At 45.5% G+C, this 55,672-nt stretch carries 59 protein-coding genes (2 of these 59 running past the window's edge); 40 read left to right on the top strand and 19 right to left on the bottom strand.

The window, feature by feature from the left end; genetic code table 11:
* A protein-coding gene (gene metF, locus ICN43_RS00885) for a methylenetetrahydrofolate reductase [NAD(P)H] (protein WP_216196799.1) crosses the window boundary here: on the top strand, positions 1 to 115 show its 3' end. It extends 716 nt beyond the left edge of the window; 115 of the gene's 831 nt are visible here — the last part of the coding sequence; the start codon falls outside the window, past its left edge; its stop codon occupies positions 113 to 115.
* Here metF and ICN43_RS00880 read toward each other — a convergent pair.
* Positions 104 to 721, bottom strand: a complete 618-nt coding sequence (locus ICN43_RS00880) for a 5-formyltetrahydrofolate cyclo-ligase (RefSeq protein ID WP_255533372.1) — start codon at positions 719 to 721, stop codon at positions 104 to 106. The two genes, metF and ICN43_RS00880, sit on opposite strands and share 12 nt — an antisense overlap.
* Positions 722 to 818: 97 nt before the next feature.
* Here ICN43_RS00880 and ICN43_RS00875 point away from each other — a divergent pair, with 97 nt between their 5' ends.
* The 3 genes from ICN43_RS00875 to ICN43_RS00865 are packed head-to-tail and all read left to right on the top strand — an operon-like array spanning position 819 to position 4,811.
* A complete protein-coding gene (locus ICN43_RS00875) occupies positions 819 to 2,735 on the top strand; it encodes a transglycosylase SLT domain-containing protein (RefSeq protein WP_370623188.1) in 1,917 nt (638 codons plus the stop codon).
* Between the two features lie 23 nt (positions 2,736 to 2,758).
* Positions 2,759 to 3,667 carry a complex I NDUFA9 subunit family protein gene (locus ICN43_RS00870; RefSeq protein WP_216196797.1) on the top strand — a complete coding sequence of 303 codons (909 nt, stop codon included), beginning with the start codon at positions 2,759 to 2,761 and terminating at the stop codon, positions 3,665 to 3,667.
* 4 nt (positions 3,668 to 3,671) lie between these two features.
* Positions 3,672 to 4,811 carry a polynucleotide adenylyltransferase gene (locus ICN43_RS00865; protein WP_216196796.1) on the top strand — a complete coding sequence of 380 codons (1,140 nt, stop codon included), beginning with the start codon at positions 3,672 to 3,674 and terminating at the stop codon, positions 4,809 to 4,811.
* A 1-nt stretch (position 4,812) separates the two neighbouring features.
* Here the strand turns inward: ICN43_RS00865 and ICN43_RS00860 are convergent, their stop codons facing one another.
* Positions 4,813 to 6,000: a class I SAM-dependent methyltransferase gene (locus ICN43_RS00860; protein ID WP_216196795.1), complete on the bottom strand. Its 1,188-nt coding sequence runs from the start codon at positions 5,998 to 6,000 to the stop codon at positions 4,813 to 4,815.
* Positions 6,001 to 6,025: 25 nt separating this feature from the next.
* On the opposite strand from ICN43_RS00860, the gene ICN43_RS00855 reads away from it, so the two are divergent.
* The 11 genes from ICN43_RS00855 to ICN43_RS00805 all read left to right on the top strand — a co-directional run bounded on the left by ICN43_RS00855 (position 6,026) and on the right by ICN43_RS00805 (position 19,882).
* On the top strand, positions 6,026 to 6,847 hold the full coding sequence (locus ICN43_RS00855; protein ID WP_370623137.1) for an SDR family oxidoreductase: 822 nt from the start codon (positions 6,026 to 6,028) through the stop codon (positions 6,845 to 6,847).
* A gap of 45 nt (positions 6,848 to 6,892) precedes the next feature.
* The gene (locus tag ICN43_RS00850; protein WP_216196794.1) at positions 6,893 to 7,288 is read left to right on the top strand and encodes a dihydroneopterin aldolase; all 396 of its coding nucleotides are present in this window, start codon (positions 6,893 to 6,895) and stop codon (positions 7,286 to 7,288) included.
* 28 nt (positions 7,289 to 7,316) lie between these two features.
* Positions 7,317 to 8,228: a tRNA 2-thiocytidine(32) synthetase TtcA gene (ttcA, locus tag ICN43_RS00845; RefSeq protein WP_216196793.1), complete on the top strand. Its 912-nt coding sequence runs from the start codon at positions 7,317 to 7,319 to the stop codon at positions 8,226 to 8,228.
* 43 nt (positions 8,229 to 8,271) lie between these two features.
* Positions 8,272 to 9,732, top strand: a complete 1,461-nt coding sequence (glmU, locus tag ICN43_RS00840) for a bifunctional UDP-N-acetylglucosamine diphosphorylase/glucosamine-1-phosphate N-acetyltransferase GlmU (protein ID WP_216196792.1) — start codon at positions 8,272 to 8,274, stop codon at positions 9,730 to 9,732.
* Positions 9,732 to 11,564 (top strand): glutamine--fructose-6-phosphate transaminase (isomerizing), encoded by a 1,833-nt coding sequence (glmS, locus tag ICN43_RS00835; protein ID WP_216196791.1) that lies wholly within the window; start codon positions 9,732 to 9,734, stop codon positions 11,562 to 11,564. The genes glmU and glmS overlap by 1 nt, the downstream gene beginning before the upstream one ends.
* A 355-nt stretch (positions 11,565 to 11,919) precedes the next feature.
* A complete protein-coding gene (locus ICN43_RS00830; RefSeq protein ID WP_216196790.1) occupies positions 11,920 to 12,711 on the top strand; it encodes an energy transducer TonB in 792 nt (263 codons plus the stop codon).
* Between the two features lie 11 nt (positions 12,712 to 12,722).
* Positions 12,723 to 12,908 carry a cytochrome c gene (locus ICN43_RS11235; protein ID WP_370623187.1) on the top strand — a complete coding sequence of 62 codons (186 nt, stop codon included), beginning with the start codon at positions 12,723 to 12,725 and terminating at the stop codon, positions 12,906 to 12,908.
* An 80-nt stretch (positions 12,909 to 12,988) separates the two neighbouring features.
* Positions 12,989 to 13,852, top strand: coding sequence for a pirin family protein (locus ICN43_RS00820; RefSeq protein WP_216196788.1), 864 nt, complete (start codon positions 12,989 to 12,991; stop codon positions 13,850 to 13,852).
* 142 nt (positions 13,853 to 13,994) lie between these two features.
* On the top strand, positions 13,995 to 15,530 hold the full coding sequence (locus ICN43_RS00815) for an efflux transporter outer membrane subunit (RefSeq protein WP_216196787.1): 1,536 nt from the start codon (positions 13,995 to 13,997) through the stop codon (positions 15,528 to 15,530).
* Positions 15,508 to 16,839 carry an efflux RND transporter periplasmic adaptor subunit gene (locus ICN43_RS00810; RefSeq protein ID WP_370623136.1) on the top strand — a complete coding sequence of 444 codons (1,332 nt, stop codon included), beginning with the start codon at positions 15,508 to 15,510 and terminating at the stop codon, positions 16,837 to 16,839. The genes ICN43_RS00815 and ICN43_RS00810 overlap by 23 nt, the downstream gene beginning before the upstream one ends.
* Before the next feature lie 7 nt (positions 16,840 to 16,846).
* On the top strand, positions 16,847 to 19,882 hold the full coding sequence (locus tag ICN43_RS00805) for an efflux RND transporter permease subunit (protein WP_216196786.1): 3,036 nt from the start codon (positions 16,847 to 16,849) through the stop codon (positions 19,880 to 19,882).
* Between the two features lie 74 nt (positions 19,883 to 19,956).
* Here the strand turns inward: ICN43_RS00805 and ICN43_RS00800 are convergent, their stop codons facing one another.
* From ICN43_RS00800 to ICN43_RS00790, 3 genes are read right to left on the bottom strand one after another with little or no spacing between them, the layout of a single operon-like run.
* Complete coding sequence (locus ICN43_RS00800) at positions 19,957 to 20,619, bottom strand: glutathione S-transferase family protein (protein ID WP_255533371.1); 663 nt, start codon at positions 20,617 to 20,619, stop codon at positions 19,957 to 19,959.
* 27 nt (positions 20,620 to 20,646) lie between these two features.
* Positions 20,647 to 21,129, bottom strand: coding sequence for a flavin reductase family protein (locus tag ICN43_RS00795; protein ID WP_216196785.1), 483 nt, complete (start codon positions 21,127 to 21,129; stop codon positions 20,647 to 20,649).
* 22 nt (positions 21,130 to 21,151) lie between these two features.
* Positions 21,152 to 21,454 carry a hypothetical protein gene (locus ICN43_RS00790; RefSeq protein ID WP_216196784.1) on the bottom strand — a complete coding sequence of 101 codons (303 nt, stop codon included), beginning with the start codon at positions 21,452 to 21,454 and terminating at the stop codon, positions 21,152 to 21,154.
* A gap of 87 nt (positions 21,455 to 21,541) precedes the next feature.
* Between ICN43_RS00790 and ICN43_RS00785 the strand changes: the two genes are divergently transcribed.
* The gene (locus ICN43_RS00785) at positions 21,542 to 22,525 is read left to right on the top strand and encodes an MDR family oxidoreductase (RefSeq protein ID WP_216199785.1); all 984 of its coding nucleotides are present in this window, start codon (positions 21,542 to 21,544) and stop codon (positions 22,523 to 22,525) included.
* 13 nt (positions 22,526 to 22,538) lie between these two features.
* On the opposite strand, the gene ICN43_RS00780 is transcribed toward ICN43_RS00785, so the two are convergent.
* The gene (locus ICN43_RS00780) at positions 22,539 to 22,715 is read right to left on the bottom strand and encodes a DUF1289 domain-containing protein (RefSeq protein WP_216196783.1); all 177 of its coding nucleotides are present in this window, start codon (positions 22,713 to 22,715) and stop codon (positions 22,539 to 22,541) included.
* A 22-nt stretch (positions 22,716 to 22,737) separates the two neighbouring features.
* On the opposite strand from ICN43_RS00780, the gene ICN43_RS00775 reads away from it, so the two are divergent.
* The gene (locus ICN43_RS00775) at positions 22,738 to 23,823 is read left to right on the top strand and encodes an MBL fold metallo-hydrolase (RefSeq protein WP_216196782.1); all 1,086 of its coding nucleotides are present in this window, start codon (positions 22,738 to 22,740) and stop codon (positions 23,821 to 23,823) included.
* On the opposite strand, the gene ICN43_RS00770 is transcribed toward ICN43_RS00775, so the two are convergent.
* Entirely contained in the window at positions 23,735 to 24,184 is a 450-nt protein-coding gene (locus ICN43_RS00770; protein ID WP_216196781.1) for a PhaM family polyhydroxyalkanoate granule multifunctional regulatory protein, read from the bottom strand. The genes ICN43_RS00775 and ICN43_RS00770 overlap by 89 nt on opposite strands.
* Before the next feature lie 76 nt (positions 24,185 to 24,260).
* Here ICN43_RS00770 and ICN43_RS00765 point away from each other — a divergent pair, with 76 nt between their 5' ends.
* Together ICN43_RS00765 and metH are read left to right on the top strand one after the other, a co-directional pair.
* Complete coding sequence (locus tag ICN43_RS00765; RefSeq protein ID WP_216196780.1) at positions 24,261 to 25,325, top strand: homocysteine S-methyltransferase family protein; 1,065 nt, start codon at positions 24,261 to 24,263, stop codon at positions 25,323 to 25,325.
* A complete protein-coding gene (gene metH / locus ICN43_RS00760; RefSeq protein WP_216196779.1) occupies positions 25,322 to 28,069 on the top strand; it encodes a methionine synthase in 2,748 nt (915 codons plus the stop codon). The genes ICN43_RS00765 and metH overlap by 4 nt, the downstream gene beginning before the upstream one ends.
* A gap of 34 nt (positions 28,070 to 28,103) precedes the next feature.
* On the opposite strand, the gene ICN43_RS00755 is transcribed toward metH, so the two are convergent.
* Complete coding sequence (locus ICN43_RS00755; protein WP_216196778.1) at positions 28,104 to 28,421, bottom strand: DUF1840 domain-containing protein; 318 nt, start codon at positions 28,419 to 28,421, stop codon at positions 28,104 to 28,106.
* Positions 28,422 to 28,456: 35 nt separating this feature from the next.
* Here ICN43_RS00755 and argS point away from each other — a divergent pair, with 35 nt between their 5' ends.
* The 3 genes from argS to ICN43_RS00740 are packed head-to-tail and all read left to right on the top strand — an operon-like array spanning position 28,457 to position 31,508.
* A complete protein-coding gene (gene argS, locus ICN43_RS00750) occupies positions 28,457 to 30,184 on the top strand; it encodes an arginine--tRNA ligase (protein ID WP_216196777.1) in 1,728 nt (575 codons plus the stop codon).
* A gap of 47 nt (positions 30,185 to 30,231) precedes the next feature.
* Positions 30,232 to 30,849 carry an SPOR domain-containing protein gene (locus tag ICN43_RS00745; RefSeq protein WP_216196776.1) on the top strand — a complete coding sequence of 206 codons (618 nt, stop codon included), beginning with the start codon at positions 30,232 to 30,234 and terminating at the stop codon, positions 30,847 to 30,849.
* The gene (locus ICN43_RS00740) at positions 30,846 to 31,508 is read left to right on the top strand and encodes a thiol:disulfide interchange protein DsbA/DsbL (protein ID WP_255533369.1); all 663 of its coding nucleotides are present in this window, start codon (positions 30,846 to 30,848) and stop codon (positions 31,506 to 31,508) included. Before ICN43_RS00745 ends, ICN43_RS00740 begins: the two co-directional genes overlap by 4 nt.
* A 9-nt stretch (positions 31,509 to 31,517) precedes the next feature.
* Here ICN43_RS00740 and ICN43_RS00735 read toward each other — a convergent pair whose 3' ends face one another.
* From ICN43_RS00735 to ICN43_RS00715, 5 genes are read right to left on the bottom strand one after another with little or no spacing between them, the layout of a single operon-like run.
* Positions 31,518 to 32,294: an SDR family oxidoreductase gene (locus ICN43_RS00735; RefSeq protein ID WP_216196775.1), complete on the bottom strand. Its 777-nt coding sequence runs from the start codon at positions 32,292 to 32,294 to the stop codon at positions 31,518 to 31,520.
* Positions 32,291 to 33,586 (bottom strand): cyclopropane-fatty-acyl-phospholipid synthase family protein, encoded by a 1,296-nt coding sequence (locus ICN43_RS00730; RefSeq protein ID WP_216196774.1) that lies wholly within the window; start codon positions 33,584 to 33,586, stop codon positions 32,291 to 32,293. Before ICN43_RS00730 ends, ICN43_RS00735 begins: the two co-directional genes overlap by 4 nt.
* Entirely contained in the window at positions 33,583 to 34,368 is a 786-nt protein-coding gene (locus ICN43_RS00725) for a DUF1365 domain-containing protein (RefSeq protein WP_216196773.1), read from the bottom strand. Before ICN43_RS00725 ends, ICN43_RS00730 begins: the two co-directional genes overlap by 4 nt.
* Complete coding sequence (locus ICN43_RS00720) at positions 34,369 to 35,757, bottom strand: FAD-dependent oxidoreductase (protein ID WP_216196772.1); 1,389 nt, start codon at positions 35,755 to 35,757, stop codon at positions 34,369 to 34,371.
* Positions 35,757 to 36,323 (bottom strand): glutathione peroxidase, encoded by a 567-nt coding sequence (locus ICN43_RS00715; RefSeq protein ID WP_370623186.1) that lies wholly within the window; start codon positions 36,321 to 36,323, stop codon positions 35,757 to 35,759. Before ICN43_RS00715 ends, ICN43_RS00720 begins: the two co-directional genes overlap by 1 nt.
* 103 nt (positions 36,324 to 36,426) lie before the next feature.
* Between ICN43_RS00715 and rfaE2 the strand changes: the two genes are divergently transcribed.
* The gene (rfaE2, locus tag ICN43_RS00710; RefSeq protein WP_216196770.1) at positions 36,427 to 36,918 is read left to right on the top strand and encodes a D-glycero-beta-D-manno-heptose 1-phosphate adenylyltransferase; all 492 of its coding nucleotides are present in this window, start codon (positions 36,427 to 36,429) and stop codon (positions 36,916 to 36,918) included.
* Positions 36,919 to 36,941: 23 nt separating this feature from the next.
* Here the strand turns inward: rfaE2 and ICN43_RS00705 are convergent, their stop codons facing one another.
* Positions 36,942 to 37,763 (bottom strand): type III pantothenate kinase, encoded by an 822-nt coding sequence (locus tag ICN43_RS00705; RefSeq protein WP_216196769.1) that lies wholly within the window; start codon positions 37,761 to 37,763, stop codon positions 36,942 to 36,944.
* Positions 37,760 to 38,560 carry a biotin--[acetyl-CoA-carboxylase] ligase gene (locus tag ICN43_RS00700; RefSeq protein ID WP_216196768.1) on the bottom strand — a complete coding sequence of 267 codons (801 nt, stop codon included), beginning with the start codon at positions 38,558 to 38,560 and terminating at the stop codon, positions 37,760 to 37,762. The genes ICN43_RS00705 and ICN43_RS00700 overlap by 4 nt, the downstream gene beginning before the upstream one ends.
* A gap of 46 nt (positions 38,561 to 38,606) precedes the next feature.
* On the opposite strand from ICN43_RS00700, the gene ICN43_RS00695 reads away from it, so the two are divergent.
* From ICN43_RS00695 to ICN43_RS00660, 8 genes are read left to right on the top strand one after another with little or no spacing between them, the layout of a single operon-like run.
* Complete coding sequence (locus tag ICN43_RS00695; RefSeq protein ID WP_216196767.1) at positions 38,607 to 39,701, top strand: VanZ family protein; 1,095 nt, start codon at positions 38,607 to 38,609, stop codon at positions 39,699 to 39,701.
* Between the two features lie 12 nt (positions 39,702 to 39,713).
* Positions 39,714 to 40,022, top strand: coding sequence for a ferredoxin (locus ICN43_RS00690; RefSeq protein ID WP_255533368.1), 309 nt, complete (start codon positions 39,714 to 39,716; stop codon positions 40,020 to 40,022).
* A gap of 25 nt (positions 40,023 to 40,047) precedes the next feature.
* Positions 40,048 to 40,764 carry an alpha/beta hydrolase gene (locus ICN43_RS00685; protein WP_216196765.1) on the top strand — a complete coding sequence of 239 codons (717 nt, stop codon included), beginning with the start codon at positions 40,048 to 40,050 and terminating at the stop codon, positions 40,762 to 40,764.
* 33 nt (positions 40,765 to 40,797) lie between these two features.
* On the top strand, positions 40,798 to 41,067 hold the full coding sequence (locus ICN43_RS00680) for a YbeD family protein (RefSeq protein WP_114654086.1): 270 nt from the start codon (positions 40,798 to 40,800) through the stop codon (positions 41,065 to 41,067).
* Between the two features lie 9 nt (positions 41,068 to 41,076).
* Positions 41,077 to 41,721, top strand: coding sequence for a lipoyl(octanoyl) transferase LipB (gene lipB, locus ICN43_RS00675; protein WP_216196764.1), 645 nt, complete (start codon positions 41,077 to 41,079; stop codon positions 41,719 to 41,721).
* Positions 41,718 to 42,743 (top strand): lipoyl synthase, encoded by a 1,026-nt coding sequence (gene lipA / locus ICN43_RS00670; protein ID WP_216196763.1) that lies wholly within the window; start codon positions 41,718 to 41,720, stop codon positions 42,741 to 42,743. The genes lipB and lipA overlap by 4 nt, the downstream gene beginning before the upstream one ends.
* Positions 42,736 to 43,323, top strand: coding sequence for a hypothetical protein (locus ICN43_RS00665; RefSeq protein WP_216196762.1), 588 nt, complete (start codon positions 42,736 to 42,738; stop codon positions 43,321 to 43,323). Before lipA ends, ICN43_RS00665 begins: the two co-directional genes overlap by 8 nt.
* Positions 43,324 to 43,325: 2 nt before the next feature.
* The gene (locus ICN43_RS00660) at positions 43,326 to 44,594 is read left to right on the top strand and encodes an MFS transporter (RefSeq protein WP_216196761.1); all 1,269 of its coding nucleotides are present in this window, start codon (positions 43,326 to 43,328) and stop codon (positions 44,592 to 44,594) included.
* A gap of 5 nt (positions 44,595 to 44,599) precedes the next feature.
* On the opposite strand, the gene ICN43_RS00655 is transcribed toward ICN43_RS00660, so the two are convergent.
* Positions 44,600 to 44,860, bottom strand: a complete 261-nt coding sequence (locus ICN43_RS00655; protein WP_216196760.1) for an accessory factor UbiK family protein — start codon at positions 44,858 to 44,860, stop codon at positions 44,600 to 44,602.
* 252 nt (positions 44,861 to 45,112) lie between these two features.
* On the opposite strand from ICN43_RS00655, the gene ICN43_RS00650 reads away from it, so the two are divergent.
* The 8 genes from ICN43_RS00650 (at position 45,113) to ptsP (ending at position 52,607) form a co-directional block, all read left to right on the top strand.
* Entirely contained in the window at positions 45,113 to 45,934 is an 822-nt protein-coding gene (locus ICN43_RS00650; protein WP_216196759.1) for a TorF family putative porin, read from the top strand.
* 25 nt (positions 45,935 to 45,959) lie between these two features.
* Positions 45,960 to 46,298, top strand: coding sequence for a P-II family nitrogen regulator (locus ICN43_RS00645; RefSeq protein WP_011903792.1), 339 nt, complete (start codon positions 45,960 to 45,962; stop codon positions 46,296 to 46,298).
* Positions 46,299 to 46,311: 13 nt separating this feature from the next.
* Positions 46,312 to 47,775 (top strand): ammonium transporter, encoded by a 1,464-nt coding sequence (locus ICN43_RS00640; protein WP_216196758.1) that lies wholly within the window; start codon positions 46,312 to 46,314, stop codon positions 47,773 to 47,775.
* A gap of 105 nt (positions 47,776 to 47,880) precedes the next feature.
* Positions 47,881 to 49,179, top strand: a complete 1,299-nt coding sequence (gene gshA / locus ICN43_RS00635) for a glutamate--cysteine ligase (RefSeq protein WP_216196757.1) — start codon at positions 47,881 to 47,883, stop codon at positions 49,177 to 49,179.
* A 17-nt stretch (positions 49,180 to 49,196) separates the two neighbouring features.
* Entirely contained in the window at positions 49,197 to 50,138 is a 942-nt protein-coding gene (gene gshB / locus ICN43_RS00630; RefSeq protein WP_216196756.1) for a glutathione synthase, read from the top strand.
* A gap of 2 nt (positions 50,139 to 50,140) precedes the next feature.
* Positions 50,141 to 50,575: a PTS sugar transporter subunit IIA gene (locus tag ICN43_RS00625; protein WP_216196755.1), complete on the top strand. Its 435-nt coding sequence runs from the start codon at positions 50,141 to 50,143 to the stop codon at positions 50,573 to 50,575.
* Positions 50,576 to 50,583: 8 nt separating this feature from the next.
* On the top strand, positions 50,584 to 50,853 hold the full coding sequence (locus ICN43_RS00620; protein ID WP_216196754.1) for an HPr family phosphocarrier protein: 270 nt from the start codon (positions 50,584 to 50,586) through the stop codon (positions 50,851 to 50,853).
* Positions 50,854 to 50,855: 2 nt separating this feature from the next.
* The gene (ptsP, locus tag ICN43_RS00615) at positions 50,856 to 52,607 is read left to right on the top strand and encodes a phosphoenolpyruvate--protein phosphotransferase (RefSeq protein WP_216196753.1); all 1,752 of its coding nucleotides are present in this window, start codon (positions 50,856 to 50,858) and stop codon (positions 52,605 to 52,607) included.
* A gap of 29 nt (positions 52,608 to 52,636) precedes the next feature.
* On the opposite strand, the gene ICN43_RS00610 is transcribed toward ptsP, so the two are convergent.
* The 3 genes from ICN43_RS00610 to gpmA are packed head-to-tail and all read right to left on the bottom strand — an operon-like array spanning position 52,637 to position 55,548.
* Entirely contained in the window at positions 52,637 to 53,389 is a 753-nt protein-coding gene (locus ICN43_RS00610) for a molybdopterin-synthase adenylyltransferase MoeB (RefSeq protein ID WP_216196752.1), read from the bottom strand.
* A 21-nt stretch (positions 53,390 to 53,410) separates the two neighbouring features.
* Positions 53,411 to 54,844 carry a S41 family peptidase gene (locus ICN43_RS00605; protein WP_216196751.1) on the bottom strand — a complete coding sequence of 478 codons (1,434 nt, stop codon included), beginning with the start codon at positions 54,842 to 54,844 and terminating at the stop codon, positions 53,411 to 53,413.
* A gap of 14 nt (positions 54,845 to 54,858) precedes the next feature.
* The gene (gene gpmA / locus ICN43_RS00600; RefSeq protein WP_216196750.1) at positions 54,859 to 55,548 is read right to left on the bottom strand and encodes a 2,3-diphosphoglycerate-dependent phosphoglycerate mutase; all 690 of its coding nucleotides are present in this window, start codon (positions 55,546 to 55,548) and stop codon (positions 54,859 to 54,861) included.
* Positions 55,549 to 55,570: 22 nt separating this feature from the next.
* Between gpmA and ICN43_RS00595 the strand changes: the two genes are divergently transcribed.
* Positions 55,571 to 55,672, top strand: partial view of a rhodanese-like domain-containing protein gene (locus tag ICN43_RS00595; RefSeq protein WP_216196749.1) — the start only. It continues 315 nt past the right edge of the window; the window shows 102 of its 417 coding nt (coding positions 1-102); its start codon is at positions 55,571 to 55,573; its stop codon lies off the right edge, out of view.

The following is a 55,672-nucleotide window of genomic DNA, read 5'->3' as shown; positions in this document are numbered from 1 at the left end:
CACTGATCTTTGCGATCAACTATTAACAGCTGGTGCGCCTGGACTACATTTCTATTCACTAAATCAGGCTGATGCTGTTTTAGCGATTGCTGACAATCTAAGTCTAAATAAGTAAGCCTGAGTCAGTCAGCATGGCATCCAATGGCTCGTCATGTGTTTGAGCCTGCCATTGAGCATCCTCTAATTTTTGCCAATTAAAGCCAATACCTACGCATAGTAGGTTTGGTTTGGCTTTACGCAACTGGGCCAAGGTGCGGTCAAAGTAACCGCCCCCATACCCGAGCCGCCAATAGTGCGTCTTATTGCCCACTTTGGATGATGACCAGCCAACGCAGGGAATCAAAATACAGTCTGGACTTACTTGAGGTCTGCGGGGGTTATTGGGATCAGGTTCCAGTACGCCATGGCGGCTTGGGATTAGTAGGTCGCCCTCTTGCCAGTTGTAAAAATCCAAATGTTTATCAGGGCGAGCAAAAGGGAGGGCTAGTGTTTTATCTCCCCTGCTCTGGGCCCAGGTCAATAGGGGAGCTCGGAGGTCGAGCTCATCTTGTATAGGGCAATATAAGGCAATGGATTGAACTTGAGCATCATGGTCAGCCAAAAATCTAGCTAAGCTGGCGAAAATCGCTTCTTGAGTGACGCAATAGCTCGCGCTAGCCGCAAACTGTTTCCTTTGGGCTAGCAAGTCTTGCCGAAGCGATTTTGGAGAATTGCCGTGCATATCGACCATTATCAGGCGAAAATTAAGAGATATAGTAAATCGATAAGGTAAGACAGTGGAAAAGAGGTTTGATCTTTTGGGCGGCTGGCAAAAAACGGTGGGCGCAATTCTATTTCTAGCGCTAGTAGTTTCTGCCCCCAGCATTTTTGCAGAGAAGGTCAAGAAAACCATCCCCGCCAAGGAAAGTAGAATTTCAGCCTTTGAAATTACTGAAGGTGATCGAACTTTTATTGAGTTGCGTGAAGCGGCGAAAAGAAATGACGTGGCTCGTGCACAAACCTTGGCTGCCAGTCTCTCTAATTACCCGTTTGAAGACTACGTAGCCTATTTTCGTATCAAGCCGCAGTTATTCGATAGCGCTGGTAGTGCGCGAGCCGATAGCAATGCAGATTCTCAGGTAGCTACTTTTCTAAGCCAATATCAAGGTACAGCTCTAGCCGATCGGATGCGTAATGATTGGCTACTCGTTTTAGGTAAGCGAAAAGACTGGTCGCGCTTTGATGCTGAATATCCCAAGTTTATCTTGGATGACGATACTCAGGTGAAATGTTATTCACTGCAGTCAAAATTGGCTCAAGGTGAGAACCCAACAAAAGTGGCGATAGATGCGCGCGCAATACTATTGGACCCACGTTATTTTGGTCAGGCTTGCCAAGAATTGGTGCCTACTTTAGTTGGTGCTGGTGGTATGACACCGAGTGAGGCAAAGGCGATTGGCCGCGCTGCCAGTGAGATGGGTTTTGACACCATGTCACGTCGCATGGGTGGTGAAGATCCCATTGCCGATATTGTGAAAGCTGCCAAAGCAGATCCTGCGAAAGCATTTAGAGATTTTTCGCAAAACGCATTTCGCTATAGCAAAGAGAATCAAGCCGTTGCTTGGGGTGTGATTGGTCAATTCCTCGCAAAGAAATTAGATCCTAATGCAGATGATGCCTATCGTCTCCAACAAGAGCTGGGCTATAACGAACTTCTCTCCACAGAAGGGCAGGAGTGGAAGGTACGTGCGGGCTTGCGTGCTAAGGATTGGGCGCTAGTCAAAAATGCAATTGAAGGCATGAATCCTGCCGTACGTAGTAAAGACCCCGCTTGGACTTATTGGTATGCGCGTGCATTAAAGGTAGATGGCCAAAATGAAAAAGCACGCGAAAACTTGGAGCTTGTTGCAGATCAGTACAACTTTTACGGACAGCTTGCGCGTGAAGATTTGGGTAAAACTAATCAGGCACCTGCTCGCACTAAAGTGAGTGATGCAGAAGTCGATGCTATATCTCAACGTAAAGGCTTTATCAGGGGTGAGCGTTTCTATGCCATGAATTTGCGTTTTGAAGGCAATCGTGATTGGAATTGGGAGTTGCGCAACATGAGTGATAAGCAGCTACTCGCTGCTGCCGAATACGCCAAACGTATCGGCTTATATGACCGCGTGGTGAATACGGCAGATCGTACCAAGCAAGAGCATGACTTTAGCTTGCGTTATCCAACACCGTATCGTGATGAGCTAGCACCGATTGCGAAGCAAATTGATTTGAACTTGGCTTGGGCTTACGGCTTGATTCGTCAAGAATCCCGCTTCATCATGAATGCATCTTCCTCTGTGGGCGCTTCAGGATTGATGCAGGTGATGCCGAATACTGCAAAGTATGTTGCTAAGAAAATTGGTATGACCTCCTATACCAATGACAAGCTTACTGATACCAATACCAACCTCACTTTAGGTAGTAATTACTTAAACATGGTTTTAGTAGACCTAGATGGTTCATGGGTATTGGCTTCTGCTGCTTATAACGCGGGCCCTTCACGCTCAAAAAATTGGCGAGCAAAGCTGACTAGTCCTACTGAGGGTGCGATCTTCGCAGAAACAATTCCGTTTAATGAGACGCGAACCTATGTAAAAAACGTATTGGCAAATGCAACGTATTATTCATCGGTGATGCATGGGCAGACGCAATCTTTAAAACAACGTTTGGGTGTAATTGCTCCTAAAACTGCAAACGCATCTGAGCTACCCTAGTATTTCAATTACATTGGAGTTTTATGAAATATGACATTCTGCTAATTGGCGGTAACGGTTTTGTAGGTAGAGTCTTGGCTGCCCAATTACAAGCAGAGGGCTATTCTGTTTTACTGCCCACTAGACACTTAGCATCGGCACGTGAATTGCGTATGCTGCCAAAAGTACATTTGGAAGATGTTGATGTGCATGAGTTTGATTCCTTACAAGCGCTTTGTGCGCGTATTAAGCCTGGTGGCGTAGTCATTAATTTAGTAGGCGTCTTGCATGACAAGCCTGGGGAGCCATACGGCAAAGTATTTAAAGCGGCCCACGTGGAGCTCCCTAAAAATATTATTACTGCCATGCAAATGAATGGCCTCAAACGCTATCTACACATGAGCGCATTAGGTGCAGATCCTAATGGCCCATCGATGTATCAGCGCAGTAAGGGCGATGGCGAGGCCGCAGTAAAAGCTAGCAATCTAGACTGGACTATTTTTAGGCCTTCAGTAATTTTTGGTGCCCAAGATCAATTCATTAATTTATTTGCCAAGCTAACGAAGTTATTCCCAGCAATGCCTTTGGCCAACTCTGGGGCACAATTTCAGCCGGTGAGTGTAGATGATGTAGCTACTGCATTTACCAAGGCCTTAAAAATGCCATCGACTATTCATCAGTCTTATGATTTGGTGGGGCCAACGGTTTACACTATGAAAGAGATTGTGGAATTAGCTGCACGCAAGGTAGACGCAAAATGCGCCATTATTCCTGTGCCTGCTTTTGTAGGCTATCTTCAGGCTTTGGCTTTTGAATTTTTACCGGTTCCGACCTTAATGTCGCGCGATAATATTGCCTCCATGCAGTTACCTAATATTCTGCCGCTCAATGGCGTTGATGCATTGACTCAAGTCTTTTTTGTCAGCCGTCGTACTCTAGAGGGCATGAAGTAAGCCAATGAAAATCTATGCAGTTGGCGGCGCTATTCGGGATACCCTCATGGGTTTACCAGTGCACGATATTGATTACGTCGTTGTTGGCTCCAGCGTAGAAGAAATGGTATCCAAGGGATATCGTCCAGTGGGCAAAGATTTCCCAGTCTTTTTGCATCCAGAGACTCAAGCTGAATATGCCTTGGCGCGTACAGAGCGTAAAACAGGTAAGGGCTATAAGGGTTTTATGTTTTATGCTGATCCGACCGTTACGCTTGAGCAAGATTTAGGGCGTCGCGATCTCACGATTAATGCGATGGCACAAGAGGTGGATGCTGATGGCAAATGGGTGGGACCTATTTTGGATCCCTACAATGGCCAACAAGATTTGGCGGCTAGGATATTTCGCCATATATCTGATGCTTTTGCAGAAGATCCTCTCCGTCTATTGCGTATCGCACGTTTTGCTGCTCGCTTCCCGGAATTTATAGTTGCGCCAGAAACAATGCATGCTTTGAAGGCAATCGTTCACTCTAATGAATTATCGACACTCTCGGCTGAAAGAATCTGGCAAGAGTTATCTAGAGGTTTTACTGTCAGCAAGCCCATGCGAATGTTTCAGGTCTTGTTAGATGCTGACGCAGCTAGGGTGCTGCTGCCGTCGAGGTTGGTAAGTAATTTAGCCAAAGAAGAATATCGTGAGCAGCTTGTTGCCTATCTAAATGCAGCAGGCAATCGTCTGGAAGATCGCTGTGCCGTTACCTTCATGCATTTGCCGGCCAGTGAAATTCGTTCATGGGCAGAGTCCGTCAAGATGCCAAATGAGGTGCGTGATTTCAGTGAAATATTTAGCGAGCTCAATTTACTCTTGGAGAGGGCGCTTTGTAATCCAGGCGCCACATATCAGCCTGTCGATGTATTGGCTTGGTTTAATCGAGCAGATGTTTGGCGTAAGCCGGAACGCGGATATGCCTTGTTAGATTTGGCCAAACGCATTGGCTTAAATGCTGGCATCCTAACTTCGGCAATGCAAAATGCACAAGTACTAAACACTGCAGGGGTGATCGCAAGCATTCCTGCTGAAGACCGGTCTAATGGTGAAAACATTCGCAGTGCAGTAGATGCTGCAAGACTCTTGGCAATTACTACAAGTTTAAATATCTAATTCAAAGTCGGTTTCTGCCTCGAAGTCCAGGTAGGTCCTCTAAGATATGCTCCGGCAGTACCTCATGTAACCTCTTAGAGAATGCGAATACTTTAAAGAGCTCACCCATCTCTGCTTCAGATAAGAGTTTTTGTAAAGAATTCGAAATTGGTAGGAAAGTTTCTGGATTGCTAGGGTCGCCAATTTCTAATGCAATATCGCCAATCCCTGCATCAAGTAGATAGCTTGCTTGATTGCTGAGATAGACATCATCAACCTGTTCCGCCAATGCATTTCGAGCAATCTGTGACCAATTCACATGCGTTGTGAGATCACATAGTCCTGGAAGATAAAAAGGATCTTGAATTGCATGATGACGATGATGTCCCATCAAGGTTCCTTCAAGACGTTGCACGTGATAGTACTCATTCTCCGGAAATCCGTAATCAAAAGTGAGGAAGAGGCCAGTATCCAGATGATTGGCCACTTGGCGCATCCAAGCATTAGCTGGTTCGTGAAGTTCGGTAACGTAGCCTTCAGAAAAATTTCCACAACGTAAAGTCTCCGGGAGGAGCGACTGCTCAACAGGCTGACCTACTGACCAAGCAAGCTTTCCATCTAATACTGCAACGCCTAGCCAATACCAAAAGCCGTTTTGAAAAATGATGGCGTCGCACGGAATGGCATCAATTACTTCATTGGCCAAAATGATACCCTTGAAGTTATTGGGTAAAGAACTAAGCCAATGGCATTGAGTGGATAGATTGAGCTCCCTCGAGAGATCTTCAAGCCGCGCCTCTTGTCTTTGGGCCAGGTCCGGTGAGATCTCGATGATGTCGTAGTGATTTAAGTGGAAATCAAGCTCGTGGAGTCGCGTGAGAATAGATTCGGCCAGCTTTCCGCTGCCTGCACCAAACTCCAGAATTTGGGTGGGGAGTCCTTGAGCCTGGATGCCCTCTAGGATCGGTAGCAGCGTTTCCACAATGGCAGCGCCAAATAAGGGGGAGAGCTCGGGCGCAGTCGTGAAATCGCCTCCAGCACCCAATTTATGGGCTCCAGCACTGTAATAACCCATTCCAGGCTCATAAAGAGCCATTTCCATATACCTTGAAAAGGGTATCCAGCCGCCTTTAGAGGCGATTTCAACCATTATTTTTTGGCTAAGAAGCTTGGTATGAGACGTTTCAAGGCTGGTCAAGGTAATATCCATAGCTCGCTAGTCTAAGAGAATTTAAGTGAACTTGAGTTCAAATCCATCACCTCGGCAAAATAAGGCGGTTTTAGTGACCGGCGCTGCGAAGCGTCTTGGTCGTGAAATTGCTTTGGAATTTGCACATCAGGGCTGGGATATCGCGGTTCACTATGGCCGATCTGAGGCAGATGCTCAAACCACCGTAGCCGACATTCAGAAGCTGGGGCGTAAGGCTATAGCATTTAAGGCTGACCTTGCTAGCGAAGCAGAAATTCACTCTTTGTTTGCATCCGTTATCGCTGAATTCAATAATTTGCAATGTCTCATCAATAGCGCCTCGATCTTTGAGTATGATCGAGCAAACTCAGCGACCCCATTCACTAGCACCGCTCTCCAAGATCATATGCAGGTCAATTTAGCGGCACCCATTTTGCTATCCCAGTTAATGTTTGAATATCAAAAGTGTCAGGAGAAGAATGCGGACGATAGTGACTTATCTATCCCCGCGGTGATTCAGTTGCTCGATCAAAAATTAATTAACCTCAATCCAGATTATTTGTCTTACACATTGTCTAAGTCTGCACTCCTCACTTCGGTTGAGGTGTTGGCAGTAGATTTTGCACCGCACTTACGGGTGATTGGTTTAGCCCCTGGTATTACGCTGACTTCAGGCGACCAAACTGAAGCCGGTTTCATGAAGGCGCATCAGATGACACCATTAGGGAAGTCATCAACACCCAGTGACATTGCAAAAGCAGCTGTATTTTTAGCCAGCTCGAATGCGATTACTGGTACAACTTTATATGTCGACGGCGGACAACATTTATTGCCATCATCACGTGATGTGATGTTTAAAACCAATTAAGTATTTAATGCTGAATAAAAATTTAAAAAAGAGTTAATACAATTTATGCACGCCATTCTTTCTCATCCAGCACTTGCTGATTGCCGCCGCTTATTTCTTCGTGACTATGAAATCTATATCAATATTGGTGTGCATGACTTTGAGAAAAAGGCTGAGCAGCGTGTGATCCTCAATGTAGATCTCTATGTCCCGCTGAATATGAATACTCCCTCTAAAGACTTATTAGAGGAAGTTGTGGACTATGACTTTATGCGTGAAACCATTAAGATGCGGTCTTCCCGGGGCCATATCCATTTGCAAGAAACCTTTTGTGATGACATCGTCTCAGCCATGCTATTGCACCCAAAAGTCATTGCTGCTCGTGTCAGTACTGCTAAGCCTGATGTGTATCCAGATTGTCACTCCGTTGGCGTTGAAGTGTTTCGGATAAAGCAAGCTTAAAGACATTTCAGAAAAGAATTTAGTGGCCATGAGTGATACCCGTAAAGTTGTCTTCGAAGAAAATAAGCTTGAGAAAAAGCTATGCCGTTTAGTTGGCCAGGCAATTGGTGACTTTGGCATGATCGAAGATGGCGACAAAGTGATGGTTTGTTTATCGGGCGGCAAAGATAGCTATGCCATGCTTGATATTCTTCTGAAATTGCGCGAGCGCGCTCCAATTGATTTTGAAATTGTTGCTGTTAACTTAGATCAAAAACAGCCGGGATTTCCGGCGGAAATTCTACCGAACTATTTAAAGGCTTTGGGTGTTGAGTATCACATTGAGAATCAAGATACCTATAGCATTGTCAAGCGTGTAATTCCAGAAGGTAAAACTACCTGTGGACTTTGCTCTCGATTACGTCGTGGCATTTTGTATCGTGTAGCAGATGAGTTGGGTGCCACTAAGATTGCCTTGGGTCATCATCGCGATGATATTTTGGAAACGCTAATGCTGAATATGTTCTTTGCTGGCAAGCTCAAAGGTATGCCGCCAAAGCTACGATCTGATGATGGCAAGCATATTGTGATTCGCCCTCTCGCATATGTTCCTGAGAAGTTGCTTGAGCGTTATGCAGTAGACATGAATTTCCCGATTATTCCGTGCAATCTCTGTGGTAGCCAGCCCAATCTGCAGCGTGGTGTCATGAAAGACATGTTGCGTGAGTGGGAGAAAAAGCACCCTGGCCGCGTCGAGAATCTCTTTCGCTCAATGCACCACATCGTGCCATCGCATTTAATGGATGATGAGGCCTTTGATTTCAAAAATTTAGAGATTGCTACGGAGCTGTCTGGCATTGCTGCCAGATCTGCTGGTGATAAGGCAATTGATGAGACGGAAGTTGATGAATTGGCTTGCGGGACTTTACTAAAGCCAGTTGCTGGCCCATTCACCCATTAATAGTTATGGGAAATGTAAATAAGGCAATTTATAATTCATTGCTATGAATATCGTTATTTTGGCTGCCGGGCAAGGAAAGCGGATGAAGTCCGCCTTACCCAAGGTTCTTCAAACCTTGGCCGGGAAACCACTTCTCCAGCATGTTTTGAATACGGCTTTAGACCTACAGGGTAATAGCACTAGAACTGGCCCCATCGTCGTTGTTGGGCATGGCGCTGCTGATGTTAAGGAATTTCTTCAAATCGCCAGCGAGCAGGATTCTCGCTTCGGGAGAGTGGGCACAGCATTGCAGGCTGAGCAAAAGGGAACGGGTCACGCTTTATTGCAGGCTCTCCCCAAGCTGGATGTGAATGAACCAACTTTGGTTTTGTATGGCGATGTCCCGCTTACTAGCAAGAAAACGCTTTCTAAATTGGCTAAATTGGCTGATGGTGTGCGTGGCCAAGATTCTGCATTAGCACTTTTAACTCAAAACCTTAGCAATCCAACTGGCTACGGCCGTATCGTGCGAGATGTTGATGGGTCAGTACAAGAGATTATTGAAGAAAAAGATGCTTCGCCTGAGCAAAAGCGTATTCAAGAAATTAATACCGGCATCATGGTGCTGCCAACGAATTCACTTAAAAAATGGTTAAAGTCTTTGCGTGCTAGTAATGCCCAAGGTGAATACTATTTGACTGATGTGATTGCCATGGCAGTCAAAGATGGCGTACCTATTCGTACTGCACAAGCAGATGCTGAATATGAAACCGTTGGTGTTAATAGTCGCGATCAGTTGGCTGTACTAGAGCGAACACATCAACTCAATCAAGCAAATGCACTAATGAATGCTGGTGTTTCTTTGGCTGATCCGGCGCGGATTGATATACGTGGAACTCTAGAGTGCGGCACAGATGTCTTTATTGATGTCGGATGTGTATTCGAGGGTTGCGTAACTTTAGCTGCAGGTACAAAAGTGGGTCCGTACTGCATTATTCGTAATAGCGTGATTGGAAAGAATGTCACTATTCACCCATACAGCCATTTAGACGGCGCAAAAGTTGGCGCCAGTTCACTGATTGGACCTTATGCTCGTTTGCGTCCAGGTGCGGATTTGTCTAACGATGTGCATATTGGCAACTTTGTCGAAGTGAAGAATAGTAAGATCGCCGCTAATAGCAAAGCTAATCACTTGGCCTATGTAGGTGACTCGATTGTGGGATCTAGAGTCAATATTGGTGCAGGTACGATTACTTGTAACTACGATGGTGTTAACAAACACCAAACGATTATTGAAGATGATGTATTCATTGGCTCTGATACTCAGTTAGTTGCCCCGGTACGAGTTGGTCGAGGTGCCACCTTAGGTGCAGGAACTACGTTGACTAAAGATGCCCCGCCGAATCAGCTCACCGTCTCTAGAGCTAAGCAAATTTCTTTACAGTGGCAGCGCCCGGTAAAGAAGGAAAAGATTGCCCCGGGAAAGACAGTAGCTGTAAAAAAATCCGTTAAGGCTAAAAAATAATGTGCGGAATTGTTGGCGCAGCATCGCGTAATAATATTGTCGAAGTGTTAATTGAAGGCTTACGCCGTCTTGAATACCGCGGCTATGATTCTTGTGGTTTTGCCGTAATTAATGGTGATGATGCCAATCATCCGATTGATCGTGCACGCACTACTGCTCGTGTTTCTGAGTTGGCAGAGCAGGGTAAAGAATTTCATGGCACCCTAGGTATTGCTCACACTCGCTGGGCAACTCATGGCAAGCCAGATACGCAAAATGCACATCCGCATATTTCAGGCGGACTAATTGCTGTTGTTCATAACGGCATTATTGAAAACTACGAATTACTGCGTACTGAGCTGAAATCAGCAGGTTATGTATTTACCTCGGAAACAGATACTGAGGTGATTGCGCATTTAATTCATCAAGCTTATGTATCCAGCAGGCAAGTAGATTTAGTCACTTCAGTCCGTTCTGTGTTACCCCGACTTCACGGTGCTTACGCGATCGGTGTGATTGCACAAGATCGTCCAGATGTTTTAGTGGGTGCGCGCGTTGGATCTCCTTTGGTTGTTGCTCTTGGTGAAAATGAAAACTTCCTCGCCTCTGATGCACTTGCCCTTGCTGGCCGAGCGCACTCCATGATGTATTTAGAAGAGGGCGATATTGCTGTTCTTAAGGCAGAGAGTGTTGAGATCATTGATCAGATAGGCAAGACGGTGCAGCGAGAGCAAAAGGTCATGCCTGCTCAGGCTGACTCAGTAGATCTGGGACCTTATCAGCACTACATGCAAAAAGAGATTTTTGAGCAACCCAGAGCAATTGGTGATACGCTTGCCAACATTGCCAGCTTTGGACCAGAACTCTTTAATGCTGACCCTCAACAGTGGAAAAAGTTTGATCAAATTTTGATCTTGGCTTGCGGTACTAGCTATTACTCTGCCTGTGTTGCTAAATATTGGTTAGAAGATTTGGCTGGCATCCCCACTCAGGTTGAGATTGCTAGTGAATATCGCTATCGCACAACTGTCCCCAATCCGAATACATTAATTGTGGTGGTTTCTCAGTCTGGTGAGACTGCTGACACTTTAGCGGCATTACGTCATGCGCAAGCTCTAGGCCATCAATACACGCTTGCGATTTGTAACGTGACCTCCAGTGCCATGGTTCGTGAAACTAATTGGAATTTCTTAACCAAAGCTGGTACTGAGATTGGTGTAGCTTCGACCAAAGCATTTACAACTCAATTAGTTGCGCTTTATCTATTGGCTGTTTCATTAGCTAAGCGTGCGGGAAAAGTAAGTCCCGAGCGAGAGAAAGAGCTCTTGCGTGATTTGCGTCATTTGCCTAAAGCTTTGCATGCCGTGTTGGCACTTGAGCCACAAATCATTGCCTGGAGTGCTGCATTTGCTAAATGTGAAAACGCTTTATTCCTTGGGCGTGGCTTGCATTACCCAATAGCGCTTGAAGGCGCACTTAAGTTAAAAGAGATTTCGTATATTCATGCTGAAGCCTACCCAGCAGGCGAGTTAAAGCATGGCCCGCTCGCACTAGTTACTGAGAAGATGCCGGTAGTAACTGTGGCTCCCAAAGATGATTTGCTGGAAAAGCTCAAATCCAATATGCAGGAAGTCAAAGCTCGCGGTGGAAAGCTTTACGTTTTTGCCGATCAAGATAGCGAGATCACTAGTAGTGAAGGCATTAATGTGATTCGTTTGCCTGAACACTACGGCAATCTGTCACCAATCTTGCATGTAGTTCCGCTCCAACTCTTGGCGTATCACACAGCCTGTGCTCTGGGCACCGATGTCGATAAGCCCCGTAACCTTGCAAAGAGCGTTACGGTCGAGTGATCCCAAAGGGGGTAGTAGAGCTTCAAGGCTTTGCTGTCAAATTTGAAGTAATCATCAGAACCGGAGCGCTGATGATTGGGGCTTACTCTGACTATCAAAAAGTACTTTCAGATAGCATTATTCAGATGAGAGATCAAGAAAAGATGACCTTTAAAGGGATCTCAGAGGCTCTTACTCAAAAAGGCTATCGCTCTCCCAGAGGATTCGATTTGAGTCCTGAAAGCGTGTTCTCGATCTACAAAAAACGCAAGATCAGGGATGATCGATTAAATACTCCCCCAAAATATAGGATTACTAGGTTGAGGGTGGTTGGATAGTTCCAATTGGAGCTTGTATCGGATAAGCTCCTAAGTTGATGAAAAAAAAGCCCCCCAGACTCCTTTTTGCGCTCTGGCTATCAATTGCCGTTCATCTTGGACTCATTCTGTGGTGGGCTACCTATGAAGGCTTTATCTTTGCTAAACCCAAAGATGTAAATCCAGAGATTATTCAGGTTCGCCTAGAAGATCCTATTGCTCAGAAAATTAGCGATTTAAATCCCAGTCTCAGTAGCGATAAACAATCAGCATCATTAGCTGCGCCCTCAGCCCCAACTGCGGAAGAGTGGGCTTTCGCTTCTAAGTACACACTAAAAAATAGCAAAGGATATCGCCACTCTTTCGGTCAGCAAGTGCGAAGTATGATGGGAACTGCTACGGAGGGACCCGATCAAGGGCAGGTTCGATTCAGGATCGAAATTGCTCCAAATGGAACCCTTGTCAAGGTCGAAACGCTTTGGAAAACTTCTGATAAAGCGGAGCAATTGGCTAGAAGGGCAATGAAGTCTATGCCTGCTTTGCCACCCACGCCAACAGGCAAATCACTCATCTTTGAAAGAACCATTTCATTTACGCCATTTGCTATAAATGATGCGCCAGTCTATAGAGATGATTGCCTTCCCGATACACCTGCGTCTGGCAATCCATTTGCTTGGGATGGAAAGTCGGCGCAAGAAATTAAGAAAAGTAAGCCTATGGAAAAACTCAGTCCCGAAGCGTTGGCTGAATGCCTCAAGCAATTACCTCAAGATTCTATTGATGGCATTACTGCTGAAGCTCAACGGCAACTGGGCATATGGAGCTCAGGAAAACTTAATCAAAGAAAGTAAGGTTTCTATAAATACGTATATACGCATATATTTGTCTAGAGGAAGACCAATTTAAGAAGATGGCGAAAGATTTAGAAGCAAAAACCACAAACCTAGTAAAGGTCGCAGAACTTAAAGATCAAAAAAAGCTCAAAGTTGCGTTTGAGCAGGCAAGAGATAGCTGTAATGCGTGTCATAAAGAGTTTAGAAAGAAGTAACTAGTGACCCCCGTTCAGAACTTGGACGTCACGGTCGAGTAATTAAATCGGCAGTACAGATTGGAAAAGATAAGAGGGCTATGAAAAAACTCATTGGTTTACAGGGTAATGATCAAGGTCACTGGGTTGGCGATGGCTTTCCTGTGCGCACCTTGTTCTTCTATCAGGATCTAGGAAAGCAAATGAGTCCATTCTTGATGTTGGACTACGCAGGTCCAGCAGAGTTTCCATCAACAACTGAGCGTAAGGGTGTAGGCTCACACCCCCATCGTGGTTTTGAAGCGGTCACCATCGTCTATGAAGGTGAAGTTGCACATAGGGATTCCACAGGTCAGGGCGGTGTGATTGGCCCTGGAGACGTACAGTGGATGACTGCGGGTTCTGGCATATTGCATGAAGAGTTTCATTCTGAAAAATTTGCAAAAAATGGCGGCACTCTGAATATGGTGCAGTTATGGGTCAATCTGCCAGCAAATCTCAAAATGACTAAGCCAGGCTATCAAGCGATTTTGGATAAACAAATTCCTGTAATTGATTTACATAATGGCGCAGGACAAGCTCGTATCATTGCTGGGAAGTTGAATGGTCAGCAAGGCCCTGCTCATACCTTCACTCCTATGAATGTGGTTGATCTGAAGTTGAATCAGGGTTCAATGAGCATTCCTGTGCCCGAAGGTTGGAATGCATCCCTAGTCGTTCTTAAGGGTGCAGTTGAAGCGGGCAATGGCGTAGTGGCTAAAGATGCTCAGATGCTGGTATTTACTAATCAAGGGCAGGATATTCAGGTGAATGTGTTGGAAGACTCTATTGCTTTGCTGCTGAGCGGCGAGCCCATTGATGAGCCAATTGTTGGATATGGCCCATTTGTTATGAACTCTAAGGAAGAGATTTCTCAGGCAATACAGGATTTCAATGGCGGCTCTTTCGGAAGAATTTCCCAATAAAAATCAAAGCCTTCAAAATTCTATTTGACTTCTTTGCCTGGCTGTGCACAAAAAATAACCAATTAAATCAATGTGTTACACGAAATCAGTAGAAAAGGTGTGTTCTAATAGCAGCTGAAGAAAAGGATATTTTTCACCGTTCATGTTTGGGTCAAAAGGTTTCTCTGTTTTCCGCTTGCTTCCGCTTGCTTCTGCGGGGCTACTTTCTGCGTGCGCAGTAGGCCCAGACTTTAAGCAACCCGATGCTCCAAACACATCTAGGTATACCGAAACTACTCTTTCTCAGAGCTTAGCTACTGCACCTGGAGTGCCTGGTGGAACCGGTCAAGAGTTTATTGAGGGTGCTGAGATTGAGGCGCAGTGGTGGGCACTATTTAAATCTCCCGAGTTAGATGCTCTCATTAAGAAAGCCCTACAGCAAAGTCCGAATTTAGGCGCAGCAGATGCAGCCCTTCGTGCGAGTCAAGAAAATGTCAGCGCACAAATTGGCGGACAGTATTTCCCGGCTATTGGTTTAAATGGCGGCGTAGCACGGCAGTTACAACCCTCCGCTATTTATGGTTTGCCCTATGGCTCCGATACCTACAATCTCTATAACGCATCTGTAAACGTTACTTATAAGCTTGATGTATTTGGCGGTGCACGCCGTGCGGTTGAAGGCGCGAGAGCGCAAGCGGAGATTGCGCAGTTTCAGTTAGAAGGCGCGTACCTTTCCTTGACAGCGAATATTGTTACCGGTGCTGTTCGTGAAGCAGCGCTTCGTGCGCAAATGCAAGCTACTGAAGAAATACTGAAGGCGCAAACGAATTTAGCTGAGGTAACAGAAAAGCAATTGGAGATTGGCACAGTTTCTCGGGTTGATGTGACATCGCAAAGAACTCTAGTATCTAACTCACAATTCGATCTGTTTACTTATGATAGAAATCTTTCGTTTGCGCGCAATCAGTTAGCGGTATTGGTTGGTGACTTACCTAGCAATGCCAATATTACGAAGTTTGACTTAAAGTCTTTGCATTTGCCAGAAAAGCTTCCGCTCTCTGTGCCATCGAGCTTGGTGCGCCAGCGTCCGGATGTGCGCGCAGCAGAGGCACAACTTAAGGCTACCAATGCCCTAGTTGGCGTCGCTACCGCCAATTTATTACCTCAATTTAATATTACTGGCGCCATTGGCTCTGCAGCATTAACAAGTGCAGCTCTTTTCGGACCGAATGCTACGCTATGGTCTATTGCTGGCGGCATCTTTCAGCCACTCTTTCAGGGCGGTCAACTATTGGCTCAACGCCGAGGTGCCATGGCCAATTATGAACAAGCAGTTTATCAATATCAAGCAACTGTACTTAAAGCATTCCAAGAGGTTGCAGATTCTTTGCGTGCCCTGGAGACTGGAGCGCAAGCATTGAAGTCAGCATCAGACGCAGAGCGTTATGCGTATGAAACTTTGGATCTAGTCCAACAGCAATACAAGCTAGGCACTGCTAGCTACCTTGCTGTTCTCTATTATCAAAATCAATATCAAATTGCTAAGGTCAAATCGGTATCTGCCCAAGCGACCCGGTTCTCTGACACAGCAGCCTTATTTGCAGCACTAGGTGGTGGTTGGTGGAATCGAACCGGCCCGGCCTTTCAACCAAAAGCCATAGCGAACAAAGATCAAAATGAAACTTCTGGAAACAATTAAAACCAAAGTGACTGCCGTCGTAACTGCCTTATGGGCTTGGATGCTGACGAAGGCGCAAGAGTGGAGTCTTCGTCAGAAGCTGATTAGCCTTTGGGACAAGATAAAAGGTTTATGGATTGGTTTATGCGAACGCTTTAAGCGCAGTAAAGTCAACGCTAAGCTACAGTCTATGACTCCTTTGGGTCGACGTATGACCATTATGTTGTGCGGTGTATTTTTATTGCTTGGTTTGATCTTTGGATTTAATCAACTCAAGACATTCATGATTAAATACTTTATTGCAAGCATGGGTTTGCCGCCTGCAACAGTCTCTACTATGGTTGTAGAGACTACAGCATGGCAACCAAAGCTATCTAGTGTTGGTAATGTTCGTGCATTCAGAGGCGTTGAGCTCAGCACTGAAATTGGTGGCCTTGTGCAAAATGTTCCCATTAAATCTGGCATGGATGTGAAAGAGGGCGACCTACTCATTAAATTGAATGATATTTCGGATGTTGCTCAATTAAATTCTTTAAAAGCATTAGCAGATTTAGCCAAAGTAATTAACGAGCGCGATATGCAGCAGCTAGAGATTCAGGCGATTAGTAAGAACGTATTTGACACTAGTAAAGCTGATGCGAAGTCTAAGCAGGCCCAGGTAGAGCAGCAAACTGCCTTGGTGGCTAAAAAGAATCTAAAAGCCCCATTCAGCGGTCGTGTTGGTATCGTGATGATTAACCCTGGCCAATTTGTTAACCCAGGCGATAAGTTGCTTACTTTGCAAACTTTAGATCCTATTTTTGTGGATTTCAATCTCCCTCAAAGTAATGCCGAACAAATTCAGGTTGGACAAGAAATTGTAGTGACGACTGATGCATTTAAGGGCTCAAGTTTTACTGGCAAGATCACTGCTGTGAGCCCGAAAGTCGATACCAATACGCGCAATATTCAGATTGAAGCCCAGCTAGCAAATCCAGATAAAAAGATTTTGCCGGGCATGTTCGCCAATGTGAATATTAAATTGGGTGATGAGATGAAGATGCTCACTTTGCCACAAACCGCTGTGACTTATAACCCATATGGCTCAACAGTCTTTATTGCCAAGCCGACCGGTAAAAAGGATAAACAGGGCAAGCCTGAGCTTGAGGCTCAACAAGTCTTTGTGACTACGGGGCCAACACGTGGTGATCAAGTGGCGATTCTTAAGGGGGTGGATGAGGGTGCCACAGTGGTTACTAGTGGTCAACTCAAGCTGAAGAACGGAACACCGCTGATTGTGAATAACAAGGTGTTGCCGGCTAATTCACCAAACCCACAGCCACAGGAATAAGTCCTAGATGAATTGGACTGACATATTTATTCGTAGACCAGTGCTCTCGCTGGTGGTAAGTGCGCTTGTCTTGGTGTTTGGTTTGAAGGCGGCTGGTTCTTTGCCAGTCAACCAATACCCACAAACCCAAAATGCAATCGTTACGATTACCACTGCCTACTATGGCGCCGATCCTGAGACGATTGCAGGATTTATTACGCAGCCCTTAGAAACGGCAATTGCTCAGTCTCAAGGTATCGACTACTTATCTTCTATGAGTGTGAGTGGCCTCTCAACAATTACTGCAACTCTGAAGCTCAACTACGATTCCAACGCAGCATTGACACAGATCCAGACTCAAATTAGCTCGGTCAAGAATCAACTCCCACCACAGGCTCAGCAGCCTGTATTAACTGTGCAAATTGGTCAGTCGACTGCAGCAATGTACATGGGCTTTTATAGCGATGAGATTCCAAATAATGCCATTACGGATTATTTATTGCGGGTGGTAAAGCCAAAGCTAGACTCTATCGATGGCGTTCAGAATGCGGAAATCACTGGCGGTAGAAAGTTTGCACTCCGTGCTTGGCTTGATCGCGAGAAGATGGCTGGCCTTGGCGTAGGTGCTGATGATGTGTATAACGCCATGGCAGCCAATAACTACCTATCGGCAGTCGGTAGCACTAAAGGAGATATGGTTGCCGTAGACTTGGTGGCAGGCACCGATCTTCATACGCTTGACGAGTTCCGCAAGTTGGTTATCAAAAAAGATGGCATCAATATTGTGTATCTTGATCAGGTAGCGACAGTGAGTATGGGCTCCGAGGACTACAACACCAACGTCGCATTTAGCGGTAAGAGATCTGTTTTCATTGCTATCAAGGTGGCACCGCAAGCGAACTTACTCGATGTAGCAGCACGTGTTCGTGCTGCAGTCCCTGATATTCAGAAGCAGTTACCGACTGGTATGTCGGGTAAGGTGGTTTATGACTCTACTAAATTCATCACCACCTCGATTGATGAAGTGGTAGCTACCTTATTAGAGGCTCTGTTAATTGTGACGGTGGTGATTTATCTCTTCTTGGGTAGTGCACGTGCGGTTGCCGTACCAGTGATTGCGATGCCACTCTCCTTAATTGGCACATTCTTTTTAATGCAGATCTTAGGCTACTCGATTAACTTGCTGACACTACTTGCCTTGGTGTTGGCGATTGGATTGGTAGTCGATGATGCCATTATCGTGGTTGAGAACGTTGACCGCCACATGAAAGAAGGTAAGTCTCCGCTTGAGGCTTCTTTAATTGCTGCGCGTGAGTTAGGCGGCCCTATCTTGGCTATGACGATTGTCTTGATTGCGGTGTATATACCAATTGGCTTCCAGGGGGGATTAACGGGTGCACTCTTTACAGAGTTCGCTTTTACCTTGGCAAGTGCAGTGGCGGTGTCCGGATTAATTGCCTTGACGCTTTCTCCGATGATGTGTTCCCGTATCTTTACGGAAGAACAAGAAACCTCTTCTTTTGTGCAAAAGATTGATCACATTTTTGAAAAAGTTCACCACAGTTACCAAGCTACATTACGTGAGCTCTTAAGCACCTGGCAAGTCATTATTGTGATGGGCGTCATTTTGCTGGGTGGAGTGGCTTACCTCTACGCCACTGCTCGTGCTGAATTAGCGCCAACAGAAGATCAGGGTATTGTATTGATGCAGGCTTCGGGTCCGCCCAACAGCACAGTCAATCAAATGCAAACTTACGCTGATCAGATTTATCAAATATCAGCAGTAGAGCCTGAGTATGAGCAGATGTTCCAAATTACTAGTCCAACTAGTAGCTTTGGTGGCGTATTACTTAAAGACTGGGATCAACGCAGTCGCAATGCTACAAAGTTTCAAGAGGATATGCAGAATAAGTGGAATACGATTGCCGGTGTTCGAGTGGCGGCCTTTCAGTTTCCAGCTTTGCCAGGCGCTCAGGGCCTGCCTGTTCAGGTGGTGATCAATACTACCGAGTCTTACGAGCTACTAAATGAGGTAGCACAAGCAGTTTTAGATAAAGCCCGTCGTAGCGGAAATTTCTTTTTCGTAGACTCAGATTTGAAGATTGACAAGCCACAAGATGTTTTAGAGATTGATCGTGAAAAAGTGGCTGCACTAGGTATGACTCAGCAGCAAGTGGGTAGCGCACTATCGGCCGCTCTGGGTGGTGGCTATGTCAATTACTTCTCTGTCGCTGGTCGCTCCTATCGTGTTATCCCGCAAGTAAAGCAAGTGGATCGTCTCAATCCAGATCAAATTCTTGATTACTACATCCGTACTCCTAGTGGACAGATGATTCAGGCGCGCACCATTGCGACGATTAAGCAAAAAGTAGTTCCACAATCGATTAATCACTTTCAGCAACTGAACTCTGCAACGATTTTTGGTGTCAGTACTCCATTTATTTCTCAGGCTGATTTGCTTGAGTTCATGCGTGAAACTTTAAAAGAAGTTGCGCCCAATGGTTACACCATGGATTACGCTGGTCCATCACGTCAGTTTATGGCGGAGTCCGGGGGTTTCTTGGTGACGATGTTTTTTGCGATCTTGATTGTGTTCTTGGTATTAGCGGCTCAGTTTGAAAGTTTCCGCGATCCAATCGTTATTTTAGTTTCAGTGCCACTTGCTTTATTTGGTGCTCTCATCTTTATTAATCTCGGATTCACGACTTTGAATGTATATACCCAGGTTGGCTTGGTCACGCTAATGGGCTTGATTAGTAAGCACGGAATTTTGATTGTGGAATTTGCCAATGAGCTACAAGAAGCTGGTCGCAGTAAGCTAGATGCCATCGTAGAAGCTAGTAGCGTGCGTTTACGTCCTATTTTGATGACGACTGCAGCAATGGTATTGGGCGTAGTGCCACTAGTGATTGCCTCTGGCGCTGGTGCTGCAGGCCGCCAGTCTATGGGTATTGTGATCTTTACTGGCTTATCAATTGGCACACTGTTTACGCTCTTCGTAGTGCCGGCCATGTATTTATTTATTGGCGCAGATCATCATCAGAAAAAATTTAAGCAACAGTAATTTATTCTGTATAGCACCAAAGAAAAAGGGTGAACATAGTTCACCCTTTTCAGCTTCATTGCCAGAGGTTTAGCTTACTTCATGATATTAAGTTCTTTTTCTGCAACCATGCTGAATTTGGTTCCTGTTTCAATGCGATGCATCCAGGCCTCAATATTTTTTAATGCAGGACGTGGCCCAGTTTGATCTGGAAAAGTCTGATTAAGCAAAATCCATCTACTTACACAGAGTGCTAGTGGAATATCTCCAATATTGAAGGAGCCCCCCGAGCAATAATGCTGATTTATCAATTGCTGATCTAGTAATGTGAGTAGTGCATTGGTATCTTGATATGACTTTCGAATTGCCTCGTAATTGCGCTCACCTTCAGGCGTTCGAGTTAGCCCCATAAATGCCGAACGCAAGCTTGGCCACATGGTTCCTACCTGCCAATCCATCCATTTTTCTGACTGATATTGAGTAGCGATGTCAGTTGGAAAGCGTTTTGACTGATCGTACTGGCTACGAAGATAGCGCAGGATGGTATTCGATTCCCATAGAACAAGGTTTCCATCTTCTAATGTCGGAACCAGGCCATTGGGATTGAGCGCTAAAAATTCAGGAGTTCGATTTTTCCCAAAATGGAGGCCTGCATCAATTCGCTCAAAATCTTTACCTTCCTCCAGCCCAAGTTCTGCAAGGCACCACAGCACCTTTTGTACGTTGATAGAACTTTTTCTCCCCCATAAGCGCATCATAAGAATTCCTATTTTGGTTATTTAAAGTTAAAAATCTAAACCCATAAATTTGCTGTGAGCAAATATGAGTGGCTGACTATCTGGGGCGTGCTGCAGATTTAACACTTTAGCAACAATAATATGATGATCGCCGCCGGTATGGACAGATACGGTCTCGCACTCAAAATAAGCGCAGCAGCCTTCAATTTGGATGAGTCCGCTAGCTGCAATCCGATGCGGAATGTTAATGAACTGATTTTCTTTGACGGTGGCAAAGTGCATGGCCATCGACTCTTGGGAACGTTCAAGCACATGAATGAGCTGCTTGTGCCCGACTTCAAAATAGGGCATCAGGCGTGAATGCTTCTTGAGGCTCCATAAAATGAGTGGGGGTTCAAGAGAAACAGTATTAAAGGAGCTGATGGTGATGCCATGGGCATTCCGGTCGGCGTCTTGGCAGGTAATTACTGTGACCCCAGTTGCAAAAGAAGAGAAGCCTTTGCGGAGCTCCTGTGGGGTAAATGGAGTCATATTGATTTGCTGGTTTAACGACTTACTTTGCTGCTGTCGGTGCAGGCGCAGCAGTTGAGATAGTTGTTCCTGGAATTGGGGTTAAGACCTCATTCTCTTCGGCTTTAACGCATTTAAAGCGATATTCTTTACCAGCCTTAGAAAGGAAGCTTGCCCCTTCGTAGAAATCATTCTTACAGGCTGTATTGGCAAAATTCATCACATCTTGTGGTGCTGCGCTAGAGCTTATTAGGCGCATATTACCCATAGACATGTTAATTTGGCTGGAAGAGCAGCCAAGCAGCATTAAGCCAGAAATCGTAGTTGATAGTAGAATTTTTTTCATGGAAACCTCCATAATCAGCAATGCTCATTAGGATAAACCTATTACGTAATTGCTGTGGAGAATGCAATGGATTTAAAAGGAAAAGACATGTTTAAAGCTATTTTGGTAAACAAAGATGATCAAGGGTATAGGGCTGTGCTTTCTCAGGTCGATGAGGCTAGTTTGCCTGAGGGAGATGTCAGAGTTAAGGTGCACTATTCCACTCTGAACTACAAAGATGGCTTGGCGATTACTGGCAAGGGCCCGGTGGTGCGTAGCTTCCCCATGGTTCCCGGGATTGATTTTGCAGGAGAAGTCTTAGAGAGTGCTAGCCCAGAATTTAAGGTTGGCGATATGGTATTGCTTAATGGTTGGGGTGTTGGTGAGGGCCATTGGGGTGGTTTGGCTCAGCAGGCGCGAGTCAAGGCTGAGTGGCTGATTCCCTTGCCAAAAGGCTTTAGCGCTAAGCAGGCTCTAGCTATTGGTACTGCCGGCTACACAGCCATGTTGTGTGTCATGGCCTTACAAAAACATGGCTTGAAGCCGAGTGATGGTGAGGTATTAGTGACTGGTGCTGCTGGCGGAGTGGGTAGTTTCGCCATCACCCTTTTGAGCAATCTAGGCTTTACCGTTGTGGCTAGCACTGGACGTATCTCTGAAGCTGATTATTTGAAAAAATTAGGCGCTAGCGAAGTGATTGATCGTGCTGCACTGTCGACCCCTGGTAAGCCTTTGGCTAAAGAGCGCTGGGCAGCTGTAGTGGATAGCGTTGGTAGTCATACTCTAGCTAATGCCTGCGCGCAAACTAAAAGTGATGGTGCAGTTGCCGCCTGTGGCCTTGCTCAGGGAATGGATTTTCCATCAACTGTTGCACCATTCATTTTGCGCGGCGTGACTTTGTATGGCATCAATAGCGTGACAGTGCCAAAAGCAAAACGTATTGCCGCCTATGAGCAATTAAGTAAGCTAGTTGATCTCAAAACTTTAGAAGAGATCTCTCATGAAATTAGTCTAGAAGATTCTCTCAAGTACGCTGATGAGTTGATGGCTGGAAAGGTGCGTGGTCGTTTAATTGTGGATGTAAATAAATAAGTTTAAATAATATTTACTGTGATGTTTGAGGTTTGCGTATTTCTAGCTTTTCCCAAACCTCAAGCTTGTCAGCGTCAGAAAGTTCAGACCAGTCTGCAATCTCAGAAAGCGTACGATAGCAGCCGCGGCAAAAACCATTTTCAGGATTGATGTCGCACCAATTAATGCAAGGCGATGGAACTGTTGTCAAAGTAAACCTAGAATAGAAATAGATGAATACCAAAAACCAATCCAGCGATCTTAGTTCTATTCATTATCCCTTAGCCGATGCTTTGCCGGAAGTAGGCAGTTCAATAGAGATTGCGCCAGGTGTACGTTGGTTGCGGATGCGCTTACCATTCGCACTGGACCACATTAATCTATGGCTACTGCGTGATGAGCTTGAGGGTGTTCAAGGTTGGACCATTATTGATTGTGGCATTGCCAATGAAGAGACAAAAGCGGCCTGGAATCAGATCTTTGCTACTCAACTCGATGGTTTGCCTGTGTTGAGGGTGATCGTCACCCATATGCATCCAGACCACGTTGGGCTCTCCCAATGGCTCTGTGAAAAATGGCATGCACCACTCTGGATTTCGATGACGGATTATTTAACTGCGCAATGGTTGAGTCATAAAGAGGGCGGTGCTGCAGTTGGTGCGCGAGCTGGTGGAGGTGGTTCTGCGGATCACTTTCAAAAGCATGGTTTAAATACCCCAGAGGACCTAGAAAAAATTCGGGCGCGCTCCAACTACTACAGCAATATGGTTCCAGGTGTGCCACGGCAATATCGTCGCATCATCGATAGCGAGTTGATTTTGATTGGCGGACATGAGTGGCAAGTGATTATGGGGTTTGGTCATGCGCCAGAACATGCCTCACTATTTTGTAAAGATTTAGGCGTATTGATTTCTGGGGACATGTTGTTACCGCGCATCTCCACCAATGTCAGCGTCTACGATGCAGATCCAGATGCAGATCCCTTGGGCTTATATCTAAGCTCTTTAGATCGATATCTACCCTTGCCTGATGATGCTCTTGTGCTGCCATCACATGGCAAGCCTTTCACAGGAATGAAGCTGCGAATTGATCAGTTAAAAGCACATCATGATGATCGCTTAGCCGAAACCCTTGGGGCATGTAAAAAACCGGCAACTGCTCGCGAGATAGTGCCGGTTTTATTTAGACGTGAATTAGATATTCACCAAATGACCTTCGCCATGGGTGAGGCTATTGCTCATTTGAATTACCTACTTCGTCGAGGTAGGTTGAGTCGCCAGCTTTGCGACGACGGCGTGTTGCGGTTTTGCGTGGTTTAGAAGCCTTTGCTCCAGAATCCGCAGGAGATCCACTGGTGGCAGAGGCCGCGCTGGCTGAAACGGCATCACCAAAAGATTTGAGCGCCATCATGGTGGCATGCTGTACTTCTAACCCCTGAATAGTGGACTTCAGGATATTGAGGTTGAGATTAAGCCAGTTTTCAACGCTTTTGAGGTCTTTGATACGCTTTTCAAGCTCATCCGTATCCAAGCCTGGAAATGCCGCGCCGAAACCCCCTGCAGCTTTGGAGGCATCTGCAGTAAAAGGAAATTGGCCTGGGGTCTGCCCAGCCGCGCCTTGACCCCACATGGTTTTCATCATTTCAAGGCTTTGATTGAATTCAGGGATAGTTCCAAACATAGGGGGCTCCGGGTCAGATAAAAGTGGCTTATTGCCAATACAATAGAGGATTCTAGAGATTAATCCCGGTTACGCAATGCAATCTAATGGTTTATCCCAGCCTTACACCCGTGGTCAGGCACTTCCTGAGCTGCTCAAGCAACGCATTCTGATTTTGGATGGCGCCATGGGCACCATGATTCAGCAATATAAGCTCAATGAAGCGGATTACCGTGGCTTGCCTGCGAACAATCGTTTTGAATCTCATCCTGGCGATATCAAAGGCAATAACGAACTGCTGGTTTTGACACAGCCCCAAATCATTAGCAAGATTCATGAGCAGTATTTGGACGCGGGCGCAGACATTATTGAAACCAATACTTTCGGTGCCACTTCTGTAGCGCAAGAAGATTACAAAATGGCCGGATTGGCGCGTGAGATGAATGTCATCTCCGCTCAATTGGCGCGTGCCGCCTGTGAAAAATACTCTACACCTGAAAAACCCCGTTTTGCAGCTGGTGCAATTGGACCGACTCCAAAGACGGCGAGCATTTCACCGGATGTTAATGACCCAGGCGCCCGCAATGTGACGTTTGATGTATTGCGAGCATCTTATCGCGAACAGATTGAGGGCCTTTTTGATGGTGGTGTTGATTTATTTTTAGTGGAAACTGTTTTTGATACCCTCAATGCCAAAGCTGCATTATTTGCGCTGGATGAATTTTTTGAGGAAACAGGCGTACTTTTACCGGTAATGATTTCAGGTACCGTGACTGATGCCTCTGGCCGTATTTTGTCCGGTCAAACAGTAGAGGCATTTTGGAATAGCCTACGTCATATTAAGCCGCTAACTTTTGGCTTGAACTGCGCCTTAGGTGCCGCGCTGATGCGTCCTTATATTGCTGAGCTATCCCGTATCTGTGACGTTGCAGTATCTTGCTATCCCAATGCCGGTCTACCCAACCCCATGAGTGATACGGGCTTTGATGAAACTCCGGACATTACTTCTAGCTTGGTTGATGGTTTTGCAAAAGACGGTTTAGTCAATCTAGTAGGTGGCTGCTGTGGAACTACGCCAGATCATATTCGTGCAATTGCTAATGCGGTCGCTAAGCGCAAGCCACGCGCCTTCTATCGCGAGAGCGAAGGGGTATTAGCATGAGTAAGGTTGGAAAAGTAATGCCGCCGATGAAGCTTTCGGGTTTAGAGCCTTTTAATATCACAGCTGCTGTCGGCTTTGTGAATATTGGTGAGCGTACTAACGTTACTGGCTCTAAAGCATTTGCCCGCATGATTTTGAATAATCAATTTGATGAGGCGCTAGTAGTTGCGAGGCAGCAAGTTGAGAACGGCGCCCAAGTCATTGACATCAATATGGATGAGGCAATGTTAGATTCTGAGGCGGCGATGACGCGCTTCTTAAATTTAATTGCTTCCGAACCAGACATTGCCCGTGTACCGATCATGATTGACTCCTCAAAATGGAGTGTCATTGAGGCAGGGCTGAAATGTATTCAAGGCAAGCCGATTGTTAACTCGATTTCACTCAAAGAGGGTGAGGAGTCTTTTAGAAAACAGGCACGTTTGATTCGTCGTTATGGTGCAGCATCTGTGGTGATGGCATTTGACGAAGTAGGTCAAGCAGATACCTTTAAGCGTAAGACAGAAATCTGCCAGCGCTGCTATCAAATACTAGTTAACGAGATTGGCTTTCCTGCAGAAGATATTATTTTTGACCCCAATATCTTTGCAATTGCGACTGGTATTGAAGAGCATGACAACTATGCGGTAGATTTTATTAACGCAACCCGCTGGATTAAAGAGAATCTGCCGGGCGCGAAAGTCAGTGGCGGTGTCTCGAATGTCAGCTTCTCTTTCCGCGGTAATGATCGTGTTCGAGAAGCTATTCATACGGTGTTCTTGTATCACGCTATTCAGGCGGGTATGGATATGGGTATCGTCAATGCAGGGCAGCTCGGCGTCTATGCAGACCTAGATCCTGAATTGCGCGAGCGCGTTGAAGATGTAGTGCTTAACCGCTTTAAAGAAAAAGATGGCAAGACCCCAACTGAGCGCTTACTCGATATTGCCGACCAATTTAAGGGCGGTGGCGCAAAGCAAGTTGAGAACTTAGTATGGCGTGAAGCCCAGGTGCGTGAGCGCTTAACCCATGCTTTGGTACATGGAATCACTACCTTTATTGAAGAAGATACTGAAGAGTTACGCGCACAAATTATGGGTGCTGGTGGGCGTCCGATTGAGGTTATTGAAGGCCCCTTAATGGACGGCATGAACGTTGTTGGCGATTTGTTTGGTGCCGGTAAGATGTTCTTGCCTCAAGTGGTTAAGAGTGCGCGGGTGATGAAGCAAGCAGTTGCGATTTTGATCCCTTACATTGAAGAAGAAAAACGCTTGCATATTGCCTCTGGTGGCGAAGCCAAGGCTAAGGGCAAGATTGTGATGGCGACTGTTAAAGGTGATGTGCACGATATTGGCAAAAACATTGTGACGGTAGTACTGCAATGTAATAACTTTGAAGTTGCCAATATGGGTGTGATGGTGCCTTGTGCAGAAATCCTAAAACGCGCCAAAGAAGAAAAAGCCGATATTGTTGGCTTATCCGGCCTAATCACTCCATCCTTAGAAGAGATGACTTACGTTGCTCAAGAGATGCAGCGTGATGATTATTTCCGTGAACGCCAAATTCCGCTCATGATTGGTGGCGCAACCACCTCTCGTGTGCATACTGCGGTCAAGATTGCTCCACACTACGATGGTCCTGTAGTCTATGTACCTGATGCATCTCGTTCTGTGTCGGTGGCAGCGAGCCTGCTTTCGGATGAGAGTGCTAAGAAATTTATTCAAGATCTGCGCGATGACTATGTACGTATTCGTGAGCAACATGCCAACAAGAAAGCATCGCCAACGATCTCTTTAGAAGCAGCACGCAAGAATCGCGAGCTAATTGATTGGGCTAGTTATGTGCCTGAGAAGCCGAAGTTTATTGGGCGCCGTGTTTTTAAGAATTTCTCTCTAAGTGATATTGCTAAATATATCGACTGGACGCCGTTCTTCCAGACCTGGGATTTGGCTGGCAAGTTTCCAGCAATCCTAGATGATGAAATCGTTGGCGTTGAGGCTCGCAAAGTATTTGAAGATGCCCAAGCGCTATTAGATAAATTAATTAAAGGCCAATGGTTACAGGCTGATGCTGTGGTGGCGTTCTATCCAGCCAATACCGTAGGCGATGACATCGTCTTGTACAGCGATGAATCTCGCGAGCATCCATTGTTTGTTTGGCATAACTTACGTCAGCAGGCTGAGCGTCCGATAGTTGATGGTGTTCGCCGACCTAATCGTTGCTTGGCAGATTATGTAGCGCCAAAAGATTCGCGTGTTTCTGATTATCTAGGTTGTTTTGCTGTTACGACTGGTCATGGTGTAGAGAAAAAAGTAGCTGAGTTTCATGCAAAGCATGATGACTACAGCGCAATCATGCTGCAGTCCTTAGCCGATCGTTTGGCAGAAGCATTTGCAGAATTAATGCACCATCGTGTTCGTACTGATCTATGGGGTTATGCGACTGATGAGATTTTGACTAATGATCAAATGATTAATGAGGAATATCGCGGGATTCGCCCAGCACCCGGATATCCAGCTTGTCCTGCGCATGAAGTCAAAAAGGATTTGCTGCGCGTAATTGGTTCAGAAGATATTGGCATGACCCTGACTGAATCTATGGCTATGAATCCGGCTTCCAGTGTCAGCGGTTTTTATTTGGCGCATCCAGATGCGCGTTATTTCAATGTGGGTAAGTTGTCGACCGACCAAATTGAAGATCTTGCTAAGCGCCGTAATGAGCCTGTTGAAGATATCCGTCGCCAATTGGCAAGCTCAATAGACTAAATTGGGTTTGGGCGGGGTGGAGTGGATGTGGCGTTTACACACCCCACATCACCGGCTCACCTTTTGCTTTAGCCTGTTTCATGAGCTCTAGGAAGGGGTAGGCACGTTGGCCTAGCCGATCGGCAAGCTTTGGTTTCTCAATATTTTCTTGATCGGCTGTATTGCTTTTAGCCCGATCTTCCAAATCTTTGAGAATGGCGGTCTCTAGGGCAATGATTAGGGTTGGTAGTTGCTCAACCGTCATAATCCCTCTGGGCTCTAATGAACGGCCCAAAATTTCAAAGATTCGCTGGGTCAGATCAGCTAGCATGATGACGTCAGGACCCGCTTTGGAGCGAAATTGATAGATCATTTCAATAGCTTACCACCTGATAAACTCACTAATCTATGTTGTTAACTAATAAAAATCGTTTAATTCAAATGCTGAGTGCAGCCCTGCAAGGACTGGCTCAGGAGCGTGGTTTTGGTGAGGCCCCCACGCCACGCTTGGAGCGCCCGAAGGCGGTGGACCATGGTGATGTCGCTTGCAATATCGCCCTCCAGCTTTCTAAGGCTTGGAAACTAAATCCCAGGGAATTGGCGCAAGCATTGGTTGAGCGTTTAGGGCAGCAACCCGGCTATGGCGACCTCATCGCTTCTTGCGAAATCGCGGGCCCTGGATTTATTAACTTTCGCCTGAGTAATGCCGCTAAAACTACGGTGGTGCAAGAAGTTCTCACGGCAAGATCCCAGTTTGGTCAGCTAGCCCCAGAGGTGGCTCCAGTCTCTAGCGCCATGATTGAGTTTGTGTCTGCTAATCCAACTGGCCCCCTACACGTTGGCCATGGTCGTCAAGCTGCCCTTGGAGATGCCCTAGCAAACTTATTGGCAACTCAGGGTATCAAGGTACACCGCGAGTTTTATTACAACGATGCAGGTGTGCAGATCGCCAATTTGGCGCTCTCCGTTCAGGCTCGATTAAATGGTCTTAAACCGGGGGATACCGCTTGGCCAGAGAGCGCTTATAACGGTGAATACATTGCGGAGATTGCAACTGCTTTTAAGGCTTCATCTGAATATAAGGATGATCTTGAAGCCATTCGTCAATTTGCTGTGGCATATTTGCGCAATGAACAAGATATTGATTTAAAAACATTTGGCGTGAAGTTTGATTGCTATTACCTAGAATCTTCTTTGTATACCGATGGTAGTGTTGACAAGATTGTTGAGGAGCTGCAGAGCATTGGTAAGACCTATGAATCTGAGGGCGCGCTATGGTTAAAGACGACTGATGATGGTGACGATAAAGATCGCGTCATGCGTAAGTCTGATGGTAGCTTTACCTATTTTGTGCCTGATGTCGCATATCACACCAGTAAATGGAATCGTGGCTTTGCAAAAGTAATTAACGTCCAGGGTAGCGATCACCATGGCACGATCGCCCGTGTGCGCTCAGGATTACAGGGCGTGGCTCAGAAGCGCGGTTGGGATATTCCAAAAACCTACCCCGACTATGTATTGCACAAGATGGTAACAGTGATGCGCCATGGTGAAGAAGTAAAAATTTCTAAACGTGCAGGCTCCTATGTGACGGTGCGTGACTTAGTTGAATGGTCTGGCGGTGTTACTCCGGAGATGACTGCAGATGAGCGTGAGCTTGCGTTACAGCGTGGACGTGATGCAGTACGCTTCTTTCTGATCTCACGCAAAGCCGATACGGAATTTGTCTTTGATATTGACTTAGCGTTACAGCAAAATGATGAGAACCCAGTGTTCTATGTGCAATATGCCCATGCACGCATTTGCTCAATCCTAACTCAATGGGGTGGACAGACGTCTGACCTGAGGGATGTAGATCTTTCTTTGCTGCAAAGCAAGGCCTCAGATCATCTATTGCGTCGCTTAGCTGAATACCCTGAAATGCTGACTGATGCAGCTGCAGACTTAGCGCCACATGCTTTAGCTTTCTACTTGCGTGATTTAGCGGGAGACTTCCATGCTTTTTATAACGCGGACCGCGTTTTAGTGGATGACCCTGCATTGAGGCTGGCTCGTCTAGCATTGCTCTCAGCAACCCGTCAAGTTCTTGAAAATGGACTAAAGGTATTAGGTGTTTCGGCACCCGCTAAGATGTAAGCTGTAATACTTGCTAGCACTTAAGAAGTAAAAAGAAGGATGTGGACATGACGAATAAAACAAATCAACATACTAGCCTTGCTCGAAAGAAGCCGTCTTCAGGCTCAGAGTATGGCGGCACTATTCTTGGGTTTATTCTAGGGCTTGGTGTCGGTTTAGGCGCTGCTTTTATTATTGCCTTTTATCTTTCTAAAAACACGCCTCAAGAGCGGCCAGGGGTAAGAGCCCCTAATCTACCTTTAACAATTAAGCCAGGACCAGCGCCCGTCGAAGGTGAGGAGGCTGCTCCAATAGAAGCCTTGGACTTGAACAAGCCCTTACAAGGAAAGTCAGCAACACCTGCCACAAGTGCATCCGACCCGATTGCTGATTTAGCTAATGGCAAGAAGCCAGCAGAATCTACCCCGGCACCAGCTGCAAAATTGGACACAATTTATTTCTTACAAGTGGGTGCCTTTAATAAGCGAGCTGATGCAGATGCGCAAAAAGCCAGTTTGGCTATTCAGGGTATTCAGTCTCAATTAAGTGAAATTAGCAGTGAAGGTAATACACTTTGGCGTGTGCGCGTTGGCCCGTACAACAGTGTTGAAGAGACTAATCCCGTGCGAGATAAACTGAATAGCATGGGTATCAAACCGAGCGTTATTAAATCTGGTAAATCATGATGACATTGTCTAAATCTAAACGAATCCTTTTATCTGTCGCCATTCTCGGCTTCACAATTTCTCTCTCAGGTTTTGCAAATGCGCAAAGCCTTAAGATTGAAGAGGGGTTTGATTATCGTATTTTGCCTACTCCTCAGCCAGTAGAATCCAAAGGCAAGGTCGAGGTCATTGAGTTTTTTTGGTACGGTTGCCCCCATTGTTATGACTTTGAACCAGAGCTCAATGCTTGGCTTAAGCGCCAAGCAAAAGATGTCACTTTCCGTAAAGTACCTGTGGCTTTTCGTGATGACTTTATGCCGCACAGCCAGTTATTCTATGCCCTAGAGTCTATGGGCAAGGGTGAGGCGATGAATGAAAAAGTCATGTATGCCATGCATAAGGAAAACAAGCGTCTCATGACAGAAAATGAGATTGCAGATTGGGTTGCATCCCAAGGCATCGATCGCAATACTTTCTTGGCCACTTATCGTTCGTTTGCCGTTATATCTAAGGCGCGCGCCGCAAGACAGATGGCTGATGCTTATCGCATTGATGGCGTGCCAACGATTGTGATGCAGGGACGCTATGTAACTTCTCCATCCATTGCAGGAACTAAAGCTAAAGCGATTGCTGTCATGGATTACTTGGAACAAAAAATCCGTAAGGATAAATATAAGTAATTCAGAATATTATATTTTGACAAAGCGCCGTACGACCCAGAAATATAGGGGGTAAGGCAGGACTCTGAGAAACTTTAAGAATCCTGAAAACCGCTTAGGGAAGTGAATATCAAACTCTCCAGCTTGAAGTCCTGCCAGAATTTCTTTTGCAGCCTCTTCAGCGGTAATTAGCGCTGGCATTTCAAAGTCATTCTGGGCAGTAGCCTCAGTTGCTACAAAGCCTGGTGAAATCATATGTACACCTACGCCTTGAGGCAGTAAGTCGTAATACAGGGTTTCGCAGAAATTAATGATTCCGGCTTTACTTGGCCCATAAGCTAGTGCTTTCGGTAGTCCGCTATATCCAGCTACGCTACCAACAATAGCAATATGACCGGCATGATCTTTAAGCATCTTAGGCAAGACAATACTGACTGCCCGCATGGGGCCTAGTAAATTGGCATCAATGGTTTTCTGGGCAATTTCAAAGTCAAAATTATCGGCACGTAAGGGTGTGTATACACCCGAAACAAATAGCATGAGATCTAAGCCACCCCAAGTTTCCGCGATGCTCTGGTAGGCTGAAATGAGTTGCTCTTGATGGGTAACATCTAAAGGTAGCACTAAGGCATGGCCTGTCTCTGCAGATTGTGCGATGGTATTTAGTCGCTCGGCACGACGACTAGAGAGGGCGACTTTTGCGCCTGCACTTAGAAAGGCTTTTGCGCAGGCTTCACCGATTCCGCTCGAGGCCCCAATGACCCAAATCCGTTGATTTATAAAAGCAGCTATTCCTTGTTGTTTCATGGTCGTAGGGCGTCACTTGAGTGAATTGCATCTTGATGTTTAAGGGTGTACTGAACTACATCAATATTTTTTTCAGAGAATCCAGCGGCGCAATACATGAGATAGAAATTCCAAAGCCGAATAAAGGCTTCGTCAAAACCAAGGCGATAAATTTCTTCCATTTTTTGATTAAAGCTATCGCGCCATAAGCATAAGGTTTTGGCGTAGTCGGCGCCAAATGCAAACTCAGCCTCAACCTCTAAGCCTGCACTCGCGGCTGCAGCTTTGAATTTAGCGGGCGAAGGAAGCATGCCTCCTGGGAAAACATACTGTTGAATAAAGTCAGTGCTATGGCGATAGCGATCAAACAAATCTTCTGCTATGACGATGGTTTGAATGCAAGCTCGGCCGCCTGCTTTTAGTCGATTTGCAACGGTTTGGAAGTATTCGCCCCAATGGTTTTCGCCAACTGCTTCAAACATTTCAATGGAAGCGATGCCATCAAATTGCTCTGTACAGTCTCGATAATCTTGAAGACGAATCTCAAATTTTTTTGCGCTAGTGAGCTCTGAGTTGACCTTTTGCAGTCTAGTTTCGGCAAAAGCTTTTTGCTCTATTGATAATGTCAGGCCAGTGACTTGATGGGCATTGCGAAGGGATTCTTCCATAAAACCACCCCAACCACAGCCTATTTCTAAGATATGGTCGCTCGGTTTGGCATGAATGGATTCTAGGATGCGCTTGATTTTGGCGCGCTGAGCATCCATCAGCGATTGCTTATCACCCTCAGAGAACCAAGCGCTTGAATAGCTCATAGTTGGATCTAGCCATAGGGTATAGAAAGCATTACCTAGGTCATAGTGCGCATGAATATTTTTACGACTACCCGCTTTAGAGTTGTCTCTAAACCAGTGTCGTAGTCGATAGCTGATAGATCCTAGCCAGCTGCCATAAATCGCTTTTTCTAGGATGGTACGGTTCCGGATGGCTAGCTCAAGCACAGCCTTAAGATCGGGTGTATTCCATTCGCCACGAATATAGCTTTCAGCAAAGCCAATATCACCATGAGATAAGACTTGCCTAAATACTGACCAGTCTAAAACGTGAATTTCTGCATGTAGTTGGTCTGAGCTATTCCCAAATTCTCTTACTTCCTTATTTGGCAGTGTGATCACCAAATGCCCGCTGCGTAATTTCGCCAAAAGCCCTAATAAAGTTTTTGTGCTTACACGATATTGTTGCTGTTTTGATTCCCGCTTCTCAGGACGGGAAAACGTAAGACGAGACAGTAGTGATTGACCGGGGCGATTCATCGAGTAATTTCTAGTTCTGGTGGTTTGGGTTTTGAGTGAAAGGGTACACCTTTTAACCATAATTTCAATGCTTGCCAGTGAATTCGGCTAATCACGCCCAGACTCATCAGGGGGTAGCGTAAAAAGGCAAGATAGAGAGTTTTTTTGCTCAATAATTGAGTCAGACCGCTGATACTGGTGTTGATTAATGGGGCGCCATCCTCATGGAGCTCTATCCGGCAAACGATATTCCGCTTTGAGCGGCTATCTTGAGGAAATAAAAAGCGGAAGTGGTATTCCCCGCGTACGTCACAGAAGGGTGATACGTGAAATATCTTTTTACTTACTAGCGTTTCGCCAGATTGGAGCGATCTACCAGAGTCATGATGCAGTAAGTAGCAGTGTCGTTCGCCAAAGGTGTTATTGACCTCTGCTAGTACAGCTTGTACTTGCCCATTGGCTTGGGTGCAGATCCAAAAGCTGACGGGATTAAATACATACCCAATGACGCGTGGAAAGGTTTGTAGCCAAATCTCCCCATCAATATTCTGAATGTGGTTTTCTTCAAGAATCGATTCAATCCAGGCCAGGCTATCTGGACCACCTACTCCATGATCTTGATCGAAGAATGAAAAAAGTCCGAACTGATTGTCTTTAAGACCATGCTTGCTGATTAATTCTGGATCATTTCTACGCGCACGCATTGGAATAGAAACGGTAAATACATCATAGCCAAACGCATTTGTAGCGGGACGGAAACGTCGATGTTTTACCGACCCAAAATTAATCGTGGGCAAGTTCATTTACTGAATATCTTTAATGGAATTGGACTGAACGCGATGAGCAATTTTTTCCATAAGATCCATTGCCACCAATTCGCCTGAGCGAAGACCATCTTCATGAAAGCCAAAACCTGTCCATGCACCGCAATACCAAATTGAAGAATTGCCTTGAATCAGGGGCAGTTCTTTTTGGGCTTGTACGGCCTGCATATCAAAGACGGGATGCGAGTAATGAATTTCTTCGTGCACTAACTTTGGATTAGGATCAGCTAGCGGGTTTAAGCTCACAACAATCGGTGTGTTTTCGAATGCTTTTGGAAGAGGTTGCAAGCGATTGATTAAATAATTCACGCTCACATGTTGTTGTGCAGTCGGTGTTGCACCAGATTTTGCAGTGTAGTTCCATGCCGCCCAACAGCGCTCACTAGCTGGTAAAAAATTTCTATCTGTATGCAAAATAGCACGATTCTTTTGATAGGGTACCGAGGCTAAAATATTGCGGGCATCTTGATCAATACCATGAACCAAATCTAAGATCTGATCGCTATGGCATGCCATCACTACTTCATCAAATTGGTACGATCCTGATGGAGTAATAACTTCTACCTGAACTTTTTCTTCTTTGCTAGCGTTAACACGAGAAACGGATTCACGCACAAATTTAACGTGATGTTTCTCGAGGGCCGCCACCAAAAGTTTCACATATTCCCGAGAGCCGCCTTTAACGGTAAGCCATTGCGGGCGATTGTGAATTTGTAAAAGACCATGGTTATGACAGAAGCGCACCATAGTCTGAATTGGAAACTCCAACATTTGCTCAACAGAGCATGACCAAATAGCACCAATCATCGGCAAGAAATAGTTTTCTCTAAAGCTGATGCTGAAACGATGTCGATTTAAAAAATCTTTAATACGTTCATCTGGTTCTGAATACTCAAGCTTGGCAGTAATTTGCTTCTCCGCAAGTTGAGTGGCGAGACGATTAAAGCGCAGAATGTCATAGGCCATTCTCCAAAATGACAGCGAGAGCAAATTCGATCTTTGCCCAAAGAAAGAATTGAGATCGTTACCAGCCCATTCAATTTTTTTGCTGCGCCCTGTTTTTTTGCTAGCATCAATTGATACAGAAAAAGACATTTCAGATGGTGCAATGGGGACCTTGATCTCTTCAAGCAGGCGAACTAAGCGAGGATAAGTTTTACGGTTGAAGACTAAAAATCCAGTATCGACTCCATGGGTAATATTACCTTGGGGAGTTTCTAGAGTGAGATCTACAGTATTACTGTGACCTCCAATATGATTGCCACCTTCAAAAAGAGTGATATCTAAATCGGGGTGCTGTCTTAAGGCGTAGGCACATCCTAGGCCAGATATACCAGCGCCAATAATCGCAACTTTTTTCTTACCCACTAAATTTTCTCTCCAAGAAGTTTCTCTATCTGATTGGTAATGCTACTGCTCGTTGGTTTAGTCATGCTGCTAAATGCGTCTACTACATTCCCGTTGCGATCAATGAGATATTTATAAAAATTCCATTTAGGAGTTGTACCAGTTTTAGCTATTAACATCTTAAATAAAGGGTTGGGATTGCTGCCGCTAACGGAGCTCTTTGCAAACATGGGAAACTTGACGTCATAGGTATTTTTACAGAAGTCAGCAATTTCCTTGTTGCTACCCGGCTCCTGTTGACCAAAATCGTTCGATGGAAAACCCAGCACAACTAAGCCACGATCTTTGTATTTGGCGTACAGCTTCTCAAGACCCTCGTATTGGCTCGTGAAGCCACAAAAGCTAGCCGTATTAACAGCCAGAATAACTTTTCCTTGGTATTGGCAAAGATTTTGGGGTGCCTCATCCTGCAGTCTCGGAAAGGTATGGGACAAAAGCGGGCTGCAGCTAGGAGAGGCCGCAGGAGCTGCCTTTACAAATTGCATGGCCGTTAGCAGTAAAAGTAGTGCTAGTAAGTACCTCGGCATAATGCGAATCATATCGAACCTTTGGGCTGGAGGGGGGATGTCCAAGTCTAAGACATTCTGGCAAATATCGTTGGGCTGAGCTCAATGCCATTAATATGATGTCATGAGCTCCTTACCTTTACCTTCTTTTGAGTCTAAAGTTTGCACCCCAGCCGATCTGGAGGCTCGTATTGCCAAACTTCCGAGACCCCTGGTATTTACAAATGGTGTTTTCGACATTTTGCATCGTGGACATGCCAGTTATCTTGCCCAAGCACGAGCACTAGGCGCTAGTCTGGTAGTGGGTGTTAACGCAGATACTTCAGTCAAAATGCTAGGTAAGGGTGATGACAGGCCAATTAATACTGAGGCTGATCGTCAGGCTTTATTGGCGGCACTTGAGAGTGTGGATTTGGTAGTGCTATTTACCGAGAAGACCCCAGTGAATCTCATAGCCACTGTACATCCAGATATCTATGTCAAGGGGGGTGATTATCAAATCGATACTCTCGAGGAAACTCGCCTCGTAAAAACCTGGGGTGGAAAAGCGGTCGCTATTCCATTTTTATACGAGCGCTCTACAACAACCCTGTTGGGCAAGATCCGCACCAGCTAAGGCCTGCAAACAGAAGCAGGCAGCTACAGGTTTTGTAAAAGCCAGGCCCAGAGCCCTCGCAGCACTAAACCCTCAATAGGTTCAATAGGAAGCGCTGCCAGCTCGGGAAACTGCTTAATTGCACTTGCTAAAATTTTTGCATTACCACCATCAAGCCAAATGCGCTCGACAGGATGATTCATAGCTTTTGCTAAATAGGCTGCATGTAGTATTGCCCCCATTTGTGCCGCGTCACAACCGCCAGTAATCGCCTCATCTGTTGTTGTGCCAAAACTCGCTTGAGTTTCAGGTTTGCTAGCGCGAACCGCTAATGGAAGTTGTGCTGTGTTTTTTTGCAGACTTTCTTGCATTAGATTGAGGCCTGGCAAGATCCAGCCTCCGTAATGAACGCCATTACCGCCTAGTAAATCAATCGTAGTGGCCGTCCCAGCGCTAATGACTAGTGTGTTGGTGTTTGAGAGTGCTCGTGCGCCGATTAAGGCGGCCCATCGATCTGCACCCAATTTACTCGGATCTTGATAGAGCGTGCGTACACCTGTATAAGAGCTGCTGCCTGTAAATTGCTTCCACTCAAGATCTTGCCATTGCGGAAATAGGCTGCGGAGATTTTCAATGGCAGCATCACCTGCTACACAGCAAAATCCAATGGCATCTGGCTTAGGTAATGTTTTAGAAATATAGTCAGATAGTTCGGCACGCAGTTCAGGTGATTGGAAAGATTTGGTACTGACCGAACCAGAATACGCCCACAGTTTTTTATTTCGGTCTGCAATATTTTGTGTAGATTCGACAGCAGCCCACTTTAGTCGAGTATTACCAAGATCAAATACTAGATATAAGCTCATGATTGCACTCGCAAAGAAAGATCACCTGCATGAATAGTGATTGATTGATGTTGTTGCCTGAGAATGAGTGCTCCAGCATCATCTACTCCAGCAGAAATCCCAATGATAGGTTCTTTGCCAGTTCCAGAGATGCAAACAGACTGACCATTGAAGGCATCCCACTGCGCCCAGGAATCTTTAAATTGGGCAAAACCGTGTTGTTCAAATTGAGCCAAATGTTTCTCAAAAGACTCAATGAGTTTTAGCCAAATAAACTCAGCATCTGGAATGGGTTTTTGATGCGGTAATAGCTGATCTAGGGCCGCAACACCAATAGTGGAATGGCCTTGCAGGCTATTTGTAATCAGTGCTGCATTGTGTAAGTTCAGACCCAGTCCTATTACCATCCAAGTGGGTGAGCTTGGATTACTCTGCCCACCTTCAATGAGGATACCGCCAAGCTTGGCATTGTTCAGCAGTAAATCATTAGGCCACTTTAGTCTTAGGCCTTGTTGATGCAGGGAGGCCTCACTCATGCCTAAGGCACCAGCAATGCCGGCGATAACTGCTAGTCCGATAACTAGACTGAGTCCACTTAGCTCATTGGGGCTCTTATGAAAGGGGTGGGCCAAAGAAAAGCATAGGGTATCGTCAGGCCTAGAAAGCCAAACCCTTCCAGCCCGGCCTTTGCCGGATGTCTGTTCATGAGCGATACGAGCAACGGGGTCAATTAATTCCCCAGCACGCCAACGGGCCAATAAATCATCATTAGTTGATTTTGTAGTAGCGACTCGCTCTAAGATGCAATTTGGGCTCATTGCCCTATTGTAGAAAGAACTGACCTAGCTGACCTAGAATGATGGAATGCATCATGAAGATCAGCGCCCTCGCAAGTTTGTTTGGCCCCTCCAGGCAATGCCTTTGGCTAGGGCTATTAGCCTGAGCTATGCGCTGTTGATTGTTTATGTCAGCCTAAATCCTTTCGACTTCAACTTTGACAATGGCATTGCCGCATGGGCATGGTTAGATGCTCCACTGCCTCGCTACATTACGCTCTTTGATGTCTCAGTCAATATCTTGGCCTATATTCCCTTGGGATTTTTGTTAGTTTTTGCCTGTTATCCGCGTTGGCGTAACTTTGTAGCTCTGGGGATTGCCCTAAGTATGAGCGCAGCATTGGCGTTTAGCGTGGAGTCTTTGCAAACTTGGCTACCCACTCGAATTCCAAGTCAAATGGATTGGTGGGCCAATGTCTTGGGCGGTTTGATGGGTGGCTTGCTAGCCATTCCCTTGGGCCCTCAGTGGCTCTCTGGCAGTGCTGTACGACGTCATTTTGACCAGTGGTTTGGTTTAAATTGGGCCGCTTGCGCCTTATTTCTTCTCTTTCCTTGGGCTCAAATTTATCCCCAAAGTTCTTGGCTAGGTACCGGAGTCTGGGGGCATGCAATTTTTGCCTCGGTCGATTGGGGAACCATGGTGGTAAATCATGTGATTCAGGAATCCATCATTACGGCGTTATGCTGGTTGGGTACGGGGCTATTGCTATCTTTAGGAATGCGTGCAAAAGCACCCCAATGGAAAATCTTAAATAGCCTGCTTTGCTTCACCGTTTTGGTCAAGATTGCCTTTACTGCCTTGCTATTCGGCGCTGAATACAGTTTGCTTTGGCTTACCGCAGGGGCGATTTGGGGAATGGTGTTGGGAATTTTATTGCTTAGATGGACCCTCCAATTTTCAGTGGCTAGTAAAGCTCGGCTTGCAATTGTTTGCTTGATCAGCGCCACCCTAGCTATTAACCTATTGCCGGATAACCCTTATTTCATTTTGACATTGCGACACTGGAACCAAGGTCGGCTATTACACTTTAATGAGTTAATGCAATGGGTTTCGGTAGTATGGTTGCCATTAGCCTTATTTTGGGTGCTCCGAAATCGGACTACTTTTGATTCAAAACCTTGACTAAGATTGCATATGAGCTTTCAACACCATGTTTTTTTCTGTCTAAACCAGCGCAGTAATGGCGAAGATTGCTGCGATCGTCATAACGCATTTGCACTATTTAACTTTGCAAAGAATCGCGTGAAAGAGTTGGGTCTATCTGGCCCAGGAAAAATTCGTATCAATAAAGCGGGTTGTTTAGATCGTTGCGCTGACGGCCCCGTGATGGTGATTTATCCAGAGGGTATTTGGTACACCTTTATAGATACTGACGATGTTGAAGAAATTATTCAGTCACACTTAATACAAGGACGTCCAGTAGAGCGTCTGCAGTTAGCTTAAAAAAGATTTTAGAAAGCCCTTCCGGATGAATAGCCGTACAAAAATAATTCATATTGATGGTGTGGTGGGTCAAATCGAAATGTCGATTGATCTACCTGATGAATTAAAAAATAATCCTGACTTCTTGGTGAGAGGTTTGGCCTTGGTTGCTCATCCACATCCACTCATGGGTGGGACGATGGATAACAAGGTTGCGCAAACTATGGCGCGTGCTTTTAATCAGTTGGGTTATGTGAGTGTTCGACCAAATTTTCGTGGAGTAGGGGCTACTGCTGGAGTGCATGATGATGGCGTCGGCGAGCTGGAAGATTTGATGCATGTCACTGATTGGATGCGCACACCTTCCAGTTGGAATCAATTTGAAGCGACTGCGCAACAATCTTGGACGCAGACTGCAAATACATTGCCTTTGGTGGTTTCCGGATTTTCATTTGGGAGCTTTGTTGGGACCCATTTAGTGCGGCGCTTGGTGGAGTTAGATCGTCCAGCTGAGAGGCTGGTCATGGTTGGAAGTGCAGCAGGCAAATGGGTCTTGGCACCAGTGCCTGCAGATACGATTTTGATTCATGGTGAGGTGGATGAAACCATTCCGTTGCTCGACGTCTTAGATTGGGCGCGCCCTCAGGAATTAACAGTTCAAGTGGTGCCAGGTGCAGATCATTTTTTTCATCGCCGTTTACATTGCATTCGTAACATCATTACTAGTGCTTGGTTGGGCATGCCTGATCACCGCAATCAATAAAGCCATAAAGAAAATTGAGAAAGATAAGAATAAATGACTGAAGATAGAAAATCTCTGATCGAGTATCCATCTGAGTTTCCGATTAAGGTGATGGGCAAGACTAATCCAGAATACTTACCTGCAATCTTGCATATTGCTCGTCAATTTGACCCTACACTTGATGAGAGCAAGGTTGAGCAAAGACCTTCAAAAGATGGAAATTATTTAGGTATTACTTTGCCAATCACTGCAACCAGTCGTGAGCAATTAGATGAGCTATATCGCACCCTCTCCACGCATCCCCTGGTTAGCGTTGTCCTCTAAATTATTTGCATGAGTTTTTTAGTAAAACATTTAGGGGTGGTTGACTATGAGTCAACCTATCAAGCGATGCGAGATTTTACTCAGCATCGAGATGGCAACACCCCAGATGAAATTTGGATTTTGGAACATCCCCCCGTCTTTACTTTGGGTTTGGCGGGAGATGCCAGTAACTTACATTCTCCAAGCAATCAAATTCCCTTGGTACAGGTAGATCGTGGTGGTGAGATCACCTATCACGGCCCTGGGCAAATCGTGGCTTATCTGCTGCTGGATCTGAGGCGTTTAGGGATTTTTGTCAAAGAACTAGTCTCCCGAATCGAGCAAGCTTTGATTGATACCCTAGCCGATTATGATGTTCAAGCAGAAAGACATCGTGGCGCACCCGGCATTTACCTTAGCCAAGAGGACCCAATTCCATTGGCATATCGGGGCGCCAAGATTGCGGCTTTGGGTCTTAAGGTCTCAAAAGGATGCACTTATCATGGGCTTGCCTTGAATGTATCAACCGATTTAAGCGCTTTCTCCCGCATTCACCCATGTGGATATGAGGGCTTAAAGACGGTGGATATGCAAACCCTTGGGATCAAGGACAATATAGGCATTATTAGCCAAACCCTTTTAGGGCACTTGCAAAAGCAACTGCTTCCATCATGACTACCAATAAGCCGGACTTCGATTCCACTGTCAATGCTGCTAATAGCAATAGTCGGCAGGATCTTAACTACGATGCTTCACGCAAGCAGAAGTCTAGCGAGAAAACTGCACGTATTCCAATCAAAATTGTCCCCTTAGAGCAAGTGCTCAAAAAGCCAGACTGGATTCGAGTAAAAGCCGCATCAGGAAATTCCCGTTTCTCTGAAATCAAAAAGATTCTTCGTGAGAATGAGCTGGTGACGGTGTGTGAGGAAGCAAGCTGCCCTAACATTGGTGAATGTTTTGGTAAAGGCACGGCTACTTTCATGATTATGGGAGATAAATGTACGCGTCGTTGTCCATTTTGTGATGTGGGTCATGGTAGACCAGACCCCTTAGATACAAAAGAGCCTGGCAATCTAGCGCGCACAATTGCTGCCCTGAAACTAAACTATGTAGTGATCACCAGTGTAGATCGAGATGATTTACGTGATGGCGGTGCCATGCACTATGTTGACTGTATTTCTCAATCACGAGAACTCTCTCCAGATACTCGTATAGAGGTTTTGGTGCCGGATTTTCGCGGCCGCTTAGATAAAGCTTTGGATATTTTTTCAGAGTATGCCCCGCAAGGTCTGCCTGATGTGATGAATCACAATCTAGAAACCGTTCCACGTCTGTATAAACAGGCACGCCCCGGAGCAGATTACCTACATTCCTTAAAGTTACTAAAAGACTTTAAAGTGCGCTTCCCACATATTCCAACCAAGAGTGGCTTGATGGTTGGTTTGGGTGAGACGGATGATGAAATATTAGCGGTCATGCGCGATATGCGTGAGCACAATATCGATATGCTGACGATCGGCCAGTATCTGGCACCTTCAGGACACCATCTTCCAGTTCAGCGCTATGTTCATCCAGATGTATTTAAGCATTTCGAGGAGGAGGCTTATGCCATGGGCTTCTCACATGCTGCAGTTGGTGCGATGGTGCGATCTAGCTACCATGCCGATCAACAAGCCCATGGGGCAGGTATTGTATAAATTGGTGCTCCAAAAACTCGGGGTATTTCTAGCGTCTGTAATCTTACTTTCTGCTTGTAGCCCCAAATTAGATTGGCGGATCGTACAGGCTCCTCAAGAGGGCTATAGCGCTTTATTCCCAGGCAAGCCTGAGAAAATGGAGCGACGATTGCCTTATCAAAATCAAGAAATTGCACAAACATTAGAAGCAGTAAAAATTGAAAATGACATTTATTCCGTCAGTACGATTCATTTGAGTGGCGATCAAGCTTTACTGGCGCCTAATTTATTAGAGCAACTGCAAAGCAACTTATTGAATCGTGCCAATGTCAATTTAGATAGCGCTGTTAGTGTTAATGCTCTTTATCAGGTTGCAAATAAACAGCGTCTTGCTACGAAAGATTACTTTTTGGAATTCAAATCTACTGGCACGGTAGAGCAGTTAATGCGCGTGCGTTGGATTACCCGAATTAGGCCAGATAATGGAGTTTGGATTTACCAAATTTCAGTTTTGCATACAGCACCAGCAAGGGTAGATGCAATAAAGTTTTTCTCTGAAGAGGCGTATTCTAATTTCTTTGATGAGTTTCATCCAAATTAAATATGTCTATTGATTTGCCTCTAGAAAATAAGGCCGCAGTCAGAATTTTCTTAAGTTTTGCTTTCGCATACTTTATTTCATATGCGTTTCGATCGATCAATGCAGTAATTGCACCAGAGTTGGTAAATGAGTTGCATATCAATAACTCACAACTTGGTCTTTTGTCAGCCGCATACTTTTTCGGTTTTGGTGTGACACAAATACCGCTTGGTTTGTGTTTGGATAAATTTGGCCCGCGCCGAACAGAAATCAGCCTGATGGTGCTTGCAATTATGGGAGCATTGATATTTTCTTATGCAAACGACTTTTTAAGCTTGCTTATTGGAAGGGTATTCATTGGCATGGGAGTCTCTGCATGCCTGATGGCCGCATTCTCAGGATTTCGAGCTTGGTATCCCTTGCCGATGCAAGGACAGCTGGCATCCGGAATGCTTGTTTTTGGAGCTTCAGGGGCTCTGATGACATCTTGGCCGCTTCATGCTGTATTGCCTTATATGGGCTGGCGGGGTGTATTTATTGGTATGGCCGTGCTCTGTTGTTTGGCTTTGCTTATCCTCTATTTTGGTTTACCTGCAAAAGCGAGCAAGTCATCAGATCAAACAAGCTTAGTTGAGGGTGGCGAGGCAACCTTATCTTGGGCCAGTTATAAGCCAATTTTGACAAACCCTTTTTTTTGGAGAATCTTCCCCTTGGGAATTTTTTGTTATGGTGGATTTATTGCAATTCAAACGCTGTGGCTGGGACCTTGGTTGACTGGAGTAATGGAGTACTCCGCCGAAACTGCTTCTCAGGTGCTATTTTCATTTAATGCTGTTTTATTGTGTTCATATGCACTCAACACAGTGCTGTTGCCTAAGCTGGCTAAGCATGGAATTACTACTCTGCAGTATTTAACTTGGATGGTTGGCACTGCACTTATTTTTCAAGCATGTGCTTTTTATTTACGTAGCGAGTGGGTATTTTTGTGGTGGTATCTGCTTGCTGGAGCTAGTTCCTCTTTTGTGCTTGCGCAGAGTTTGATTGTTTCCTATTTCCCAAAATCTTTTTCAGGGCGCGTTAGTACTACCTATAACCTCACACTTTTTATCGGTGCATTTATCGTTCAGTGGGGGATTGGGTATCTAGTGGATTTAGGTATTGATGCAGGTTGGTCTCGCACTACTGCATTTGACATAGCATTAGGCGTCTACTTGGCTATTCAGACGTTGGGATATCTTTGGTTTTTACTTTCACCTAAATTTTTCCCAAGCACGCCTCTTGCAGAAACTTAAAAAAGTTAAGCGCTAGTTTTTTCTAGCGCAGAAACTTTAGCTTCGAGGGCTTCTAATTTTTCCCTAGTCTTAGCAAGCACCTTAGATTGCACATCAAACTCTTCGCGAGTAACTAAATCCATTTTTTGAAAGCCTTGATTCATCATTGCACGCACATTCTTTTCAATCTCCTGTGCTGGTGAATTACGGATAGCATCGCCAACCTTGTTCTGCATATCGCTCGCAATGCGCTGAATTTGTTCTAGGATTTCACCTGGTTTTTGCATGATGCCGCCTGCCGTTCTATTCAAAGTTGCATAAAAGTAATAGCCCTTATTTTAAGTTGTAGGGCTGAAAACAGGCAAAACTACTCAAAATTGCAGCAAAATGAACTAAATTGGTGCTTATATATGCACCAAAATTGAGCATAAGCCTTATTTAGGGGAATTTCAGCAAATTTAGGGGGCTTCCTAGATTCATGATCACCCCATGCAATAAATCTTTATCCCTTTTTCATTACACATAGCAAGGAGTAACACATGAAAACCATTCAAAAGACAGCCGTAGCTCTCGCAGTATCTGGCCTATTTGCAACCGCAGCATTTGCTCAAACAGCACCTGCGCCAGAAGCCCCTGAAGCAAGTCCAATCACAGCAAACGTTACCGTGGTGAGTGATTATCGCTACCGTGGTATTTCTCAGTCAAACATGAAGCCTGCAATTCAAGGTGGTTTTGATTACGCACATGAGAGCGGTTTCTATATCGGTAACTGGAATAGTTCAATTAGCTGGGTTGGCGATTTGAATCCAGGTGTCTCCGCACCTATTGAAATGGATTTCTACGGTGGCTTTAAAAAGGAATTGATTGCTCCGGGCTTTGCATCTGACATTGGCGTATTGCAGTACGCATTTCCAACTTCGGGAAATTTAACTACTGTAAATCCTAATACTACAGAGTTGTATGCTGCGCAAAACTTTACGTTTGGTCCGGTTACTGGCTTCTTGAAGTTTTCATACGCTGTAACTAATACATTCGGAAATGCTAACAGTACCGGTTCTTACTATCCAGACTTAACTGTTAACTATGACACAGGTATTTGGGGCCTTGCTTTAAATGCACACGTTGGATATCAATATATTGCTGGAACACCTACAGGCAGCACTACATCAAACTCAAGCTTATATAGCTATACAGATTGGAAGCTTGGTGTTACTAAAGACTTTGGTGGAGGCCTATCTGCAGCCGTTTCATACATTGATACTAATGCGAAAACTGTTGGAAGTAGCTATGCCTATGTGAGCCCACAGGGTAAGAATTTGGGTGGATCAACAGGTATCGTTTCTTTAACAAAGACTTTCTAATTCTTTCCTCTGAACGGAGAAACGTATGAAATTAATTACCGCAATCATCAAGCCTTTCAAGCTTGACGAAGTGCGCGAAGCTCTCTCAGAAGTGGGAGTTTCGGGCATTACCGTCACTGAAGTTAAAGGCTTTGGTCGTCAAAAGGGTCACACCGAATTGTATCGTGGTGCTGAATATGTGGTCGACTTTTTACCTAAAGTAAAAATTGAAGCTGCTGTTGAAGATGGCATCTTGGAGCGAGCGATTGAAGCAATTGAAAAATCTGCCCGTACTGGAAAAATTGGTGATGGCAAGATTTTTGTCTCACCGGTTGAACACGTCATTCGCATTCGTACCGGTGAAACCGGCGCGTCAGCACTTTAAAGAGAGGTTCAAAATGTTAACTTGGATGAAACGACTCCTAGCCGGAAGCGCAATGGCCTTGGCTATTGGCGCAACTAGCGTGATGGTAGCTTCTCCAGCTTTTGCTGATGAAGCAAAGCCGGTCGCAGCCGCAGCCGCAGCGGCAGTTGCTGCTGCTCCTGCATTAGTTCCTAACAAGGCTGATACGGCTTGGTTATTAGTGTGTACCGCATTGGTAATCTTGATGACATTGCCAGGTTTGGCTTTGTTCTACGGCGGTTTAACACGTAGCAAAAACATTCTTTCTGTACTTGTACAGTGTATGTTTGTGTTTGCCTTGATTACCGTGTTGTGGTCTCTCTATGGATACAGCTTTGCATTTACTGAAGGTGGTGCATTCATTGGTGGACTCGATCGTTTGTTCTTGCAAGGCATTACTCCAGATTCTGTTGCCGCTACATTTAGCAAGGGCATCGTGATTCCAGAATATGTGTTTATGGCCTTCCAGGCTGCGTTTGCAACAATCACTTGCTGCTTGATCGTTGGTTCATTTGCTGAGCGTGCTAAGTTTTCTGCAATCGTGTTGTTTGTAATCCTTTGGTTCACATTCAGCTACCTCCCAATTGCTCACATGGTTTGGTTCTGGCCTGGCCCTGATGACATCAAAGATGCGGCATCACTTGAAGCAATCACAGCGCGTGCTGGTTGGTTGTGGCAGAAGGGTGTTCTTGACTTTGCTGGCGGTACCGTTGTGCATATCAACGCTGCGATCGCAGGCTTGGTAGGTTCATTTGTAATCGGCAAACGTTTGGGTTACGGCAAAGAAGCAATGAAGCCACACAACTTGGTATTTGTGATGATTGGAGCCTCGCTCTTGTGGTTCGGTTGGTTTGGTTTCAATGCTGGTTCTGCTCTCGAAGCAAACGGCAGTGCAGCCTTAGCATTCGTAAACACCTTATTGGCAACAGCTGCTGCAGTATTGAGCTGGTCAATTGCTGAGTGGGTTCTCAAAGGCAAGCCTTCCATGTTGGGTGGTGCATCCGGTTGCGTTGCAGGTTTAGTTGCTGTAACTCCTGCTGCTGGTTTTGTTGGTCCGATGGGCGCACTAGTTATCGGCGCTGCTGCTGGTGTAGTTTGCTTATGGGGTGTTTCTGGTCTTAAGAAGCTTTTGGGTTCAGACGACAGCTTGGACGTATTTGGTGTGCATGGCGTTGGCGGTATCTTAGGCGCTTTGTTGACTGGTGTGTTTGCAGACCCAGCTTTAGGCGGAACAGGTATTTGGGATTATGTAGCGAATGCTGCAGCTCCTGATTACTCAATCGCTAGCCAATTGTGGATTCAGAGCCAGGGCGTGATTGTTACCTTGATTTGGTCAGGCGTGGTTTCCTATATCGCCTACAAACTGGTTGATATGGTAGTTGGCCTCCGTGTTAAAGAAGATGAAGAGCGCGAAGGTCTGGATATCAGCTCCCACGGTGAGTCTGCTTACGAGTCTTAATTAGCGTTTTTACCCCTCACTGGGCGGCTTTAGTTGGTTGCTCAGTTTTTAAGCGCGGGATCCTCGGATTCCGCGTCTTTCTTTTAAAAATCTTACAATGGTGGAATGGTCCCACATCTCATCACTGCCCTTAGCGGCCCTCTTCTTGATCTCGAGTCGAAGGTATTGGAAGCAACCCCAACAATTGAGCGCTGGTTTAGGCTTGAATGGCAGGAGCATACTCCGCCTTTCTACTGTTCGGTTGACCTGCGTAATGCGGGTTTTAAGCTTGCACCAGTAGACACCAATCTCTTTCCGGGCGGTTTTAACAATCTCTCACCCCAGATGTTGCCTCTGGCAGTTCAGGCTGCAATGGCGGCAATTGAGAAGATTTGCCCTGAAGCAAAAAATTTATTATTGATACCTGAGCGCCATACTCGTAATACTTTCTATTTACAGAATATTGCCCGCTTATCTTCAATCCTGCGTCAAGCGGGTCTCAATGTCCGCTTGGGCACTTTATCGGATGAAATTAAAAAGCCAACTTGGATTGATTTGCCAGACGGTAATCGCCTCTTGATGGAGCCTTTATCTCGTTTAGGTTTGCGGAAGCAGCGATTGGGGTTAAAAGATTTTGATCCATGTTCCATCTTGCTGAACAATGATTTATCTGCCGGTATTCCTCCGATTTTGGAAAACCTTCACGAGCAGTATCTCTTACCGGGCCTTCATGCAGGATGGCACGTGCGTCGTAAGTCGAAACACTTTGCTGCATACGATGAAGTAGCAAAGAAATTTGCGAAGATAGTCGATATTGATCCATGGATGATCAATCCCTATTTTGCGAGTTGCTCAGAAGTCAATTTTCATGAGCGCAAGGGCGAAGAGGAGTTGCAAACCGCTGTCGAGAAAATTTTAAAGAAGACTGCTAAGAAATATCGCGAGTACGGCATTAAAGAAAAGCCTTATGTCGTTGTTAAAGCTGATGCTGGTACATATGGCATGGGTGTGATGGTGGTGAATGATCCTGCCCAACTCAAAGGGCTAAATCGCAAAGATCGTAATAAGATGAGCGTAGTAAAAGAAGGTCTTGAGGTGAGCGATGTATTAATTCAAGAGGGTGTATATACCTTTGAAAAAGTAAATGAGGCAGTTGCTGAGCCGGTGGTGTACATGATTGATCGTTATGTCATTGGTGGCTTCTATCGCGTACATACTGACCGTGGGCCTGATGAGAATTTAAATGCGCCAGGTATGCATTTTGTACCTTTGGCGTTTGAGCAAAACTCCATACCTGATTTAGGCGCCAAGCCTGGCAGCGCTCCGCCCAATCGTTTCTATTTGTATGGCGTGGTTGCTCGTCTAGCTCTGCTAGCGGCTTCTTTAGAATTGGAGCGCTCGGATCCTAATGCTGAAGCTGCTTAACTTATTCGGAAACTGAGATGAACCTTCTTTTCATTGCCGACCCTTTGGAGTCTTTCAAGATTAGCAAAGATTCCACCTTAGCGATGATGCGAGTTGCACAAGAAGCGGGGCACCAACTTTGGTTTTGTCAAAGTCGTAATATCCTCTGGAGAAATAACTTTGTAGTGGCTGACTGCCAGCCTTTACTAATTAAGCCAAGCGGTACAGCTTGGTTCGAATTAGGCTCTATCGTGAATCGCCCATTAAATACATTTAATGCGGTCATGATGCGTACTGATCCACCATTTGATATTGAATACCTCAACACTACTTGGTTGTTATCTGCTGCGGTTCGTCAGGGTGCAAACGTATTTAATAATCCAACAGCTATCCGCGATCATTCTGAAAAAATATCCATTACCGAGTTTCCTGAGCTCATTCCACCTACTTTGGTGACTCGCGAACTCAGTGCGATTGAAGTGTTTCATCAAGAGCATCAAGATATTGTTGTTAAGCCCCTAGATGGTATGGGCGGCATGGGAGTATTTCGTGTTGGTCCAGATGGATTAAATCTTGCTAGTATTGTTGAGACGCTAGGTGAGAATGGCGCACGCACTTTGATGGCGCAGAGATTCTTGCCGGAGATAGCTCAAGGTGACAAACGTGTTCTGCTGATCGGTGGTGAGGTAGTTCCATTTGCATTGGCCCGCATTCCTCAAGGCAGTGAAATCCGAGGCAATCTAGCTGCTGGTGGCAAGGGGGTAGCTATGCCGCTCACGGATGCTGAAATAAAGGTTGCAGAGCGTCTCGCTCCTATATTGAATGCCCGAGGCTTGTTCTTGGTAGGATTAGATTTAATTGGTAGCTATGTCACTGAAATTAATGTAACTAGCCCAACGTGTTTTGTAGAGATTACTGAGCAAAGTGGATTTGATGTCCCGAAATTTTGGTTAACAGCGCTTGAAAAGGCTTTGGCATAAGCATGGTTGGAATCGTAATAGTTGCTCACACCCCAGTCGCAAGCGCGATGCTTGGTTTTGCTGAGCATGCATTTGGTGTGGTGCCAGAGAGAGTGAGGGCTGTTGATATTCCACCCTATGAAGATACAAAAGCTAGCTTTGATCGAGTGTTAAAAGCAGCCTATGGTGTAAATACTGGTCAGGGAGTTTTAATCTTGACTGACGTGATGGGTGCTACCCCAGCGAATGTGGCGTCTAAGCTTGAAGCCCTGGGTCCATTATCTGGCTTAGATGCTCCCGTGATTGTTTTGGCGGGGCTCAATTTGCCTATGTTGATGCGCTGTATTTCTCATCGTGGTGAGAGCATAGAGGATCTAGCTCATAAAGCGCTTCAGGGCGGTCAAAATGGAATTCTGCGTTTAGGTTCTAAAGCTCCACAAACTACTGCTGAAAAATAGGGTGAGCTATGCCAGTCTCTGAAATTGAAATCATTAATAAGTTAGGCCTACATGCTCGTGCATCTGCGAAGTTATCCCAGCTTGCTGCCGAGTTTCCTTGTGAAATTCTCTTATCTCGCAATGGTCGCCAAATCAATGCTAAGAGCATTATGGGCGTCATGATGCTTGCCGCTGGTATTGGGAGCACGGTCACTCTAGAAACTATTGGTGAGCAAGAAGATGAGGCAATGCAGGCTTTAACTGCCTTGATAAATGACCGATTTGGTGAAGGCGAATAAGAATGACTTTTGCTTTGCACGGAATCGCAGTCTCAAAGGGTATTGCTATCGGCAAAGCCGTGCTGATATCGCGTGCAGCATTAGAGGTTAGTCATTATCTAATTGAGGCTGGTAAGGAAGAGGCGGAGGCTAACAAGTTATTGGATGCTTTTGAGCAGGTGCGCCTCGAGTTGGCCCAGTTGCGTCAAGGCTTGCCTAAAGATGCCCCACAAGAAATGGCCGCCTTCTTAGATGTGCACGGCATGATTCTGGCGGATCCAGCCCTGGCTGAGAAGCCACTTAAGCTCATTCGTACGCAACGTTTAAATGCCGCTTGGGCCCTGACTACCGAACTCAATGATCTCTTGGAGCAATTTTCAGAGATAGAGGATGCCTATTTAAAGGAGCGCGCGAATGATATTCGACAAGTAGCAGAGCGAGTTCTAAAAGCCCTTAATGCGCAGCAAAAAGACGATTTAGGAGACTCCGATTTATTGTCACCAAGTGACGTTGGGGTGGATGCCATTATTGTGGCGCACGATATTGCCCCTCATGATATGTTGCGCTTTAAAGAGCATGCTTTTACAGGATTTGTGACTGACTTAGGTGGCAAGACCTCGCATACCGCGATTGTTGCGCGTAGCATGGAAATCCCTGCTGTAGTTGGCGTTCGCCATGCCAGTGAAATGATTCGACATGGTGATTGGTTGGTCATTGATGGTGAGCATGGTGTCGTTGTTGTTGCTCCTGATGAGCAATTACTTGCTGAGTACCGGCTCTTGCAAGAGAGGGCAATTCAGGAGACTCGTAAGTTACAAGAGCTAAAGCACTCACGGACTACTACTGTCGATCATGTGGCCATCGAATTATTGGCCAATATTGAATTGCCAGAAGATGCTACTCAGGCAGTAGATTTAGGTGCCATTGGCGTTGGTTTATTCCGCTCCGAATTTTTATTCATGGACCGCAAGCAAGCGCTTCCAGATGAAGAGCAGCAATACCATGAATATCGTCGCGTAGTAGATCTAATGCATGGTTTGCCAGTAAATATTCGTACTATCGACGTCGGTGCGGATAAGGCGCTGGGATCAGGTTCTGATTTATCCGAGACTGGTACTTCACCGCTTGGTTTGCGAGCGATTCGTTGGTCTTTGACTGAGCCGGAGATTTTCCTAACTCAGTTGCGAGCGATCTTACGGGCTTCGGCATATGGTCAGGCACGGATTATGATTCCAATGCTGGCTCACGTTAAAGAGATTGATGAGACTCTGCGCTTGATTGAAAAAGCTAAGCAGCAATTGCATCAACGCGGTCAAGCCTTTAATCCTAATATCCAAGTAGGTGCAATGATTGAGATCCCTGCAGCTGCTTTGGTATTACCTTTGTTTATAAATCGATTTGATTTTTTATCCATCGGTACCAATGATTTGATTCAGTACACCTTGGCCATTGATCGAGCCGATCACGCAGTTGCACATCTTTATGATCCCTATCATCCGGCCATACTGAATTTACTTTTCAGTATTATCGATCAGGCTAAGCGCGCCAATATCCCTGTCGCAGTGTGTGGAGAGATGGCAGGCGATCCTTCAATGACCAAATTATTGCTAGGCATGGGATTGACAGATTTCTCAATGCACTTTAGCCAACTATTGTTAGTAAAGCGTGAGATCTTAAGTGCAGATGTTGGCTTACTCAAATCCCGGATTGGCCCAGTACTAAAGGCAATTGAGCCTGTTGAGCAGGCTAAGGCCTTAGAAAAGCTGCTCTCTTAAATTACTTGAAGCTTGTGGGCTCGCTGGGCTTAGTGACTTTGCCCACAAACCAAGCACTCAGGATTTCTGGAGATACGAATCTCATCAATTTGAGTGTTGAGCGCATTCCAAAGTAGCATCCTGCCAATCAAAGGCTGGCCAAATCCAATCAATACTTGCAGCGCTTGGGCTGCCTGCATAGCACCAATGATGCCAACTAGAGGCGAGAAAATACCCATGCTGGCACAACTCACTTCCTCAAACTGTTCTGCTGGTGAGAATAGACAGGCGTAGCAAGGCGATGCTGCACTACGAAAATCAAAGACGCTTAATTGACCATCAAATTTGAGGGCAGACCCAGAGACTAGTGGTACCCGATGATGAAAGCAAGCTGCATTAATCAGTTGGCGTGTGGCGAAATTATCCGTGCAATCTAAAACGAGATTCACTGTAGGCAAGAGTTCTTTCAATAAATCTGCTGATGCCTTCTCGGCGATTGCGTTAATCGTGAGAGTTGGATTCATATTGTGTAAAAACTGTTTTCCTGATTCCACCTTACTTTTACCAATCGAGCTCTGGGAATGCATGATCTGGCGTTGCAAATTAGTGAGCTCAACTTTGTCATGATCGACTAAGCTTATTTTTCCTACTCCAGCTGCAGCTATATAAGGTGCGGCAGCGCAACCTAGGCCGCCCACACCAACGATAAGTATGTGCGAGCCAAGAAGTATTTCTTGGCCAGCAACATCAATTTCTTCTAGTAATAAATGCCGCGAGTAGCGAAGTAGCTGCTCATCATTCATATCTGTACCTAATTGCTGGACTTACTCTAGCTTAGAGGCTGAGCGCTTTACAGGCTCACCATTGATAAATGCAACTGCTTGCGAGAGCATAAAGTCGTCTGCACTACCAAGTTCAACAGGCTTTTTAGACTTATCTTTTTCTTTCTCTTCAGGCGTCTTCTTAGCATTTTTTTCTTCAATGCGTTGAAGCTCTTCTAGACGGCGCTTTTCACGATCGGCAACTAGTTTTTCTTCTGAGGATTGCTTATTGCGTAAATGCTTCTCGCTATCAATTTCACGAGTGATTAATACATCATCTGGATCACCATCTTTATTTTGATCAACTGCAATATCTGGTTTGATTCCATAAGCTTGAATCGATTTTCCACTTGGAGTGTAGTAATAGGCTGTAGTGATTTTCAATGCAGAATCATTGGTGAGGGGGCGGACAGTCTGCACAGAACCTTTACCAAAAGTAGTTTTACCAATAATGGTTGCGCGTTTGTAATCTTGTAATGCGCCAGCAACAATTTCAGAAGCAGAGGCAGAGTAGGCATTCACTAAAACTACCATCGGTAATTTTTTATACATCGCTGGTACGCTAGCTAATGGATCGCCGGGCTCACTCAGTCGGTACATAGCTGGGGCTGCATTAAACACTTGCTTGGAGTCAGCTGTTTGACCTTTGGTCGAAACGATCACAGCATCTGCTGGCAAGAAGGCTGCTGCAACACCGACCGCGCCTTGTAATAAGCCCCCACCATTATTTCTCAAGTCAAGAATGATGCCCTTCATTTTGGGGTCTTGATTTGCAAGATCACTTAATTTTTTAGCCAGATCGGGAACTGTGCGCTCTTGAAAGCTTGTTACTCTGACCCAGGCAATATTGTTGTCCAAAATTTTTGCTTTGACAGATTGCACTTTAATTTCAGCGCGGGTAATTGTTACTGGAAAGCTACGCTCCTCACTTTTACGGAAGATGGTCAAAGTAATTTTTGTGCCTGGTGTACCGCGCATCGTACGCACTGCTTTATCTAGCGACATACCACGAACTGGTTTGTCATCTAATCGAGTAATAAGGTCGCCAGCTTGCAAGCCAGCGCGTGCAGCAGGGCTATCTTCAATTGGATTTAATACTTTGACAACGCCATCCTCTGAAGTGATTTCTATACCAAGACCAGCGAACTTACCGCTAGTTTGTTCCTGCATTTCAGAAAAGTCTTTTTTGTCGAGATAGGTAGAGTGGGGATCAAGGCTACTCACCATGCCTTTGACGGCATCCGTTAGCAACTGTTTATCTTCAATTGGCTCCACATATTCACGTTTGATTTGAGCAAATACATTGGATAGTGTGCGCAGCTCATCTAAAGGTAGCGTTGTCCCTTGTTGAGCAGTCGCTGATAATTGGATAGTGGCTGCAACCCCGGCGATCAGGCCAACAGAAACTAGGGCAAAGTTCTTGAAAAATACGCGCATACTTCTGTTTTACCTTAATCCAAATAAAAATGTTGAATGGGTTTGAGTTGGTCATCAAGCTCATAAACAAGCGGGATGCCATTCGGGACATTGATTTCCATAATGTCTTCGTCAGAAACCTGGTCGAGATACTTAATTAAAGAGCGAATGCTGTTGCCATGTGCAACTAGTAAGACTCGCTTTCCTGCTTTGAGGGCAGGAGCAATAGATTCATTCCAAAGGGGTAACACACGCTCAACATTATCTTTAAGGCACTCACCTAAAGGAATGTCAGAGGTACTCAGTTTTTCGTAACGGCGGTCATTTTGTGGATTACGCTCATCCCCTTGCTCTAGCAGTGGTGGTCGGACATCGTAGGAGCGACGCCAAATATGAACTTGGGCATCCCCATATTGTTGTGCAGTTTCTGCTTTATTGAGGCCCGTGAGGGCGCCATAGTGGCGCTCGTTTAGTCTCCAGCTGTGGACTACGGGTAACCACATTAGGTTCATGGCATCTTGAACATGCCAAAGGGTGCGTATTGCTCTTCTAAGTACTGAGGTGTAGGCAACATCAAACTCATAGCCTGCCTTGCGGAGGTTTTCGCCAGCAGCCAGAGCCTGTTCAGAGCCTTTTGGGGTTAAGTCAACGTCCGCCCAGCCTGTAAAGCGGTTTTCAAGGTTCCAGGCGGATTCGCCATGACGAATAAGGACAAGTTGTTTCATAGAGCCATTCTATAATCCGGTGATGAACTTTCTCACTCAAATTGATAATTTAGCGCTTATCGCCCTCCTGCTTGTTTCGGGCTCAGCACTCTTCCTTCCCACATTATCTACGCTTATTAGCGGA

The organism is Polynucleobacter sp. UK-Mo-2m-Kol15 (assembly GCF_018881505.1).
GTDB lineage: Bacteria > Pseudomonadota > Gammaproteobacteria > Burkholderiales > Burkholderiaceae > Polynucleobacter.
The sequence above is the reverse complement of the archived record's forward strand: the minus strand, read 5'-3'. Positions and strand labels throughout refer to the sequence as shown.

What these genes read in the sequence shown, in the direction of transcription:
- ICN43_RS00880 (WP_255533372.1), bottom strand. Translation starts at nt 721, where the DNA reads ATGCACGGCAATTCTCCAAAATCGCTTCGGCAAGACTTGCTAGCCCAA.
- ICN43_RS00870 (WP_216196797.1), top strand. Translation starts at nt 2,759, where the DNA reads ATGAAATATGACATTCTGCTAATTGGCGGTAACGGTTTTGTAGGTAGA.
- ICN43_RS00865 (WP_216196796.1), top strand. Translation starts at nt 3,672, where the DNA reads ATGAAAATCTATGCAGTTGGCGGCGCTATTCGGGATACCCTCATGGGT.
- ICN43_RS00860 (WP_216196795.1), bottom strand. Translation starts at nt 6,000, where the DNA reads ATGGATATTACCTTGACCAGCCTTGAAACGTCTCATACCAAGCTTCTT.
- ICN43_RS00850 (WP_216196794.1), top strand. Translation starts at nt 6,893, where the DNA reads ATGCACGCCATTCTTTCTCATCCAGCACTTGCTGATTGCCGCCGCTTA.
- ttcA (WP_216196793.1), top strand. Translation starts at nt 7,317, where the DNA reads ATGAGTGATACCCGTAAAGTTGTCTTCGAAGAAAATAAGCTTGAGAAA.
- glmU (WP_216196792.1), top strand. Translation starts at nt 8,272, where the DNA reads ATGAATATCGTTATTTTGGCTGCCGGGCAAGGAAAGCGGATGAAGTCC.
- glmS (WP_216196791.1), top strand. Translation starts at nt 9,732, where the DNA reads ATGTGCGGAATTGTTGGCGCAGCATCGCGTAATAATATTGTCGAAGTG.
- ICN43_RS00830 (WP_216196790.1), top strand. Translation starts at nt 11,920, where the DNA reads ATGAAAAAAAAGCCCCCCAGACTCCTTTTTGCGCTCTGGCTATCAATT.
- ICN43_RS00820 (WP_216196788.1), top strand. Translation starts at nt 12,989, where the DNA reads ATGAAAAAACTCATTGGTTTACAGGGTAATGATCAAGGTCACTGGGTT.
- ICN43_RS00815 (WP_216196787.1), top strand. Translation starts at nt 13,995, where the DNA reads ATGTTTGGGTCAAAAGGTTTCTCTGTTTTCCGCTTGCTTCCGCTTGCT.
- ICN43_RS00810 (WP_370623136.1), top strand. Translation starts at nt 15,508, where the DNA reads ATGAAACTTCTGGAAACAATTAAAACCAAAGTGACTGCCGTCGTAACT.
- ICN43_RS00805 (WP_216196786.1), top strand. Translation starts at nt 16,847, where the DNA reads ATGAATTGGACTGACATATTTATTCGTAGACCAGTGCTCTCGCTGGTG.
- ICN43_RS00800 (WP_255533371.1), bottom strand. Translation starts at nt 20,619, where the DNA reads ATGATGCGCTTATGGGGGAGAAAAAGTTCTATCAACGTACAAAAGGTG.
- ICN43_RS00795 (WP_216196785.1), bottom strand. Translation starts at nt 21,129, where the DNA reads ATGACTCCATTTACCCCACAGGAGCTCCGCAAAGGCTTCTCTTCTTTT.
- ICN43_RS00790 (WP_216196784.1), bottom strand. Translation starts at nt 21,454, where the DNA reads ATGAAAAAAATTCTACTATCAACTACGATTTCTGGCTTAATGCTGCTT.
- ICN43_RS00785 (WP_216199785.1), top strand. Translation starts at nt 21,542, where the DNA reads ATGTTTAAAGCTATTTTGGTAAACAAAGATGATCAAGGGTATAGGGCT.
- ICN43_RS00775 (WP_216196782.1), top strand. Translation starts at nt 22,738, where the DNA reads ATGAATACCAAAAACCAATCCAGCGATCTTAGTTCTATTCATTATCCC.
- ICN43_RS00770 (WP_216196781.1), bottom strand. Translation starts at nt 24,184, where the DNA reads ATGTTTGGAACTATCCCTGAATTCAATCAAAGCCTTGAAATGATGAAA.
- ICN43_RS00765 (WP_216196780.1), top strand. Translation starts at nt 24,261, where the DNA reads ATGCAATCTAATGGTTTATCCCAGCCTTACACCCGTGGTCAGGCACTT.
- metH (WP_216196779.1), top strand. Translation starts at nt 25,322, where the DNA reads ATGAGTAAGGTTGGAAAAGTAATGCCGCCGATGAAGCTTTCGGGTTTA.
- ICN43_RS00755 (WP_216196778.1), bottom strand. Translation starts at nt 28,421, where the DNA reads ATGATCTATCAATTTCGCTCCAAAGCGGGTCCTGACGTCATCATGCTA.
- argS (WP_216196777.1), top strand. Translation starts at nt 28,457, where the DNA reads ATGTTGTTAACTAATAAAAATCGTTTAATTCAAATGCTGAGTGCAGCC.
- ICN43_RS00745 (WP_216196776.1), top strand. Translation starts at nt 30,232, where the DNA reads ATGACGAATAAAACAAATCAACATACTAGCCTTGCTCGAAAGAAGCCG.
- ICN43_RS00740 (WP_255533369.1), top strand. Translation starts at nt 30,846, where the DNA reads ATGATGACATTGTCTAAATCTAAACGAATCCTTTTATCTGTCGCCATT.
- ICN43_RS00735 (WP_216196775.1), bottom strand. Translation starts at nt 32,294, where the DNA reads ATGAAACAACAAGGAATAGCTGCTTTTATAAATCAACGGATTTGGGTC.
- ICN43_RS00730 (WP_216196774.1), bottom strand. Translation starts at nt 33,586, where the DNA reads ATGAATCGCCCCGGTCAATCACTACTGTCTCGTCTTACGTTTTCCCGT.
- ICN43_RS00725 (WP_216196773.1), bottom strand. Translation starts at nt 34,368, where the DNA reads ATGAACTTGCCCACGATTAATTTTGGGTCGGTAAAACATCGACGTTTC.
- ICN43_RS00715 (WP_370623186.1), bottom strand. Translation starts at nt 36,323, where the DNA reads ATGCCGAGGTACTTACTAGCACTACTTTTACTGCTAACGGCCATGCAA.
- rfaE2 (WP_216196770.1), top strand. Translation starts at nt 36,427, where the DNA reads ATGAGCTCCTTACCTTTACCTTCTTTTGAGTCTAAAGTTTGCACCCCA.
- ICN43_RS00705 (WP_216196769.1), bottom strand. Translation starts at nt 37,763, where the DNA reads ATGAGCTTATATCTAGTATTTGATCTTGGTAATACTCGACTAAAGTGG.
- ICN43_RS00700 (WP_216196768.1), bottom strand. Translation starts at nt 38,560, where the DNA reads ATGAGCCCAAATTGCATCTTAGAGCGAGTCGCTACTACAAAATCAACT.
- ICN43_RS00695 (WP_216196767.1), top strand. Translation starts at nt 38,607, where the DNA reads ATGCATCATGAAGATCAGCGCCCTCGCAAGTTTGTTTGGCCCCTCCAG.
- ICN43_RS00690 (WP_255533368.1), top strand. Translation starts at nt 39,714, where the DNA reads ATGAGCTTTCAACACCATGTTTTTTTCTGTCTAAACCAGCGCAGTAAT.
- ICN43_RS00685 (WP_216196765.1), top strand. Translation starts at nt 40,048, where the DNA reads ATGAATAGCCGTACAAAAATAATTCATATTGATGGTGTGGTGGGTCAA.
- ICN43_RS00680 (WP_114654086.1), top strand. Translation starts at nt 40,798, where the DNA reads ATGACTGAAGATAGAAAATCTCTGATCGAGTATCCATCTGAGTTTCCG.
- lipB (WP_216196764.1), top strand. Translation starts at nt 41,077, where the DNA reads ATGAGTTTTTTAGTAAAACATTTAGGGGTGGTTGACTATGAGTCAACC.
- lipA (WP_216196763.1), top strand. Translation starts at nt 41,718, where the DNA reads ATGACTACCAATAAGCCGGACTTCGATTCCACTGTCAATGCTGCTAAT.
- ICN43_RS00660 (WP_216196761.1), top strand. Translation starts at nt 43,326, where the DNA reads ATGTCTATTGATTTGCCTCTAGAAAATAAGGCCGCAGTCAGAATTTTC.
- ICN43_RS00655 (WP_216196760.1), bottom strand. Translation starts at nt 44,860, where the DNA reads ATGCAAAAACCAGGTGAAATCCTAGAACAAATTCAGCGCATTGCGAGC.
- ICN43_RS00650 (WP_216196759.1), top strand. Translation starts at nt 45,113, where the DNA reads ATGAAAACCATTCAAAAGACAGCCGTAGCTCTCGCAGTATCTGGCCTA.
- ICN43_RS00645 (WP_011903792.1), top strand. Translation starts at nt 45,960, where the DNA reads ATGAAATTAATTACCGCAATCATCAAGCCTTTCAAGCTTGACGAAGTG.
- ICN43_RS00640 (WP_216196758.1), top strand. Translation starts at nt 46,312, where the DNA reads ATGTTAACTTGGATGAAACGACTCCTAGCCGGAAGCGCAATGGCCTTG.
- gshA (WP_216196757.1), top strand. Translation starts at nt 47,881, where the DNA reads ATGGTCCCACATCTCATCACTGCCCTTAGCGGCCCTCTTCTTGATCTC.
- gshB (WP_216196756.1), top strand. Translation starts at nt 49,197, where the DNA reads ATGAACCTTCTTTTCATTGCCGACCCTTTGGAGTCTTTCAAGATTAGC.
- ICN43_RS00625 (WP_216196755.1), top strand. Translation starts at nt 50,141, where the DNA reads ATGGTTGGAATCGTAATAGTTGCTCACACCCCAGTCGCAAGCGCGATG.
- ICN43_RS00620 (WP_216196754.1), top strand. Translation starts at nt 50,584, where the DNA reads ATGCCAGTCTCTGAAATTGAAATCATTAATAAGTTAGGCCTACATGCT.
- ptsP (WP_216196753.1), top strand. Translation starts at nt 50,856, where the DNA reads ATGACTTTTGCTTTGCACGGAATCGCAGTCTCAAAGGGTATTGCTATC.
- ICN43_RS00610 (WP_216196752.1), bottom strand. Translation starts at nt 53,389, where the DNA reads ATGAATGATGAGCAGCTACTTCGCTACTCGCGGCATTTATTACTAGAA.
- ICN43_RS00605 (WP_216196751.1), bottom strand. Translation starts at nt 54,844, where the DNA reads ATGCGCGTATTTTTCAAGAACTTTGCCCTAGTTTCTGTTGGCCTGATC.
- gpmA (WP_216196750.1), bottom strand. Translation starts at nt 55,548, where the DNA reads ATGAAACAACTTGTCCTTATTCGTCATGGCGAATCCGCCTGGAACCTT.